We start from the raw sequence: 57,671 nt of genomic DNA, 5'->3' as shown, positions 1-57,671 counted from the left end.
GTCTCGAAGCAATGATGCTCGTGGCTGATAAGAAAGTAACTTTGGCTCTAACAGGGCTTGGTGATGTCTTAGAACCAGAAGATGGGGTTATGGCAATTGGCTCTGGAGGAAATTTTGCTCTTTCAGCAGCGCGTGCACTCATGGATTTGGATTTGGATGCAGAAACTATTGCTCGTAAAGCTATGGCTATTGCCGCTAAAATTTGTGTTTACACCAATGATCATTTTACGATTGAAACATTGGATGCAGAATTATCTTCTTTAGAGAAAGCTATTTAAATGTGTGTTGTATTTTCCCCTCGTGAAACTGTTTCTGAACTTGATCGTTTTATTATTGGCCAAAATGATGCCAAACGCTCTGTAGCTATTGCACTGCGCAATCGGTGGCGTAGGCAACAGCTTGATGCGCCGATGCGTGAAGAAGTTATGCCAAAAAATATTTTAATGATAGGGCCAACAGGAGTTGGTAAAACTGGTATTGCACGTCGATTAGCAAAACTTTCTGGAGCACCCTTCGTTAAAGTAGAAGCGACTAAATTTACTGAAGTTGGTTATGTGGGACGTGATGTTGAGCAAATTATTCGAGATCTTGTTGAAATTGCCATTTCTCTTGTGCGTGAAAAGAAACGGGATGAAATAAAAGAAAAGGCTCACGTGAATGCTGAAGAGCGCGTTTTAGATGCCCTTGTTGGTAAAACAGCCAGTCCCGCTACCCGTGATAGTTTTCGCAAAAAATTGCGTGGAGGTGAATTGGATGAGAAAGAGATTGAAATTGAAGTAGCCGATAATAATAGCAATAGTGCTTCAACCTTTGATATTCCTGGTATGCCTGGGGCACAAATGGGTATTATGAATTTATCAGATATTTTGGGTAAAATGGGCAGTCGTACAAAAGTTCGTAAGACGACAGTAAGGGATGCTTTTAAGCCGCTCATTGATGATGAATCTGAAAAACTCCTTGATCAGGATCAAATTATTCAAGAAGCGCTTCGTGTTGCTGAAAATGACGGGATTGTTTTTATTGACGAGATTGATAAAATTGCAACTAGGGATGGTGGAGCAAGTGTTGCGGTTTCGCGTGAGGGCGTTCAACGGGATCTTTTGCCTTTGGTTGAAGGAACAACAATTGCTACAAAATATGGGCAAATCAAAACAGATCATATTCTTTTTATTGCCTCAGGTGCATTTCATGTTTCTAAGCCATCTGATTTATTACCGGAACTTCAAGGACGTTTGCCCATCCGTGTGGAGCTAAACCCTTTAACAAGAGAAGATTTACGGCGCATTCTAACGGAACCAGAAGCTAGTTTGATTAAACAATATATTGCTCTTATGGCAACAGAAGAGGTTCATTTAGAAATTACCGATGATGCAATTGATGCTTTAGCAGATATTGCTGTAGATTTAAATGCAAGGATTGAAAATATAGGGGCACGTCGTTTGCAAACAGTGATGGAGCGCGTTTTGGATGAAATTTCTTTCACGGCACCTGATAAAGCTGGAACATCCTTTACAATTGATGCCGCTTATGTGAGAAAATCTATTGGCGAACTTGCTGCTGATATCGATCTTTCACGTTTTATTCTTTAGAGTTATCGCTTGTTTTCTTTATCTGCGCGCTTCGATAATTTTGAAACCATGGGCTTGTTCATGTATCAACACTGTGCGGAAAATATTTTTTAATAATGTTTCATAAGGCAGGTGGCGGTTTGCAACAAAAAGCAGACTGCCGCCTGGTTTTAGGCACTTTGCAGCATTTATAATAAAATTTTTTCCTAATGAAATATCTGTCGTTTGTTGCGTGTGAAACGGTGGGTTTGAAATGATTGTGTCATACAGATTTGTGATAGGTTCATGCACAAGGTCGTGCCAATAAAAATGAATTGAAAAAGGAGCTGTTCTGGATTTAAGGTGCTGTTTTGCTGCTCTCAAAGCGTTGTAGTCTGCTTCATAAAGGTCGAGAGCGGTGAGTTTTTCACTTCTTTCAAGCGCAACGTGAGAAAGATAGCCCCATCCAGCACCAAAATCAGCCATTTTTCCAGAAATAACTTTGGGCATATAAGAAGCAAGTGCAGCGGATCCCGGATCAATACGTCCGTGTGAGAACATACCAGAAGTGGTTTGAAATTTACCAAAAGTGAGCGGTGGTGAGCGCAATTGTGCAATGTTATGTCTCTCAATTTGTTGAGGAACTTGCAACCAAAATACAAGACCATGATTTTTAGACAATTTGTTGGTGATGGGAACAATTGTTTTGACCCACTTCATCATTGAAGCAGCACCAGCAGTTTTATTCCCACTGATTACAATCCATCCATTGGGTTTAACGCATTCTAATAAATCAAGAAAACAATTTTGGTTAAAACCACGATATTTGCTCAAATGTAAAAATGCACCATCATAGCTGAAGGTTTTATCTATTTGGGGAGAGCAGTGAAATTGAGTATCGACAAATTTTAAAAAATCTGGTCGCCAAGGCGTAATAACTTTTAAATTCTGTGCCCATTCTGGAGCTGGGATTTCTGTTAAACCGAAACTTAACCAACATTGGTTTGGATCAGGATATGGGAGTTCATGATTTTCAAAAGGCAAAAATAATAACACATATGACTCTTTCAAAGAAAAATGCCACTCCAATGTTGAGATGGCATTTCATGATACGATAAGAGGAAAAACTTACTCTTCTTTTTTCTTACGTCGGCGCTTATTTTCAGGTTGTTTTTTTTCATCCACGCACTTTTCTTCATTCATCGCTTTATCACCGGTGATTTCCTTTCCGGTTTTTTGATCAACAACCTTCATTGATAACCGAACTTTTCCACGCTCATCAAAGCCCATTAATTTAACCCAAACTTTGTCACCTTCCTTCACAATATCGGTTGTTTTGGTGACGCGTTCTGATGCAAGCTGAGAGATATGAACGAGTCCATCACGAGAACCAAAGAAGTTTATAAATGCACCAAATTCTGCAGTTTTTACAACTGTTCCTTGGTAGACAGCACCAACTTCAGGCTCATCGACAATAGAATGGATCCAGCGTTTTGCTGCTTCAATGGTTTTAGCATCAGCAGAAGCAATTTTAATGGTACCATCATCTTCAATATTAATTTTTGCTCCAGTTTGTTCCACGATTTCCCGAATAACTTTACCACCAGAGCCGATAACATCACGGATTTTATCGACAGAAATATTCATAACTTCGATTCGTGGAGAAAATTCACTCAGCTCAGCACGTGCACTGGTTAAAGCTTTCGCCATCTCATTGAGGATATGGATTCGTCCACCTTTGGCTTGTTCAAGCGCGATTTTCATAATTTCTTCGGTAATACCATCAATTTTGATATCCATTTGCAAGGCAGTAATACCATTTTCTGTTCCTGCGACTTTGAAATCCATATCTCCAAGATGATCTTCATCCCCTAAAATATCAGACAGAACAGCAAAGCGTTCTCCTTCTTTAATCAAGCCCATGGCAATACCAGCAACAGGGCGTGCTAGAGGAACGCCGGCATCCATGAGAGCAAGTGAGGTCCCACAAACCGTTGCCATAGAAGAAGATCCATTGGATTCAGTGATTTCTGAGACAGCACGAATAGTATAAGGGAAAGATTCTTTCGTTGGCAACATGGGGTGAATTGCTCGCCATGCCAATTTGCCATGTCCAATTTCACGACGACCAGGAGAACCAAGGCGTCCCGTTTCACCCACTGAAAATGGTGGAAAATTGTAATGGAGAAGGAATGTTTCCTTATACATTCCCGTTAAGGAATCAACATATTGTTCATCTTCACCAGTTCCTAGTGTTGCAACGACAATAGCTTGTGTTTCTCCGCGGGTAAAGAGTGCTGATCCATGTGTGCGGGGTAAAATACTTACTTCTGATTGGATAGGGCGCACGGTAGAAAGATTGCGTCCATCAATCCGCTTTTGGGTATCAAGAATATTCCCGCGAACAATTTTTGCTTGCAACTGTTTAAATACGGTTGCAATTTGATCTGCACTAAATTGACAGTCTTTTTCTGTTTCTGGCATAAATTTATTGAGGATTTCTGTCTTTAGTGCATCAATTGCAGCATAACGTTCTTGCTTATCAGTAATTGTGTAAGCCTTTCGTATATCCTGTTCTGCCATTTTCTGCACCGCTTTTTCAAGTTCAGAAAGATTTTCAGGAACAAAATCACGAGGATCTTTTGCAGCAACTTCAGCAAGCTTTATAATGGCATCAAGGACAGGTTGAAGGCCTTTGTGACCAAACATCACTGCTCCCAACATGATATCTTCCGATAATTCTTGTGCTTCTGATTCAACCATCAAAACAGCACTTTCTGTTCCAGCAACAACAAGATCAAGTTTTGATTCAGGCATTTCATCAATATGAGGATTAAGAATATATTGTCCATTACAATAGCCAACGCGGGCACCGGCTATAGGCCCCATGAAAGGAACACCTGACAGGGTCAATGCGGCAGAAGATGCAATCATCGCAAGGATATCGGGATTATTTTCGAGATCATGCTGTATAACGGAAACAATCACTTGCGTATCATTTTTATATCCCTCAACGAAAAGGGGACGAATTGGGCGATCAATCAAACGTGAAACCAAAGTTTCATTTTCACTTGGTCGACTTTCACGTTTTAAATAGCCCCCAGGTATTCGACCAACAGCATAGGATTTTTCTTGATAATTAACGGTGAGTGGAAAAAAGTCCTGGTCTGGTTTTGGACTTTTGGCTGATACAACGGTTGCTAAGACAATAGTTTCTCCATAGGTAGCAATCACTGCACCATCAGCTTGACGTGCTATTTTCCCTGTTTCAAGGGTGAGAGGACGCCCAGCCCATTCAATTTCTATCTTGTGCGTTTTGAACATTTTTTATCCTTAATGACCAGTGTTTAAATCTTTGATTGCTCACATTCTGGTTTTGCGTAGCATATTTCCAAGCTCTGGGGTGGACAACATACTTTTTATCTTTGTTACGAGAATAGAGAAGTAAACTGCCTTAAATGCGAAATGATGAGCAGTCCTATCCCATAATAACTTGTCAGTTTTTAAATTTTTTAATTAAAAGCAACACGTTGAAAAAATGGGTGGTTTTTTTTTAAACGCCACCACCATTTTTCTTTTAGCGACGCAAACCTAACTTTTTGATAAGTGTCTGATAACGATTTTGGTCAACTCCTTTAAGATAATCAAGAAGACGCCGACGTTGAGACACCATCTTCAAAAGACCACGACGAGAATGATTATCCTTTTTGTGAGATTTAAAGTGGTTTGTTAAATTAGAAATACGTTCAGAAAGTACAGCAATCTGTACTTCTGGTGATCCTGTATCACCAACTTTATTTGCGTATTCTGCGACAAGAGCTTGTTTACGTTCAGCTGTAATCGACATCGTATTATCCTTTCCAAAAACGAAGAAACATAAAGTCACCCATAGCCGAGATGTCGTTCAGCAAGGGTCTGTGAGGAAACAAGAAGAGTCAAAGACTCTTACCTATTTTCGTCCTTATATAGGAAAGAAGGTTAAAATACTAGTCCTTTACAGCATTTTGAAGTCTTTCTTTAAATAAAAGCTTTTGTTTTGAAATATTGATTTAAATAGAGTTTTATGAGAAGTTTTTTAAAGAATTATGCATCCTTTTGATACAAAGATTATGAGCGTGTGTGTGATAACAAAGATGATAAATACCGATTTGGAGGAAAAAGATGCAGAGCATTTCAACATTAAAACTTTTTCGTAATTCGGTATTTCGAAATCTATGGTCATCTACTCTTATTTCTAATTTAGGGGGGCTGATACAGGCTGTTGGAGCAGGGTGGTTAATGGCGTTGATTAGTTCTTCGCATTCCATGGTTGGGCTTGTTCAAAGTGCCACAACATTACCACTTGTTATGTTTTCTTTGATGGCAGGGGCATTAGCGGATAATTTTAATCGGCGTCAAATTATGTTGTGTGCGCAGATTATGATGATGGTCATATCCATGAGTTTATCTGTTTTAGCCTATATGGGATTTCTAACACCTTGGCTTTTGTTATGTTTTACGTTTTTGATTGGATGTGGCACAGCTTTTTATAATCCTTCTTGGCAAGCAACGATAGGAGATATTGTGAGCAGGGAAAATATTCCTGCTGCTGTTAGTTTGAATAGTGTAGGCTTTAATTTGATGCGGAGTGTTGGTCCTGCTATTGGTGGTGCCATCATTGCAACTTTGGGGGCATCTGCTGCTTTTTTGTTTAATGCTATAAGCTATATTCCTCTTATTGGTGCGTTGTTTTTCTGGAAGTCGAATTATGAAAACAACTCATTACCACGAGAAAGGCTGTTAGGAGCTGTCTCAGATGGTTTGCGTTATGTTGCGATGTCACCTAATCTCCTGAGTATTATGGTTCGAGCGTTCCTTTTTGGTATAGGAGCAATTTCTATTTTAGCACTTTTGCCAATTGTTGCGCATAAAGTTCTTGGAGGAAGTGCCCTTCTTTATGGTACATTGCTCGGTTGTTTTGGGTTAGGAGCCATGACAGCAGGTATTATTAATGCAGTTGTACGGCATCATTTTCGTTCAGAAACAATTATTGCAAGTGCATTTATTGGTTTTGCCTTTTCTTGCTTTTTATTGGGAATAAGCCGTTCACTGATTATAAGCCATATTGCTTTATTTCCTGCAGGGTTATGTTGGGTTTTGGCATTATCATTGTTTAATACATCTGTACAACTCTCTACACCACGCTGGGTTGTTGCACGTTCTTTAGCACTTTATCAAACGGCATCTTATGGGGGGATGGCTATTGGAAGTGCAATCTGGGGAGTTTTGGCTGATGGTTATTCTCCAACAATTGCTTTGAGCGTTTGTTCTCTATTCTTGATTTTTGGTGCTCTTGCGGGGGTAAAATTTAGAATTCAAGAAATTCCTCAGATAGATTTAAATCCTCTTGATCATTTTAGAGAGCCGGAATTATTACTTGACCTCAAAGCAAGAAGTGGACCGATCATGATAATGATCGATTATAAAATTCATGAAAATGATCTTGAAGAGTTTCTCAAAGTGATGACGCGTCGACGCCATATTCGATTACGTGATGGTGCGCGTCAGTGGGTCCTTTTACGAGATCTTGAAAGACCTGAATATTGGACAGAGGCTTATCATATGCCAACATGGGTAGATTATTTACGCCATAATCATCGTCGTACAAAAGCAGATGCAGAAGTCAATAAGCGTCTGCGTCATTTAAATTGTGCTCCTAACGGTATAAGAGTGCACCGCATGATTGAACGCCAAACAATACCTCAAGCCAATGAGATGCTTTTAAAAGTTTCCTCTGATCATCTCCCTTAGGATTAAAACAGTTTTTGTAAATATTAAATATATTAATATTATTTCGATCAATTTGTTAGCATAATCATAAAAAAATTGCTGTTTCAATATTTAATGAATTGATTTATAATGGTTATTTGTTATTTTTCATGTTGAGTGATAGTTCTGAAAATCTTAAGCTTTTCTCGTTTCAAATCTATTTAGAGTAAATCAGTCCATATCTTTGCTTGTACATTATAAACGAGGACTAAAGTATGAGTAAAAAACGATTAAAAAAGAAATAAAAAGCCTCTTATGAATCCTTTAAATGCAAGGATTGTTGCGACATTAAGAGGAAAAAGTGTGTGGTGGTGTTAGCTTATAGCACTGACTTAAATTTTGATATGAATACGGTAAATATAGACAATGAAAAGCACCATATGTTTCTTAATTGATAGAGAAAAATATCTTTCCGCAGAAGGTGGTTGGGAAAAGAATCGATTAAATTGTGAAAATCCTCTTTGGTTTAAATAGACCTTTGTCGAGAGTGCCAATAGCAAGAAGTTGTTCCTTATAGAGGACACAAACTTCCTCTTCATCAAGAGGTACTTTGTGATGATTCAAGAGGATAGAATGGCCTCTTATAATCCTCTGTGCTTGAGTTTCATTAAGGATATAGTGAGGGAGGCAATCCAATGCGGCGCTTGTGTCAATTAAGAGCTCATCAAGTGTTGTGAAGTTTTTTTCAAAAGAACGATTATTTTCATCTGTAGTGTTTTTATTTGGCGGAATGGCTGCTTTTAGTTCCTCCCATGTAATGAGATCTTCTTCATCAAAAGGTGCGACGGCAATACGTCTTAAATCAGCAATATGCCCATAGCAACTGAGATCACGTCCTATATCGCGTGCTAAAGAGCGCACATAAGTTCCTTTTCCGCAGGTTATTTCAAAGACAGAATGCTCTTTGGTAGGCATTTCTAATAACTTGAAAGTTTCTATTTCCACTTCACGGGGCGGAATTTCAACAACTTCCCCTTCACGCGCTAAATCATAGGCACGATTTCCGGCAATTTTGATTGCTGAAAATTGTGGAGGTGTTTGCAAAATAACACCTGTATATTGAGGAAGAAGAGCAAGTATTTCTTCTTGTGTTGGACGTATGAGAGAAGTTTTCGTTATTTCTCCTTCTAAATCATCTGTTGAGCGCTCTTGCCCCCAAGCAATATGAAAACGGTAAGTTTTTTTGCCTTGCATCACGTAAGGGACGGTTTTGGTTGCTTCGCCCAATGCAATGGGAAGGAGACCAGAAGCAAGAGGATCAAGTGTACCCGCATGTCCTGCCTTTTGAGCATGGAAGAGCCATTTGATTTGTGAGACAGCTTCTGTTGATTTCATTCCTTTTGGTTTATCAAATATGACCCAGCCAGAAACAGGACGCCCTTTTTTCTTGTGTTGCCGCGCCATATCTTTAATCCTCATCTGTATCACTATGGTGAAGATCGCGCGCAACCTCAGGCGAGCGAAGGAGGGCATCAATTTTTGAAAAATTATCAAAACTATTATCAATTCGGAAACGCAGTTCTGGCATATATTTCATTTGTCGCAACGCATGACTGATTTCTCCACGGAGAAAACGACTATGTTTATTGAGGGTATCAACAACATCGGTATGAGAAGCATTTTTAAGAGTGCTGAGAGGTGATACAAAGCAAGTAGCAATTTTTAAATCTGGTGACATGCGTACTTCAGAGACAGAAATAACAATATCTTTTAAGATATCATCAAGCAAAATATCACGCTGTAATATATGCGCTATTGCATGACGTACTTGCTCTGCTACTCTAAGTTGCCGTTGTGATGGCCCTGCATTTTTCATCAAAGTTTTATCCTTGCTACAAGATCTCTTTTTTGACCATTTAGATAAGGAAAAAGAGATATTGTGTATAAAACCTAATAACTTTTCTCATTTCACAACAGAGTAAAGTTATTGGATTATTTTATAATGTGCGATTAATATGTTCGATACGGAAGGTCTCAATGATGTCTCCTGCACGCATGTCTTCATAATTTTCAAAGGCTATTCCACATTCTTGACCACTTTGCACTTCATTGACTTCATCCTTAAAGCGTTTGAGTGTTTTCAGCTTTCCTTCGTGAATAACGATATTATCGCGGATAAGGCGAACACCGGCTCCTCGTTCTATTTTACCTTCTGTAACACGACATCCTGCAACTTTTCCAATTTTTGTAATGTTAAAGACTTCTAGAATTTCAGCATTACCAAGGAAAGTTTCACGCTGTTCTGGTGAGAGTAATCCAGACATGGCAGCCTTGATATCGTCAACAAGATCATAAATGATGTTGTAATAACGAATCTCAATTCCTTGTGTTTTAGCAAAATCACGTGCTTGCTTATTGGCTCGAACATTAAAGCCAATTACAGCAGAGTTAGAAGCTTCTGCAAGAGAAATATCACTTTCGGTAATTCCTCCAGCACCAGAATGTACAATACGTGCACGAACCTCATCATTTCCAAGTTTTTCCAATGCTGAAGCAATTGCTTCGATTGATCCTTGCACATCCCCTTTTATAATAAGAGAAAATTCCTTAACACCAGTCGTTTGCAATTTTGTCATCATTTGCTCAAGAGAACCACGCGAACCAGTTTGCCGCGCAACAGCTTTATCACGTGCTAATCGTTGTCGATATTCAGAAATTTCACGTGCTTTTGCTTCATGTGTGACAACAGCAAAACGGTCTCCGGCTTGTGGTGTTCCTTGCATGCCTAAAATTTCAATTGGTGTAGAGGGAACGGCTTCTTTGACATGGCGGCCATGGTCGTCAATCAAAGCACGCACACGACCCCATTCATTTCCAGCAACTATAATATCAGAAGGGTGTAATGTACCTTTTTGAACAAGAACTGTTGCAACAGACCCACGTCCGCGATCCAATTTGGCTTCAATGATAACGCCCTCTGCAGTTCGTTGGGGATCTGCTTTCAGATCAAGCATTTCAGCCTGAAGAAGGATAGCTTCGAGAAGTTTATCAAGATTTTGACCAGTTTTAGCAGAAACTTCAACGTCCAAAGTTTCACCACCCATAGTTTCAACAAACACTTCATGTTGTAGAAGTTCTGTACGCACTTTTTGTGCATTCGCAGCTGGTTTATCAATTTTGTTGATAGCAACAATGATAGGTACACCAGCAGCTTTCGCATGATTGATTGATTCAATCGTTTGAGGCATAACACTATCATCAGCGGCTACAACGAGAACAGCAATATCAGTAACACGAGCTCCGCGTGCACGCATAGCCGTAAATGCAGCATGACCTGGTGTATCAATAAAGGTAATTTTTTGACCGTTTTGTTCTACTTGATAGGCACCAATATGCTGCGTAATACCTCCTGCTTCGCCAGAAACAACATTTGCTTTACGAATAGCATCCAAAAGAGAAGTTTTTCCGTGGTCAACATGGCCCATAATGGTTACAACAGGGGCGCGCTGCTGCATGTTTTGAGGATTATCTGTTATATTAAAGATACCTTCTTCTACGTCAGATTCTAAAACACGTTTAACAGTATGGCCAAATTCAACAGCGATGAGTTCGGCAACATCTGCATCAATAACATCGCCAGGTTTCATCATTTGTCCTTGTTTCATCAAGAATTTAATCACATCAACAGAACGCTCAGTCATACGTTGTGCGAGCTCTTGAATGGTAATCGTTTCAGGAAGAACAACTTCGCGAGAAATTTTTTCTCTTGGTTCTTGATTTTGTGCACGCTTAAACTTTTCCTGTCTACGCCGCATTGCAGCCATTGAGCGCCCACGTGCGCTTCCTTCTTCATCCAGTGCACTATTCAGAGTTAGCTTTCCGCGTCTCCGCTCATCAGCTCCTTTGACAACTTTGGGTACACGTATTTCTGATTTAGCAGGATTAGCACGTCGACTATGCCGTTCTTCCTCATTATTGTCATCTATTTTGCGTTTTTCAACCACGGTTGTCTGTTTAGTGTCAATAGGAATATCTGCCTGTTCAATGAGAGGGGGAACAGGTGGAGTCTGCACTGGCGATATTTCTTCTTCTTGTTGGAGATGGATTTCTTTTTCTTTAATTTCTTGCTGTAAAATTTCTTCACGCTCTTTAGCGCGTCTTGCTTCTTCTTCGGCTTGTTCTCGCGTTATTCTTTCTTGGATATGTGCTTCTTCTAACGCGCGAAGTCTCGCTTCCATTTCAGTTGATGAAAGATTGCTTTTGGCCACAGATTCTTGAGGCTTTTTTTCCTCAAAACGCGGTTTAGAACGCTGGGGGGCCACATGCGGCTTTGTAATGGGCTGTAGGGTTTCAGCTTTTTCATCAGGTCGCGTAATTTTACGCCGTTTGGTTTCGACAACGACAGCCTTCGTACGGCCATGACTAAAATTTTGTTTAACCGTGCTCGTTTCCAAGACAGACCTCTTGAGAGTTAGTATCTTCTTGACCGTTGTTTTGTCGTTGTTATTTTCACTCATTGTACTTCCTTCACGGCTTGTGCCGTCATCTCACTAGACTTACTATGCTTGTCGTCACGATAGCTGATCAATCTACATGTCGTTTTGAGAAATCCTTCAGCAGCTTTTGTGTCCAGTAAGGCCGCGTGCATTACAGGATTAGAGCCAAAAGCCACTCGCATTTCATCATTTGTAAATAAAGATATGGTTTTTATAGTCCGATTTGTTTGTTGTTGTATTGAATGGATGGCCTGTGCAATTTTTCGTTTCCCATCTTCTGTTGTTTCTTTAGCATGAAGTACAAGAATAACTTTACCAGAGCGGATAGCAGCGTCAACCTTTGTTGCTCCCATAACAATTGCTCCCGCTTTTCGTGCCATGGAAAGGCTTGAAAGAGCGGCTTTTAGTAAAAGCGTATCAACAACATGCACAAGATTTGGTGTAACTTCAACATCTGTTTTAAAATTTCTATGAAAAGCTTTCTGTTTGATTGCTTTCTCAATAACAGCGTGATGGGCAGAAATCCAAACGCCACGCCCTGGTAAATTCGCTTTAAGATCAGGAACAATTTGGTTATTGGGACCAATAACAAAACGGATCAGCGTTTGTGCTGAAGCATTTTTTCGGGTCACAATGCAAGTCCGTTCATTCATTTAAAGTGTATCCACATCCAAATCATCTGTTTTTTCATTTTCTGCAGAATTTTCATCTTCTACAGGATTTTCTGTAACAAGATCAGCTTGGTCTATCCAGCCTGCTTGTACACGTGCGGCTAAAACCATAGCTTCTGCATCTGCGCGTGTAATGTCAAAAGGGGTTAAAATACCAGAAAAATTCTGTGTTTGACCTTCTTTACGTTCTCTCCAACCAGCTAAATCATCAACGGCATAGCCAGCAAAGTCTTCTATTGTTTTTACACCATCCTGACCTACAGCAACCAACATAGCACTTGTCATTCCAGGAAGTGTTCGCAACTCGTCAGAAACTCCGAGCTTTTTGCGTTTTTCATCAAGTTCTTTTTCTTGATGATCAAGATATTCGCGGGCACGACTTTGGATTTCAGCGGCGGTATCATGGTCAAAACCATCAATAGAAGCGATTTCTTCAAGATCAATATAGGCGATTTCTTCAATAGAAGAAAAACCCTCTGATGCCATAACCTGCCCGATCATTTCGTCAACCTCTAAGGCTGCCATAAACAATTTACTCCGTTCAGTAAATTCTTTTTGACGATTTTCAGATTCTTCCTTTTCCGTTAAAATATCAATGTTCCATCCTGTTAGTTGCGAAGCCAAGCGAACATTTTGCCCACGTCGTCCAATAGCAAGGCTAAGTTGATCATCTGGCACAATAACTTCAATCCGTTCAGCATCTTCATCAAGGATGATTTTAGAAACTTCAGCAGGTTGCAGTGCATTAACGACAAATGTTGCCGCATCAGGCGACCAAGGAATAATATCAATTTTTTCGCCTTGTAATTCAGCAACAACAGCTTGTACACGACTTCCTCGCATTCCAACGCATGCTCCAACAGGATCAATGGAACCATCGCGTGAAACAACGGCGATTTTAGCCCGTGAACCTGGATCACGAGCAACAGATTTGATTTCTATAATACCATCATAAATTTCTGGTACTTCCATAGTGAAAAGTTTTACCATAAATTGGGGATGTGTGCGTGAAAGGAAAATTTGTGGACCACGCGTTTCACGGTGTACATCATTGACAAAAGCACGAATGCGATCTCCATAGCGGAATGATTCACGAGGAATTAATTCATCACGGCGAACAATAGCTTCACCGCGTCCTAGATCAACGATGACGTTACCATATTCCACACGCTTAACTGTACCAGAAATAATTTCACCAACTTTATTTTTGAATTCTTCATATTGCTGATCGCGCTCTGCATCGCGTACTTTTTGTACAATAACCTGTTTAGCAGATTGTGCTGCGATACGTCCAAAATCCATAGGAGGTAAAAGATCAGCAAAAAAATCACCAATTTTTGCTTCTGTTTGACGTTTGAGAGCATCAGACAAAGTAATTTCCGTTGTATAGTCTTCAACGACATCAACGATTTTAAGCAGGCGCTGTAATTTAATTTCACCTGTTTTAGAATTGATTTCAGCACGAATATTGGTTTCTTGACCATAACGAGAACGTGCTGCTTTTTGAATAGCATCAGCCATCGCAGAAATGACAATTTCACGGTCGATTGACTTTTCACGTGCAACAGCATCTGCAATTTGCAGAATCTCAAGCCTGTTAGCGCTTGTAGCCATCAATTTTCTCCTTCTTTGTGCCACACGATGGGTATTTCCCAGTGATATTATTTTTTGAAATTGAGCGTCTGTATAGAGTCGTTAGCGTTCTCTTCGGCAATGAATTGTTGACTTAAATCTTTATTTTGTTTCAATGCATCGCGAATAAGCTCATCGGTAAGCACTAAATGCGCATTTATGATATCACAAAAGGAAATAGGGGTATACATGGCTTCTCCATAAGCAGCTTTATCAGTGTTTAAAATAAATCCATCTTGCGTGATATTTGTAAGTGTCCCACGAAATTTTCGGCGCCCATCAATTGTTATTTTGGTTTCAATTTTTGCAAGATGCCCTTGCCAATGAAAAAAATCAGATTTTCTTACCAATGGACGATCAATTCCAGGTGATGAGATTTCTAAATGATATTTGCGTTCAATAACATTTTGTACATCAAGGAGGGGAGAAACTGTTCGACTAACAGTTTCACAATCTTCTATGGTCATAGAACCATCGGCACGTTCAACCATAATTTGAAGTGTTAAACCATTTTGACCAAGAAGTTTCACACGAACCAAACGAAAACCTAAAGGTTTAAGTAGTGGTATGACAAGAGCAGCAACCTGTGCTTCGATACCATCTTCTTCAAACAGGCGCGGTTCGTCAAGATTGCTTATTTTTTCAGCTTCGTTCATACATTTTATCCAAGTTGGTTTCATCAGTTTTATGATATTAAAAAAGAGCGGGTCCAACGGCCCACTCTTCATCATAAGACCAAGAATTTAACTATTGATACTCTTAAATTCAAAATTTTTCAAGTTGTTTATGAGAAAAGCGCTTGATCATTTATTTCTTGATAAAGGTAAGATAGGCAGGCGTTCGTCCTTCGCGTAAAGCTTTTGCTTCATAGCGGGTTCCGCTCCATAGTGGATAAGGGAGTTTCCAGTCTTGAGGGCTTTCTGCTTTCCATTCAAAGTGATCATGTTGTGCACAATGGTACAAAGTCCAGTTTACATAACTGTCTATATCGCTAGCAAAGCGCAAAAACTTCCCTATTTTAAGAACACGAGCAAAACGGTTAAGATTTTTTATGTTGATGAAGCGTCGTTTCCAGTGTTTCTTTTTCGGCCAAGGATCAGGATAGAAGAGGTCTATTCCATCAAGCGAGTTATCAGGGAGCCAATCAAGAAGGCGTGTAGCATCATCATTATAGAGGCGAAGACGATTTTGATGGTTTTGATGCTGTTCAAGAGACGATAATATTTTTGCCATGCCATTGATAAAGGGCTCGACGCCGATAAAACCGGTTTTTGGAAAATATTCCATTTCATGAAGTAAATGTTCACCTCCACCAAAACCGATTTCAAGTCGAATTTCTCTTACTTTGCTTGAAAATAAGGATGTAAGGTTTAAGGGAGGAGGGACATTTAAATCAATATTCAAATTGGGGAGAAGCATTTGTATACGTGTAAGCTGACTGTTTCGAAGTTGTTTTCCTTGTCGGCGTCCAAAAAATGCTTCACTCTTACGTATATTATGTTTAATCATGGGATTTGGATCATTGTTTGAAGCGTTTTCACGAGATCAGTTTTTTCCCATGAAAACGAACCATCGTGTTTTGGTTTACGACCAAAGTGACCATAGGCAGCTGTTTTCGCATAAATAGGTTTATTGAGGTCAAGATGTTTTCGAATGCCGGTAGGTGAAAGGTCCATTATTTTGCGGATGGCTTCTTCAATAACTTTTTCATCGACTTTTCCTGTTCCATGAAGATTAAGATAAATAGATAAAGGTTGTGCAATACCAATTGCATAGGAGAGTTGAATGGTGCATCTCTCTGCTAAATCAGCAGCAACAATATTCTTAGCCAGATAGCGTGCCGCATAGGCAGCAGAACGATCAACTTTTGTTGTATCTTTTCCTGAAAAAGCACCGCCTCCATGGGGTGCTGCACCTCCGTAAGTATCCACAATAATTTTGCGTCCCGTTAATCCGGCATCGCTTTGAGGTCCTCCAATGACAAATTTTCCTGTTGGGTTAATATACCAACTGCATTGAGCTGCAATGGGAATGTCATGTAAAGCTTGGCGAATGTAAGGTTCAACCACTGTACGTACTTTATTGGAATCCCAGCTTTCATCAAGGTGCTGCGTTGAAAGAACAATGGATGTGACCTCTATCGGTTTTCCATTTTTATAACGTATGGTTATTTGGCTTTTAGCATCTGGTCCTAATTTTCCAGTTTCTCCCTCTCCTTTATGACGAGCTGCGGCAAGAAGTTTGAGAATTTTATGCGCATAATAAATTGGCGCAGGCATGAGATCAGGTGTTTCACGGCAAGCATATCCAAACATGATACCTTGATCACCTGCTCCTTCTTCACCATGCCGATCCGTAGCATTATCAACCCCTCTTGCTATATCAGCTGATTGTGGGCGCAAAAGAACATCAATTTTAACAGTTTTCCAATGGAAGCCTGTTTGTTCATAGCCAATGGTACGAATAGCACGGCGGGCTGCTGTACGAAAACGTGTGGGATTAATGAGTGGAAAGCTAGTTTCATCATAGATGAATTCTTTATTTTTATCTTTTTTTAATAGCGTATCGGGAACACGTACTTCACCAGCGATAACAACACGGTTGACACTGACGAGAGTTTCACAGGCAACGCGTACTAACCATGGATCAGTACCAGTCTTTTCAGCTTCTTTATAGATCATATCAACGATTTCATCGGAAATACGATCACAAATTTTATCAGGATGTCCTTCCGATACCGATTCGCTCGTAAAAAGATAATCTTGATGCGGCATAGGAACTCCTTCAAAAAAGAAAACCAACGATTTAATCAATTGCTTACTAAAGTCGTCACCATTTGCTAATTCTACAGCAAATAGTCAATGCAAATGTATATGAATAAAAGAGAAAAGATATAATTTTAATTTATAACTTATTTGTCAAATCTTCCTCAGAAAGTGCTTTTGCCAAGTCAATAATTTTTCGACGCACTTTAGCATCAGATATATTTGTAAAAGCGCGCATGAGTTGAATCCCTTCGCTGCTAGAACAAAAGTCTATAAAATTGTGTTCACTTTCAGCAAAACCCTCTACTTGTTGGGAGGTAATACCTTTATCAAAAAAGTAAGAAACAGGAACATCCATAATTTCCGCTATCGCTTGAAGACGGCTGGCACCAATACGGTTTGTTCCTTTTTCATATTTTTGGATTTGCTGAAAAGTAATTCCTAATTTTTCACCTAGTTTCTCTTGAGTGAGTCCTAAAATATTACGACGTAAACGGATACGAGTTCCAACATAGATATCTATAGGGTCAGGTTTTTTTTTAGTTTCGGTCATAATGCAACTCTTTATTTCCAGCATTTTTCTTCTAAACCAACATCATATTTATGCGCAGTTGATTTATCATATAATTAAAACAATATGTAATATTTTTTCCCAATATTACTGGTACACGCAACATAATACCGTACAAAGGGCACTTGAATCATTTAAGCTGTTTTGTAAAACCAAAACCAATACGACACAATAGCATAAGGATGAATAAGATAAAAGTAGAGAAAGTTCTGTATTCATTGCTTCCTATAGGGGTAATGGATGATGGAACTCGTGAATCAATAATGCCCACAGCATTTTGTCGAAGAGCTACAACGATTCGTCCATAAGAATCAATAACAGCTGATATGCCATTATTGGCTGCCCGTATGAGGGGGATTCCCAGTTCAACGGCACGAAGCTGTGCTTGTTGAAGATGTTGATAGGGTCCAGGTGTTACACCAAACCATGCATCATTTGTAATATTAATAATTGCTTGAGGCGGGGAGCCTTTAAAAGTCATTTCATGGGGAAATATTGCTTCATAACAAATCAAGGGTAGATAAGAAAATCCGTTTGGCATTGTAACAATTTTGCGCACACTTGCAGCACTATATCCACCAATATTATCGGCAAGGGTACGCAATCCAATTTTTTTCAATAAATTCTGATAAGGAAGATACTCACCAAAAGGAACCAAATGAAGTTTATCGGAAGTATTTAAAATATTACCTTGAGCATTAATGACTGCAATTGTATTAAAATATTGTGTTTGGGAATGAGGTAGATCATTGCTGGCGCGTATTGCTCCAACGATAGCCCATTGTTTAGGTTTTAAAAGAGAGGCAATGCGCATTGTGGTAGATGAGTTATCATAGAGAAGGTAAGGAACGGAAGCTTCAGACCATACGATAAAATCGGGTTCTGAATTTTGATCGGTTGTTGGCGTTGCACTTAGCTTCATATGCGCTTCCAACATAGATTCTCGTGTATTATCACGCAATTTTATATTTTGTTGGATGGACGGTTGAACAATGCGCACCCAATAAGCACTTTTTTGATCTTCAGCTGTGTTTTCTATAGTATGAAGACGATAAAACCCAAAACCACAGTGAATTAATATAAGTGATAAGCAAAGAGAAAGTGCCACTTTCTTTTTTTCATCCGTTAATAAAACAGTTGGCAAACTGTAGGCTAAGACAGCAAGAATATTCATTCCGTAAAGTCCTACGATTGCATCAGATTGCATGAACACTGGGGTTGGCATGGCTGTATAGCCAAGAGAATTCCATGGAAATCCTGTGAATAAAAACGCACGCAACCACTCGGATAATCCTAATGCAAAGGCTAAAACAAAAAAGCGTGCTATTCCTTTTGTCCATAATAAACCGACAATGAAACCAGAAAAAAACCAATAAAAAGAAAGGTAGAGTGGAGGGACTAAAATGGCTAATGGGACGGCCCAACCAAAAGAATCTGGATCTGTTAACAAAGCATTGCATAGCCACCAAAGGCCGCAAATAAAATAACTAAAACCAAAGGTTCCACAGCTTAAAGCGTAAGTAAAAAAATGTTTTTTATTGTTTTTGGTGTCCTGTATTGAGTCAAGTAAAACAATAAAGAGAGGGAAAGTTAGAAAGCAAAGAGGTGTTAAATAAAAGGGTGGAAGTGCAAAAGAAGTAAGAGCACCACACAGAAATATCCATGCTTGGCGCTTCCAGCCTGTAACAGAGAATAAAAAAACGATGAAATTGTTTAAAAACGCTGGACTATTCTTTAGGGATGGCATTGTTCTCAAGATTCTCATTTTTGGGAATGCGAAAAATGCGCAACCGTTTGATCCGGCGTTTATCAGCTTCTAAAATACGAAATCTATAGCCAGGTACAGCTTCGACAATTTCACCTTTGGCAGGAATGCGATCAAGAATTGAGACGATCAAACCACCAATAGTATCAACTTCATCACCATATTCTCCTACGATAAAATCAGGACCAAGAGCTTTCTCCACATCTTCTAGTTCAGTTCTTGCATCAACGAGCCATTTATTATTTGGTTCACGTACGATAGCATTGTCGACATTATCATGTTCATCTTCGATATCTCCAACGACTAACTCAACAATATCTTCCATTGAAACGAGACCATCTGTTCCTCCATGTTCATCAATAACTAAAGCCATTTGAGTTCGTGTAGTTTGCATCCGTGTTAATAATTTGCTTGCAAGCATAGAACTGGGAACAAAGAGAACTGTTCGGATCAAATCCAATTCACCAATTGGAGTATGCAAGTCTGTATGGTTTAATTGAAGAAAATCGGATTTTTGTTCGGTTTTTGTTGGATTGATAATAAAGCGAGTGATGTAGTTAAGAATATCGCGGATATGGATCATGCCGCGCGGATCATCTAAAGTTTCAGCATAAACGGGGATACGAGAATGACCAATTTTTGCAAAACATTTAAGGGTTTCTCCAAGAGAGGTGTTTATTTCTAATGCTTCGATTTCAGAACGAGGTATCATAACATCATCCACGCGTGCTTCACGTAAGCGTAAAATGTTATGCAGCATAGTACGTTCTTCAGGTGAGAAGAGGGCGGTATCTTTTTCATTGTTAGTCGTGAGTGCAACGGTAAGATCATCGCGCAGTGACGTAGATGCACAATTTCGACCCCGTAAGAATGAAAACAAATGATTCATCAGGGAATATTTTTCTGTATGATTCGTTTGCTGAGAGGGGTCTTTTTCATTATTAGAAGATGCTTGATTATTATTTTGTGCATTTATTTTGTTTGCCATGGTTTTGAAATCTTCTAGACTTTCTTTTATAACAGATAAATAAGAGGCTTTAAATGGTATGCTGGTAATATTGATTTTAAAAGTTAAATTTTATCATTGATAGACAATTATGCGTAAGGATCTTTTATGGAAAGCTTTTGAAGAATTTCCCTTTCGAGCTTTTCCATTTTATATGCTTCATCATCAGTTTCATGGTCATAACCAAGCAGATGCAAGATACCATGAACAATCATATGTGTTAAATGGTCTTGAAATGTTTTTCCTTCTTTCTCTGCTTCGAAAACAACAGTTTCTCGGGCAATAATAATATCACCGAGCATGGGACCAGGTCGATTTCCAGCTTTAAGTGGAAAAGCAGGAAAGGATAGTACATTAGTAGATTTGTTTTTGTTGCGCCATTGTGCATTGATTTGTGCCATATGTTCATCATCCGTAAAAAGCAGGCTAATCTCGCTTACAACATTTTCCAATGAAACATGATGCATAGCTGTCATTAATGCTTTTTCAGTGATATTATAAAGCATTTTCTCATCATTCCACCCTGCGCTTTTAATCATTATATCAATAATAATCATGATGAATCAAATTCATTTTTTAATGCATCGCGTGTGAATGATTTTTTTTTATTTTGTATTTCGGAATCACGATCATAAGCACGAACGATAGCAGCAACAAGTGGATGGCGTACAACATCTTTTTCATCAAAATGCACAATTGCAATATTTTCTATATTTGAAAGAATGCGAACTGCTTCAATGAGACCTGATTTTTGCCCTGTAGGCAAATCAATTTGGCTTACGTCACCGGTAACGATCATACGCGTTCCTTCTCCAAGACGTGTGAGGAACATCTTCATTTGCATGGGCGTAGTATTTTGTGCCTCATCAAGAATAACAGCAGCATGGGCAAGTGTTCGTCCGCGCATAAAGGCGAGAGGAGCAATTTCTATGACACCAGAAGCTAAAATGCGTTCTATTTTTTCAGCGGGCATCATATCATAAAGAGCATCATAAAGTGGTCGTAAATATGGGTCGACTTTTTCTTTGAGATCACCGGGAAGAAAACCAAGACGTTCTCCAGCTTCAACAGCCGGACGTGAGAGAATAATTCGTTCAATGATACCACGTTCTAGAAGCATTGCAGCATGAGCAACAGCAAGATACGTTTTTCCTGTTCCTGCTGGTCCTACACCAAACACAAGTTCAGTATGCTCCATAGCACTTATGTAAGCGTCTTGTGTTGGAGTTCTTGCATGAATTATTTTTTTATGGGTACTCAACCGTGCTGGTATACGTTTCGTTGCAGATTTGTGTGTTATTGTGTCTTCTTTCTGCTTCTTTGGTATATTTGCCATAGCAATCGCTCCTTTTATATCTGATAAAGTGAGCTCTTGATGTGTTTTGGCACGTTCATAAAGCTGCTGCAATACATATTGCGCACGTTTTATAACGGAAATATTTCCACGGATTAAGACTTCATTACCACGCGGATGAATACTAAGTTCGAGTTTTTTTTCGATATAAGCGAGATTTTCGTCAAATTTACCAAAAACTGCTTTTGCATATTGATTATTTTCGAAAATCAAAACAACTTGGCTCAGATCTGAAGCGCTTGTTTGTTTCAAGGTATCAGCCTTTTCAAGGGACGTATTTACTTTTTCTTTAATACGCTTTATTTTTTCGGTTGAAGCTTTCAGCCTATTCTCCATATCTACATAAATATTGCACATTTTTTTAAGTAAACTTTATAAAAGACAATTTTTTACAAAAAGTGCACGCTTTAGATGTAATCATTTTCTTTTAAAATAAAAGAGTTTTCCAAAATATTTATTGTGAACAAGGTGTTAGAGGCATGTCTATCTATTTGTCACTTCACCAACAAAACTGTTTGAGCTTGCATTTTTAATATGAATTTCTATCACGCTACCTGTAGAGGCTTCTGTATCGACGACAACAGGTAAAAGCCAAGGGGAACGCCCTACCATTTGTCCTGAGTGACGTCCAGTTTTTTCGATGAGAACGTTCGTTTTTTGACCAATTTTAGAACGCAAAAATGCATTTTGTTGCTCAAGGAGAAGGATTTGTAAATGTTGAAGTCGGGCATCTTTTACAGATTCATCAACATGATTTTTCATTGTGGCTCCCACTGTTCCAGGACGGGGGGAATATTTAAAAGAATAAGCTGAACTGTACTGTACTTGTTGAATAAGTTTAATGGTTTCTTCAAAGTCTTCATCTGTTTCTCCTGGAAACCCTACAATAAAATCGCCTGAAAAGGCAATATCTGGCCGTACGGTTCGAATTTTTTCGATAAGATGAAGATAATGAGAGCTTTTGTGTTGTCGGTTCATGGCTTTTAAGATGCGATCTGAACCTGATTGAACAGGAAGATGGAGGTAAGGCATTAACATATCAAGATCTCGATGCGCGGCAATAAGGCTATCATCCATATCACGTGGGTGGCTGGTTGTGTAACGCAAACGCTTTAAACCATCGAGTTTTGCGAGATGATAAAGAAGATCGCCAAGACGCCAAGTTTTGCCATCAGCACTTTGTCCATGCCAACCATTGACATTTTGTCCAAGCAGCGTAATTTCTTTGACACCCGCTTCGATGAGTTGAAGGGCCTCTTCAGTAATTTGTTCAACGGATCGTGATATTTCAGCACCGCGTGTGTACGGAACAACACAAAAAGTGCAAAATTTATCGCAACCTTCCTGCACTGTTAAAAATGCGCTAACACCTCGTTTTCTTACTGCATGTTTATTATGGGGCGGCAAATGAGCAAATTTATCTTCAACAGCATAGTCTGTTTCGATAATTTTTTTCCCTTGTTTGGCTTTTTCTAACAATTCTGGCAAGCGATGATACATTTGCGGACCAATAACAAGATCCACTGTTGGAGCACGGCGCAAGATTTCACTTCCCTCAGCTTGTGCAACACAACCTGTTACACCAACCATAAGGGGTTTATCAGGTGTGCGCTCTTGACGCATAACGCGCAAACGACCGAGATCAGAATAAAGTTTTTCTGCTGCTTTTTCACGAATATGACAGGTATTAACAAGAATAAGATCGGCATCATTGGGAATTTGTGTTGTCACATAGCCTTGCGAACTGAGACTATCAGTCATCCGTTGGCTATCATAAACGTTCATTTGACATCCATAGGTTTTGATAAAAACCTTTTTAGGAGCAACAGGAGGCGTATTTTTAGGATTTACTTTATTCATAGCGCATGTGTAAATGTTTTTTACACAAATCTCAATCTATTTGCTTAAAAGTTTTTTGCATGATAATTGCATCACCACGACCATTTTTTGACGCGTAGTAGGCAAGACGTTCAGAAATTTTTTGAAATTCAAAGCGTTGATAAAGGTTCAAAGCAGAAAGATTTGTGGCTTCTACTTCCAAGAATAATTTTATGGCGCCCTTGTCGTGAAGATGGTGAACTGTGCTTTCGATAAGAAAGGTACCAATTCCTTGTTGACGATAATGAGGATGAACAGCAATTGTGATGATTTCTGCTTCATCAAGGATGAGACGGCATAGGCAAAAGCCTAAAATTTGATCAGAGCGATCAATGAGAAAAACTTTGTGTCCGAAGATAGAGTGATCTGTTAAGAAATTATCAAAAGCTTGTTTTTCCCAAGAAGGGGTAAAACAATGCTGATGAATTTGATGAAGAGAAGCACTATCATTAACTTGTAGCGGAGCAATTCCAAAATTCTTTTTTGTCAATGAAAATTTGGGCATTATTTTTTTTGTGGTAAAGCAAAATTGGTTTGTTGTTTTGCATCAGCGCTGCGTAGATAGAGTGGGCGAGGTGAATTTTTTGATTGTTTGTTTGCAGCAAGATAAGCATAGTTTACAATATCAGCCGCTTCGCAGGAGATTTTTTCTAGGACAATTTTTTCGTATATTTTATGGTTTTTAACATGCTCCACAACGACATCAGCAGCTGGGCCAGTCAGTCGGGTTTTTTTTGGCAAATCTTCGAGGATATTTTCAATTGTTTTTAATGCCGGCTCTCCCAAAGGTGTGAGATCATTATGAAAATTTTGATGGTAGAACATCCCTCTCCCTGCTTCAATGACAACAGTAATTGCTGATGCTGTACTTTTACTGTTTATGACTTGTGCTGCTAACGCTTCAAGAGCACTCACTCCAATAGCTGGTATTTCAAGTGCTAATGCCAAAGCGCGCGCTGTTGCAACACCGACACGTACACCAGTAAATGACCCAGGTCCAATATTGACAGCAATACGCTCAACTTGATCAAGCGTCATATTGGCTTGTGTCATTATTTGTGTAATCTGCCCAATAAGTTTTTCAGCATGTCCTTTGTTCATGCGCTCATTGATACGCGCAATAACAGATTTATGACGAATAAGCGCAACAGCACAATAAATTGAAGCAGTATCTATAGCAAGGATAAGCATAAAAATATTTTAGTTGAATAAAACGATAAATAAAAGTCCTGCTGTATTTTTAATATTTTCATTATCGTATATTTCATTTGTAAGAAAGTTACTAGTGCCAATAAGCAACAATATCTTTTTATGGGGTAGAACGAGATGTTGATTTAATCCTTATTTTTATCACTTTTTGAATGAGTATCTTGAGTATTATAAGATTCTCTTATTTTAAATCTACTTATGGTGAAACAATTAAAGTTATTAGCTTGTATATTACAAGCGGAGTTAGCGTATGAATCAAAACTGTTGAAGAAAAGAATAAAAACTCCTTTCACGAATCGTTTAAATGTAAGGATTGTCACAACTTTTAAGCTATCAAATAGTACGATGATGCCACTTGTATTACATAGTAAGTAAAAGTAATTTAAAAGAGGAAAAGTTATGACCCCACATTTTTTCCAAATAAGAATATATTCTATCCGTCTTTATATAAAAACCTCAGCGTAATGAGAGCAGATGAAAGAAATGGCATTGTTTTGCATGAGTTACGTATTTCGATACTACCCTGTTGCAAATCATTATGGACTGAAAAGCAAATTTGACAGTTTTCACTTAAATATCAGCTCTTTCAATTTTTTGTATAGAATAATGAGCAGTATTTTAGAACTTTTTCTGGTTTATGAAAGAACTGATTTTAATAATAATGAGGACTTTGGGTTGATTGCATACTACGTTGAAAAAATAATAATCAATACACATTTAAAATGTTATATGATTTAAATCATTTAATTGTATCATGATAAGGCTACAAATACCGAGAATAATTATGGAGCAGGTTGAAGCCAAAATGACGCGCCATCCTGCTTTTTTTAGTGATCGGATATCAACACCTAATCCTAGTGCAGCCATTGAGATAACAGTAAACAACTGGGCAATAAATTTGATGGGATTGATAGCCTTTTCAGGGATAAGACCACTTGAGCGAACAAGCATCATGATAATAAAGCCAATGATAAACCATGGGACGAGGGTATGTAAACGCAAGCGTGTTTGTGCTGATCGGCGATAAATGATTGATAGAGTAAAAATAACAGGGCCTAACATGAGAACCCGTACTAATTTGACAATTGTTGCAATTTGAACACTCAGAAAAGAGACAGATGCTGTTGCTGCTAAAACCTGTGGTACAGCATAAACAACCATGCCAGCAAGCACACCATATTGGCTAAATGACAAATTCAGAGACGGATGTAAAAAGGGTAGAAATAAAATAATAAGAATTCCTAAAAGAGCAGTGAAGGCAATTGACGCGGCTACATCGTCATGTTTTGCTTTTATGACAGGTGCAACGGCGACAATAGCTGAATTGCCACAAATAGCATTCCCACAAGCGACCAGCATTGCTAAATGTGTAGAAAGCCCGAAAAGTCGGCCGATGGCAAAGCTCAGGATAATCGTTACGAATATCACGAATATGATACTAGCAAGCAAATTCCAGCCAGCTGAAAGGACTGCGTTAATGCTAATGCTTGCTCCTAGAAGAACGATAGCAATTTCGAGAAGTGTTTTTGCACAAAAGGTGATACCTTTTTGAAAATATGTTGGCAAAGGAAAACAACTACGGATAATCGATCCTAAAAGAATTGCCAAAACAATGCTTTCAAGCCAAGCTTGTCCAAAAAGCTGTTTTTCTACGACTTCTAAGCCATAAGCTAAGGCTGATATGAGTAAACATACTAGAATACCAGGACCAAAGTCGTTTAAAAGTGAGAGTTTTTTCTTTATCACTTGAATATTTTCCCCATACAAAGAAATAATAGTAAATAAAACGAAATAACAGGTAAGAGAAAGAAATTTTTAAAGATTTGTTCTTGCTTGTACAGCTGCTGCTAAAGTTCCGTCATCAAGATAATCAAGCTCGCCTCCTACAGGGACACCATGAGCAAGTCGCGTAATTTTAACTGGAAAATTGGAAAGCTGATCGGTGATATAGTGAGCAGTTGTTTGACCTTCGACAGTCGCATTGACAGCAAGAATAATCTCCGTAATAGGGTTTTGTACAACACGTTGTATTAAGGTGGCAATATTGAGTTCATCAGGGCCTATTCCATCTAAGGGGGAGAGTCGTCCACCCAACACATGGTAACGTGCGGCTAAAGTTTTTGCGCGCTCAAGAGCCCACAGATCAGCAATATCCTCAACAACAATGATTGTTGTATCATCGCGGCGTAAATCTGTGCAAATTGAACAAGGATCAATGGTATCGACATTTCCACAAACAGAACAAATGCCGACTTTTTCTATAGCTGCTTGTATAGCCGCTCCCAAAGGCTCCAGCAATGTCTCTTTTTTTTTGATAAGATGAAGCGCAGCACGACGTGCTGAACGTGGACCAAGACCTGGTAACCGTGATAAAATCTGAATGAGACGTTCAATTTCAGGTCCTGCAATGTATTTAGACATATTTTTGTCCCACGGAAAAAATCCGCTTCATTAAAATGGAAGCTTGAAACCTGATGGGAGTGGTAGCCCTGCGGTCATACTTTTGGTTTTTTCTTCTATTGCGACTTCGATTTTTGTTCTTGCTTCATTATAAGCCGCCATAATGAGATCTTCAAGAATTTCAGCTTCCTCAGGTTTGAGTAATGAAGGATCAATTTGAATTGCTGTTATAATATTTTTGCCATTTAAAGTGATATTGACGAGACCACCCCCTGCAGTGCCCACAGCTTGCAGATTAGCTATTTCCTCCTGAATCTTCTGCATTTTTTCTTGCATTTCTTTGGCTTTTTTCATCATGCTCATCATTTCACGCATAGGAATAGGTATCCTTATTCATCATTGATATCATTTTTATTTTTAAAAATATCAGCATTTTTAAAGGTATTGGGGAGTAAATCAAGATCATTTTCTTCTTTATTGAGTCGAATATCGACAATTTTTGCTTCTGGGAAATGATTGAGGATTTTCGCGATATCAGGATCTGTTTCTGCATTGGAAAAAAGAGTCTTTTGAATCGCTATACTTTCCTCCTGTAAGGTTGGGCCACCTCCTTCATTAACAAAAGTTATTGTCCAGCGTTTTTCAGTCCATTGAGATATCTTTTTTTCTATATCATGAGCAAGAAATTGTGGGGTATTTTCAGAAAGTCTCAAGGTAATATGCCCAGCTTCAAAAGAAACAGGATGAACAAATTCTTTAACAAGGAGTTTGAAAGGAACGTCATTATGCTGTTCGGCTAATTGAACAATATCGTGCAAAGAATTAATCACGAGAGTTTTAGGTTCAGTAATCTTTTCTGTTGTTTGCGTGACAGAATGCGATAAATTTGCAATCTTTTCAGAAAAATCAGTAGATTGAGAAGTTTCTAGAATTTCTGTTACTTCTTGGGCGTTGATTTTGTCATGGTTTTGATTTTTAACTAAATTTTCTGGTTGTAAGGAATGATCTAATTGGTTTTTCAAAGAGCTTTTTAAATCTGATTGATCGGCTAATATATTTGAAACGCTCGAGGAAGCATGGGCTCCGACCATTGTTTCTTTTGTTATATTATTTGCATTTGTAGATTCTTGATGAGAAGAATTTTTAACCAGTGTGAGAGGCGTTTTTTCTTGCGTAAGCTTTTTTAAAGCCTCATCAAGAGTTGGTAAGTCAGCCGTGTGAGCAAGACGAATTAAAAGCATTTCAGCGGCTTGAAGAGGACGTGCAGTTTGATTAACTTCCTGTAAACCTTTGAGTAACATTTGCCAGTTTCGGGATAAAATAGGAACGGAAAGTTTTTTTGAAAAGTCTAAACTTCTTAAACGTTGTTCTTCAGTCAGAGAGAAATCTTCCACTATTTCTGGTGTAAAACGTAAACGTGTGACCAGATGATTAAAATCGGCTAGTTCTGTCAATATAGTAAGAGGATCAGCACCTGCTTCATATTGACTGCGTAATTCATGTAACGCATTGACAACATCGCCCTTCATGATAAATTCAAAAAGATCAATAATACGTGCTTGATCCGCTAATCCTAACATTGTACGCACCGCAATAGCATTAACATTGCCATTGCTATGGGCGATTGCTTGATCAAAAATGGATAATGCATCACGTGCAGATCCTTCTGCAGCACGGGCAATCATAGAGAGCGCTTGATCTTCTACTTCTACCTTTTCATATTTCGCAATTTGGCGCAAATGTGCACTCAAAGCTTTTGATTCAATACGTCGCAAATCAAAACGTTGGCAACGCGAAAGAATTGTAATAGGAACTTTGCGAATTTCTGTTGTGGCAAAAATAAATTTCACATGGGAAGGTGGTTCTTCAAGAGTTTTCAATAAACCATTAAAGGCTTGTGTTGAGAGCATATGTACTTCATCGATAATGTAAACTTTATAGCGTGCAGAAACAGGACGATAGCGTATTTGTTCAATAATTTCACGAATATCATCAATGCCCGTATGAGAAGCGGCATCCATTTCTATAACATCAATATGGCGCCCTTCGATAATTTGTGTGCAATGTTCACCAAGAGAGTCCAATACAGTTGTTGGTTGGTCAATATCTTTTGTTTTATAATTAAGCGCACGTGCCAAAATACGTGCTGTTGTGGTTTTACCTACGCCACGAATCCCTGTTAACATCCACGCTTGTGCAATACGACCTTTTTCAAAGGCGTTGGTGAGAGTACGCACCATAGCTTCCTGACCAATGAGGTCAGAGAAGTTTTGGGGCCGATATTTACGAGCAAGAACACGATAGGCTGTTTCTACCGGTAAATTTTCCATGAATATTTCCAACTTCGAAGTTCTTTATGCGTACATTTTGATAATACAAAAGCATAGATCAATACTGTAGTCTCATATAAAAGGATTTTTTCTTAATCAAATTATTTATGGGACAATTTGTTTAAAAACAACAAAATCCCTTTATTTGCTGCATACAAATGCCGCTCTGAAGATTAAAAATACCTCGCTAAAAGACAGCATAAAAAATAATTTCTTCAGCAAAATAGGAGGTTGGAACGATGACCCGTACCAGAACTCGTTGGGGCTGCTTCTTTCCAGACCTGACCCAGTTGGCGAGTAGTTCGTCCACCACCAACCTCCCAAACTCATATTGTCGATTTGGAATGAAAAATCAAGCTCAGAAACGAAAAATATCCTAAGAACGATGAAGAATTTTCCTTTGCGTTTAATTTATTGACATATAAACAACAAAGAGATTGTGGATTTACCAGTTTTTATAGCAGTAGCTCTTCATATTTATTTGGTATGAAAATATCTTTTCGCTTAAGATCGTCTGAATGTATAATTATTCTCATTCGCTGAAACATATAAGAGTTTTAGGATAGATACGCCTGTTCTAAAACTACGAAATTGAATGATTAAAAATTTGCAACGATAAAAAAGGCAAATAAAGTATATAGATCATGTAATTGGCTAACATTCGAAAGTTAGGGGGAAGAGTGCTATTTAAATAATTATAAAATATTGCTTTAATGGTGTTGCTCCTCTATACAAAACATCCCAAACATAATACATTTAATGTTGTACATTCACAGGCTTTTTAAAGAGCGATTGCTCAATACTCTTAACTATATTTCAAACTCTACTCGTAAATAGTATACATACTCTCCTTGAGATATAAGTCCATTGTGCACTATCTTTTTTATGCTTAATAAAAGTATAAATTTTAGCCCTCATACTACTTAACAACTCCCAATGTTGCGATCCCTTGCACTTGAGAGGCTTTATAAGAAGCATTTTTATTCCTTTTTTAATCGTTTTTACTCACACATCACTCCCATTTGTAACTTTCAAGGAAACGATTTTAATTGATTCAATATGAGATTTAAGATGGGAGATCTTACTTTATTTGTGGTTGTAATTCAGTATAAAAAATCGAACTCTTATAATGATAAGTCAATATATTAAATATCTTATAAGAGAACCACCTCATTTCTATAGTGAATGAGAATATCAAATATGTAATATTTTTTCTTTTAACGTATATAAATACTGAGTAGATGTTATCGCTCTTTTTTTGCGTACTTGTTCTTTTAATTAAAAAACATTGATGTTTATCACAAGATGGATCAATATATGAATTTTTATTATTGAGAAAAGGTTTCATATATTTTTAAGAGACTGTACTTATGCAAGAGAAGATGCAACATTAAACGCTATAGAAATAAGGGGGTACTGATTTTATAAGCATAAAAATGGTTCTTATTCGATATAAGCGACATTTTATAGTTTCAAATAATTATATCCTTTAATAAGGAGGGAAAAGCGAGATAAATTTTTATAAAAAGCTGAATGAGTATGATTTAAAATGCAGCGAGGAATGCATCTGTAGAGCAAATTTTACTTTTCTGTTTATCTAAGTGATTTGGGTACGATGTGCTTTATAGTACTTAAAATAAAGCAGTTGCAAAGATAGAAGTTATATTCTTATTAAAAAAATAGCTCTGATAGTAGAAAATACAGAACAATTTAATTTTAGTCATTTAGTTTTCGCAAAAGTTCTTTAATATCTAACCTTATAAGCAGCTTAAGGGTTGCCATATTAGGATAAAAATAACCTTTTCAGCGATTAGTTTTAATGGCTCATTATGCCCTATTTTGAAAAAAATACCTGAAAAAAGAATAACTCTACTCAAATTTAGATGTTATAGAAATATTGTTAATCATAACCTCCTGTGTCACAATCTGTTCCAACAACTTTTTTGTTCGTAATATTTTTAAAAATATAATGTCCTGACCAAGGAAAACTTATATGAAGAGATTTTATATTTTTTAGGGTAAAGATTTTCTTTTCTTTATCATGGGTTATTTTCTTTTCATCATCAACAAAAATTCTCAATTTGTTTAAATCAGAAGGGGCAGAGTATGATAAAGTAAAGGATACTTTCTTCGGTTTAAAGGTATTACAAGAGTATTCAACTCCTTGCTGGAATGTATAGGATGGTGTGATCACAACACTTTCATCCCGCGCAAAATTCCATTTTTTTTCACCAAAGCCAGCAAATGCAACACTAGAGTAGGCGAGAATATTTGCGGCTAATAATCCTCGCGTGAAGATTTTTTTCATTATCCTCTCCTTTTTTCTAAAGTGAGGTGAATCATAAATCAGTTTTTATAAAGATACAAGTTCAAACTTAACGCTAAAATCAGGGCTAAGTTGCATTTTCTAGTTTTAAACCATGTTTAGAATGATATTAATCTAAAAGATTCGAATACTCTATTATGTATAATAATTTGAATTGTTTTGAGAGCTAATTTAGAAGTTCGTTATCTTTATTGGAATATTGTCAGAGGAAATGACTTTTCTCAAGAGGCTCTCTTTAAATATATAAAGGGAAATAGATGGTACAAGCGTTTTTATTTTTGGTTACTGTGTTTTTTTACACTGGTTTTTATACGAGTTGAATTGCGGTTTATCATGATATAATTTGTGAGAAAATATTATGAAAATAATTTATATATTCTATTACGAGCTGTTTTTTCTTCTTCAGTGTTTATGAAGGGTGTTGAGTAGAAAAAACAGCCCTTTCAAAATGCGTTGCATTATGAAATTTTTACGATGCTTTTTGATATCAACAAAAAATGATAGCAGCTTAATTGCTTTTATATATACGATGTTCGATCGTTTTGTGCTGGATAAGTACCGATAATACGCAGTTCTGCAGAAAAGAAAGATAATTCTTCTAAGGCAAGTTTCATCATCGGGTCTTCAGGATGTCCTTCAATATCAACAAAGAATTGTGTTGCATTGAAATTTCCACCAATTTGATAGCTTTCTAATTTTGTCATATTGATACCATTCGTTGCAAATCCTCCCATAGCTTTATAGAGAGCTGCGGGGACATTGCGCACTCGAAAAAGAAGACTGGTGATGATTTTTTCGCCATTTTGAGGTTTGGGGACATGCCGTTTGGAGCGTGAAAGGATGACAAAACGGGTAATATTATGAGGGTTATCTTCAACATCTCTTTCAAGAATATCAAGTCCATAGAGTTCTGCTGCAATTAAAGGTGCTAAGGCAGCCTGTGAACGTTTAGCATTTTTTTTAATAAATTTTGCAGCTCCAGCGGTGTCAGCAGAAACAACAGGTTTCCAACCGTTGTTTCGTATGATTTTTCGGCATTGTGCAAGGGCATGCGTATGGCTGTGGACGGTTTTAATTTCGTCATGTGTAACGCCGGGCAAAACCATGAGTTGAAAATGGATAGGTAAAAAATATTCATCAATAATATAAAGAGATGACTGTGGTAAAAGATGATGAATGTCTGCAACGCGTCCCGCAAGGGTATTTTCAATAGGGATCATAGCAAGATCAGCTTTCCCGCTTTCCACTAAATTAAGGGCGTCTTCGAAAGTAGCAGAGGGAACAGCATCCATATTGGGGAACATATTGGAGCAAGCAATATGGGAATTAGCGCCGTATTCTCCTTGGAAAGAAATTTTATTGGTTTTTTTAAGTATTTTCATGCTAAAATCTCACAAACTCTATCGAGATCATGTTGTGTGTCTACACCTAAGGGAATTGTATCGACTATTTCCACATCGATACGCATATTGTTTTCTAATGCACGTAATTGTTCAAGTTTTTCACGTTTCTCAAGTGGTGAGGGTTTGAATGATACAAATTTCTCAAGTGCTTCGCGCCTATAGGCGTATATTCCAATATGGTGATAAAGAGGACCCTCTCCATAAGGTGCTTTGGCGCGCGTAAAATAAAGAGCACGAAGGCGATTTTGAGAAAGCGGTGTACCAATGATTTTGACAACATTGGGATCTCTTGTTTCATTTTCTTCAATGATTTTGGCACCCAAGGTTGCAATATCAGTAAAGCTATTTTCTAGAGGGCGTAGCGCACGAATGATTTCACGAGGCATGATTGTTGGTAAGTCACCTTGTATATTTAAAATGGCGTTGTAGCGTTGTTCAGGATCAATACGCACTAAAGCTTCATAAATACGATCAGATCCAGACTTATGATCACCTCGTGTTATGATATATTCATGCCCATAATCTGCAACAGCTTTAGCGATATCATTATGATCTGTTGCAACGATTGTACGTCCTATTCCAGCTTTTTTGGCTTGTTCTACGACATGAACAATCATCGGTTTTCCGCCAATTTCAGCGAGAGCTTTTTGAGGAAGACGGGTTGAGCCCATACGGGCAGGAATAAGAATAATTGGTTCAAGAGCCATTGTAAGATTCCCAATGTCATCTGTGATGCATTTATGATATTGTGTGTTATAAAGAAAAAGCTTAAACTAAAAATGGTAATAAAACCGTGAACATTTGAGTTTTTATGAATCGCTCGAGATTTATTTATTTTATTTGTGCTTGTTTATGTGTGCTGGTCGCTATTGTGGGGATTTCCACACTCAGCAATATAGTTTATGATCATCCTACATCAGTCCAATATCATCATACAGTTGCCAAGAATGATATATTTCAAGAAAAACAAAAAGCACCTGATGTTTCCCTATCACTAAATAGCCGCCTTCAACAAGGCAATTTTGAAAATGGCCGTAAAGTTTTTCGCCAATGTGCCATATGCCACACATCTGGACGCAATGAAGCAGGGCGTGTTGGTCCAGTTCTCTGGGAGATTGTTAACCGCCCTTTGGCATCAGCAGCAGGTTTTGCTTATTCACGGGCATTACGTGCTCATTCTGATCAAAAATGGGATTTTGTAACGTTAGATCGTTATTTACATTCTCCACGTGAAGCTTTTCCTGGGACCATTATGTCTTTTCGTGGAATTAAAAATGACCAAGATCGTGCCGATCTCTTGCTTTATTTACGCAGTTTATCCGATCATCCTGTTCCTTTACCAATGGATAATAATAAAGCGAACGAGCCAAATTAACTTATACCATAGATGTTAATTTTAGAAAGAAGTCTGATTTTTTTGTAATTTTAGTTTCACAGTTTTATAAAAAGAGCTCTTATTGATGTTTTGTTAGGGGGGAACGCCCCTCACGCAAAACAGAACATATTTAACATTGCATATTTACTCGCTTATTTTAAAGAGATCTTTTATAAAAATGCACTCTTTACGCTGTCGTCTGTGGATTGGTTTTCAAGATTTGTGTGCTTCACTTTTTCTACATATACTTGTCTGTGAAATTATTGCTGAAGGATTATCAATTCATGAGCCGCAGCTTTCTGCTTCTGAATGCAATAATTATGTAATTAAAGCTCTCCATGAGGTTTATCTCAATCCTTCTATACACATCAATCCCTATGTACTTTTACATCAAGTCCCATGTATTTTTCTTATGAACAGAGACAATTGATTGTTCTTATACGTGCAATAATCCTAAGCTGCATTTTATGATGCTCGATGAATAGACGTTTTCTCTTGAGGTTAGAGATGTACGGACAGATCATTGACCTTTTATAGTATCGATCACTAAAATATGACTTAAATTATTTATTTATAGGTTATGGTTTGAAGTAAGCACTTTCATGTGAAACAATTTTTATGTGTGAATAGTAAAATAGTTGAATAGAGTTCTGCTGATTGTATTTTTATCTACGTCGAAAATTTTTTACACAAGAATACTGATAGCAGCTGCGTTCCCACGAGTCTCTGTCCATTTATAGACGATGACATGAAATTATGCTGATAATCCATTATAGAGAATTATTTTTTCACAAAAGGTTTGCCATATTTGTGATAAATTTAATAGGTTTCATTGGTTACAATGTTTCGATGACTTGCGATAAAATTAATTAGTATTTCAATACATATTGCGAGAGTGCTAAAAATTAGTGGAAGAGAGGACATAATCATGATTCTCCAAGCTTCTTAATAACTATGGTATTTTCTTTATAATTTGAGCGTTTATAAGTAATAATATTAAATTGCGCTAATAATCCATTATAGAGAAGAATCTTTCCTACTAATGGCTCTCCGATGTTTGTGATCATTTTAATAACTTCCATTGCTTGTAGGGTCCCAATAACGCCAGGTAAAACACCGATGATTCCAGTTTCAGCGCATGTTGGGATAGTCCCGTGAGCTGGAGAGGTGGGGAATAAATCGCGATAGTGAGGATTATTGTCTTTATATGGCATAAGGACGGTTAATGAGCCATTAAAACGTTCTACAGCACCACTTATTAAAGGTTTTTTACATTGGGCAGCGTGATCAGCAAGAAGATAGCGTGTCGTAAAATTATCACTTCCATCAACAATGATGTGGTAAGCATTGAGCAGTTTATCCACATTACTTTTGTCTAAGCGTAGGGTGTGTTTTTCAACTATAACATGGGGATTTATTGCTTTTATAGTGGTTTCAGCACTGTCTGTTTTACTTTTTTTGATTGCATTTGTTTTATGAATAACTTGGCGTTGTAAATTGGAAAGTGAAACGATGTCGTTATCGACAATTCCAAGAGTTCCAACACCTGCGGCAGCCAAATAGGTTAAGACAGGAGCACCAAGACCACCAGCGCCTACAACAAGAACACGTGCTTTTTTTAGCTTTTGTTGCCCTGCACCACCAATTTCAGGCAAAATGATGTGGCGTGCATAGCGTTCGATTTCTTTGTTGTTTAATTTTATATCTGTTTCTTGTGTCATAAATTTTCTCTTGTCATAGTTCTTTTATTGTTTACTAAGTTTATGATGCATAGACCAGTCTGCTTTTAGGATAGAGAGGATTTATTTATGAAAATTGCCATTCAGATGGATCATATTTCAACAGTTCGGATTCAAGGAGATACGACATTTGCACTCGCTTTAGCAGCCCAAGAACGTGGACATTCTCTCTTCCATTATACACCAGATCGTTTATCTCTATACGATGGTTGTGTGATTGCACGACTAGAGCCATTGATTGTACATGATAAAGAGGGAAGCCACTATCGATTAGAAAAGCCTGTTCGTACGGAATTAACAGACATGGATGTGGTTCTTTTACGCCAAGATCCACCTTTTAATCTCAATTATATCACAACAACTCATTTGTTAGAACGTATTCATCCTAAAACACTCGTTGTGAATGATCCGGCATGGGTACGCAACAGTCCAGAAAAAATTTTTGTTACTGAATTTTCTGATCTGATGCCAGAAACATTAATTACCAAAGATATTGAAGAAATAACAGCTTTTAGAGAGACATTTGGCGATATTATTGTTAAACCACTTTATGGAAATGGGGGCGCTGGTATTTTTTATTTAAAACAAGATGATCGCAATTTAGCATCATTGTTGGAAATATTTGCAGAAATTTATCACGAACCTTTTATTGTTCAGCGCTATTTAGAGGCAGTACGAAAAGGAGATAAAAGGATTATTTTGCTTGATGGTACACCTGTTGGAGCTATTAATCGAATTCCGACAGAAACAGATGTGCGCTCTAATATGCATGTTGGAGGTCGCGCGGAAAATGTGGAGTTAACAAAACGTGATTATGAAATTTGTGAACGCATTGGTCCAGCCTTAAAGGAACGCGGTCTTCTTTTTGTGGGGATTGATGTGATTGGAGATTATATAACAGAAATTAATGTGACGTCTCCTACGGGAATTCGTGAAATTAAACGCTTCTGCGGTATAGATGTTGCTCATTTGTTTTGGGATGTTATTGAGTTCAAGCGTTCAAATGAATTTATTTGACAGAGGACAAAAACATGGTTTTAAAAAAATGATCCATGTTGTTTTTTATATTTGTTATGTTGCAAATGTGAACTAGAATGACCGTATGATATAAATTAAGAGGCTTTGTTTTCAATTTTTAGGGAGTTTATAGATGAACAAAGTATTATCAATTGGAGTGGGATTGATTTTTGCGCTACTGCTGTCAGCAAATGGAGGCAATGCGCGCGATCAAATACAGATTACTGGTTCATCTACAGTTTTACCTTATCAAAAGATTGTTGCTGAAACATTTGGAGAAATTTATCCCCATTTTAAGGTTCCTGTTATCGAATCGGGAGGAACAGGAGCTGGTATTAAGGAATTCTGCCGTGGTATTGGGGAGAACACTGTTGATATTGTTAATGCTTCGCGAGCAATGAAACCGAGTGAATTACAGTCTTGTTTTGATGCTGGTGTAAAAGATGTTGAGGAAATACGTATTGGGTATGATGGCATTGTTTTTGCAACTGATATTAAGGGGCCTGATTGGAAATTACAGCCAGTAGATGTTTATAAAGCCCTTGCTGCTCGAATTATTATAGACGGAAAGTTGCAACCGAATAATGTTTTGAAATGGAGTGCAGTTAATAGTGCTCTTCCTGATTGGATGATAGCAGCGTATATTCCTGGAGAGAAGCATGGGACACGTGAAGTTTTTGAGGAAAAATTACTTACTAAGGGGTGTAAAGAGAGTGGGGCAGTTGAGGTGATGAAGTCTTTAGGAATGGATGATAAGGAGATACACACTGCTTGTATTGCGGTACGTAAGGATGGAAAAGCGGTTGATATTGATGGTGATTATTCTGAAACATTTGCGCGTCTAACTTCTAATAAAACAGGGGTTGGTATTTTTGGTTTGTCGTTTTATCAAAATAATGCTGATAGGCTAAAGGTTGCCGATATTAACGGTTTTGCGCCAACAGTTGAGACGATTTCTAGTGGACAATATCCAGTTTCTCGTCCGCTTTTTTTCTATATTAAGAAAGCACATTTAGGTATTATTTCAGGTTTGCGAGAGTATGTTGATTTTTTTCTTTCTGATCAAATGATTGGTCCAGAGGGTCCTTTGGCTGAATATGGTTTGATTGTTTCTCCTGAAAAGGAACGTCAAGCACAGCGTTCTGATTTTTCTGCTGGTCGAGTAATGACATTGAAATAATTTGCAGGGAAAATTTGTTGGATTTCTGAGATAGGAAATTTGGGTGCTATTTTTTTATAAAAACTGAAAGATAAAATGCGCATTTCCTTCATTGTTTTGCTATTATTGATTTTTGGATTTTGTAGCTTTTGTATTTCTTATATGCGAGCATGCATTCTTGAATACAGACAACATAAAATGCATTCTCGTGCGTATTATTATGGCTGGTGGACATTTTTGATTACTGTTATTCCAGCTTTTATTTTTTTAATTGTTTGGGATGCTGGGAGTACAATTTATTTAGAATATAATGCTTCTCGAGAGCTGGGGGCGTATAGTGCGCATGTAACAGAGCCTGTAAATCACGATCTACTTTGGGAGACACTTCGAAGTCTCGTCAAAAAGATTCATCGTTTTGAGGGGAATCTTTCTACCGCTTCCTATAAGGAAGTGCAGGCACAATTACTCGCGAAGGGATTGATTTTACCCGATGAAGCATCAGATGATGTGTTCAAAATAGCACAGTCGTGGGTATTTTCTTCTGAAAAGCTTAAATTTATAGGTTATGTTTTCCTTTTTGCTATTGCGTCCTTTGGTTTTATCTGTGGAATGATGCAAATTGCGCCTCATCAACGTGCGCGTAATAAGGTTGAATCTTTTATTATTATTGGATTGATTTGTGCATCTATTGTTGCAGTCTTGACAACAATAGCCATTGCGCTTTCTATGCTTTTTCAGACAGTAAGCTTTTTTCAGTCTGTATCCTTTTCAAATTTCTTTTTAGGAACAGTTTGGGATCCGCGTTTTTCCGCGAGCGGTTCCAGCGATGAAGTAGGACAATTTGGTTTAATACCGCTTCTTGCTGGTACGCTTTATATTGCATTTGTTGCCATGCTTTTTGCTGTACCTATAGGACTATTTTCAGCTCTTTATATGGCGGAGTATGCTTCTGCGCGATTGCGAGCAATTGTAAAACCATTGTTAGAAGTTCTTGCTGGCATTCCAACGATTGTTTATGGCTTTTTTGCTTTGAAGGTTGTGGGACCATTTTTACGTGATCTTTCTGCTTCTCTCTCAGACGGGGTTAGTTTTATTATGGCACAAAGTGTTTTGACCGCTGGAGTTGTGATGGGAATTATGTTGATACCTTTTGTTTCCTCTTTATCGGATGATGTTATTACGGCTGTTCCACGCATTTTACGTGAAGGTTCTTATGGTTTAGGCGCAACGCAATCTGAAACAATTAAAAAAGTTGTTATACCAGCAGCGCTTCCAGGGATTATGGGGGCCATTTTGTTGACGGCATCGCGTGCAATTGGAGAAACAATGATTGTGGTTTTGGCGGCAGGTGTTGCAGCAAACTTAACACTCAATCCTTTTGAAGCAATGACTACGATGACTGTTAAGATTGTTAATCAATTGACCGGTGATTTTGAGTTTAATTCTCCACAAACTCTGGTGGCTTTTGCCTTAGGGATGACGCTCTTTGTTATGACACTTTTGATGAATATTCTAGCTCTTTATATTGTGCGTAAATATCGGGAACAATATGAATGAATGAAGATTTTTTTCCTCGTCGCAATATTAGTCTCAATCGTCGGTATTGGGCTGAACGTCGTTTTCGTGCCTATGGTTTGATTGCCATTTTTATTGGTTTGTTTTTTTTATTTGCGCTTTTATGGTCTATCATTAGTCAGGGTTATACAGCTTTTTTTCAAAGTGAAATGACATTGTCGATTTATTTGGATGAAAAGATCATTGATCCAAGTGGTCAACGTAAAACAAAACCACAAGTGCTCATGACGGCGAATTATCCACTTCTTGTACGCAATGCTTTAGCAAAGAAACTTAATATCAATCAAAATGATCGAGCCTCTCTTCGAGACGTTAACCGTATGTTTTCGAATGGTGTCCGTGTTCAACTGCGTGAAATGGTGACAAAAAATCCAAAACTGATTGGCACAATGCAAAAAGTTAAAGTTTTGGCATCTGCGGATATTGATTCTGCTTATAAGGGACAGATTGATTTGCGTGTAGCAGAAAAAAACCGTAAAGTTTCTAATCGACAAATAGAATGGATAAAGCGTTTAGCGCATGATGGTACGCTTTATAAAACATTTAATATTGGTTTTTTTACATTTGGCGCTTCAAGTCGTCCTGAGACTGCGGGATTAGGTGTTGCGATCATTGGTTCTCTTTATATGATAGGCATCGTTTTATTAGTTTCACTTCCAATAGGTATAGCAACGGCTCTTTATTTAGAAGAATATGCACGCAAAAATAAATTTACAGATTTTATAGAGGTTAATATCAATAATCTTGCAGCTGTTCCTTCAATTGTGTTTGGTCTTTTAGGACTCTCTTTTTTTGTTAATTTTTTAGGATTACCACGTTCAGCCTCTTTTGTTGGTGGTCTTGTTTTAGCGCTCATGACTCTTCCCACGATCATTATTGCAACACGTTCTGCTCTGCGTGCTGTTCCTCTCTCTATTCGTGCAGCAGCTTTGGGGTTGGGAGCATCAAAAACACAAATGATTTTTCATCATGTTGTTCCTTTAGCTGCGCCTGGCATTTTGACAGGCACAATTATTGGAGTCGCTCAGGCTTTGGGTGAAACAGCTCCTTTGCTTTTGATTGGAATGGTTGCTTTTGTTGTTAATATTCCTACGACCCCCATGGATCCAGCAACGGCTTTGCCTGTTCAAATTTTTATGTGGGCGGGTGAAGCAGAGCGTGCTTTTGTTGAAAAGACATCAGGTGCTATTATTGTATTGATGATTTTTCTTGCGATCATGAATATTTCTGCGGTTTTTTTACGTCGACGATTTGAACGCCGCCAGTAATTTTAATAAAATAACAGCTTTGATAAGATTTTTGTAAGGTGAATTTTTGTAATGAAGATTAAAATGCGCGGTCAGGATGTGAAGGTTTCTTACGGAGATAAAGAAGCACTCCACGGTATTACACTTGATATTCCTGAACATCAAGTAACTGCTTTGATTGGTCCATCAGGATGCGGAAAGTCAACTTTTTTGCGTTGTTTTAACCGTATGAATGATACAATTGAAGGCGCTAAAACAACTGGTCTTATTACCTTAGATGGGGAAAATATTTATGACACACGGATTGATGTTGTAGAATTGCGCGCTCGTGTTGGAATGGTTTTTCAAAAGCCCAGCCCTTTTCCAAAATCTATATTTGAGAATGTTGCGTATGGTCCACGCATTCATGGTTTAGTTAAAACACGCTCTGAATTGCATGATGTCGTTGAAAAGAGTTTGAGGCAGGCAGGTTTGTTTGAAGAAGTAAAAGACCGCCTTCATGATCTTGGAACAAGTTTATCAGGGGGACAACAACAGCGTTTGTGTATTGCACGTGCTATTGCGGTTAGTCCTGAAGTTATTTTGATGGATGAGCCATGTTCAGCTCTTGATCCCATTGCGACAGCACGGATTGAAGAGCTTATCGATGCGTTACGGCAAAATTATACAATTGTTATCGTAACGCATTCCATGCAACAGGCCGCACGTGTTTCTCAATATACGGCTATGTTTCATTTAGGGCATTTGGTAGAAGTTGGTGCGACTGAAATGATCTTTACCTCACCAAAAGAGCAACGGACGCAAGATTATATTACGGGGCGTTTTGGATAGGTGAATTGAGGAGTGTAAGATATGTCTATGAAACATACTGTCCGTTCTTATGATGCAGAACTAAAATATTTAAGAGTAAGGATTACAGAAATGGGGAGCCATGCAGAAAGGATGATTGAACGTTCTGTCGCATCGGTTGTGTGTAGTGATCTTCAACTTGCAACGACAGTGATTGCCGATGATGTGTTTTTAGATGAAGCAGAACGTGACATTGATGAAAAAGCGGTTGCTATTATTTGCAAACGCCAACCGATGGCTGTCGATTTGCGTGAAATTATTGGAGCCATTCGTATTTCTTCTGATCTTGAACGGATTGGGGATATGGCAAAAAACATTGCTAAAAGGACTGTTGCACTTTCAGAAATACGTCAATCTGCTTCTGTTTATCATGGGCTTGAAACAATTACAGCTTTAGCACTCAATCAATTAAAAGAAGTCTTAAATGCTTATACGAGTCGCCTATTAGAGCGTGTTGACGCGGTGCGTGAGCGTGATGAGAAGATTGATGCTTTGTATACTTCTCTTTTTCGTGAACTTTTGACGTATATGATGGAAGATATGCGCAATATTACGGTTTGTACGCACTTACTGTTTTGTTTAAAGAATATTGAACGAATTGGTGATCATGTTACTAATATTGCTGAAATGCTGCATTATATCATAACGGGTTACCATATGTCCTCTGATCGTCCTCGCGATGACCTTACTTATAAAGTTGGGGTAGGTGAGAAGAAAATAGATTAAAATTTCTCTTATATATATAAAATCAGTTTGTAGATATATGAGTATTCTCTTATAGTGCAGCTATAGAAAGAATAAGATAACCATCTATGGAAAAGCACAAAGAAGCAACAAAGAGTTTTTTCAGAGAAGCATGGCAGATTGTTAACTCTTGGTTTGACATATTTGTATATTGGATGATATCATCACTCGTATTGTGGCAGGAGGGGAGTTTTCTAGGGGATTTCCTTTCAGATCATTTTGTTAAAATTTTATATTAAAGGGGATATCTGTATTATTTTTTCGTATGTAGAAGAAGTGGATAGTGTTACTTTATTGTAATTGAAACGTGTGGGTTATTATAGCCTATATTGAGCCATGAAGAATAACAATATCGATCCGCAAATTAATAGTTTTTTATTTTTTATTTTGCATAGATACTTTTTGATTACCTCTTGTATTAAAATTTTACTGAGTGGTAACAATTAGCTATGTACTTTATTGAGAGATACATTTAAAGCTCATTTCAAGACTTGAATATCTCAGAGATTATAGGAATGTGTTGCATAAGATGAAAAAAAATCGTTGGAATGTTTTTGTTACCTGTTGTGTAGCGCCGTTAGTTGTTGTGGGATGTGCTTCAAGTTATTTAGATGCTGGAAAAGTAGATAATAATAAGACAAAAACGGTTACATATCCATTGACAGAGCGTCAATGTCTTATGCGAGCGATGTATTTTGAATCAAATCGCACAAGCCGTGAAGGAATGATTGCCGTTGGAACGGTTGTTATGAATCGTGTTAATTCAACCGCCTATCCTAAGACGATTTGTGGTGTTGTTGGTCAATATAGGCAATTTGCTCCTGGTGTTTTAACGCGTCCTATGACGGAGAAAGCATCTGTTGCTCGTGTAAGAGAGGCGGCTGATGCCGTTTTACGGGGTGAACGAGATAAGAAAGTTAAACACGCTAAGTTTTTTCATACCGCTGGTTTGTCTTTTCCGTATAAAAACATGCATTATGTTCAGGTTGCAGGGGGAAATGCTTTTTATGAAAAACGATCACGTGATGGAGAACTTCAAGTTCCTACAAATAATCGCCCTTATGATGTTGCTTATGCTTTTGCTCAAGAACGTTCTGGTCATGCGCCAAGCTTTATAGATGAAGGCTTAGAGAGTAGGGGAGTAAAGGCAGAGAAAAGTACATCTCCTTTGACAGAAGTAGCACAGTCCAAGACGGCACATCCTGCTCCTTTTGCTATGGTACAGCTTGATAAAGTTCCTATTCCTGCCTATGCACCTCAACATCTAGCTAGGAAAGAGGAAAATAAAACGATTATGGCTTTACCTTCATCTGATCAGTTAAATGCAATTGTTGCAATGTTAGAAAAACGACACAGGAACTAGTAAGTTTTTCATGACCAAAGAAGGATGATATACCCATTGCGGTTTATGAATTAAGTGAATTTTAGCGATAATTATACGCATAAATATACGTAGAGAAAGCGAACTCAAAGGATCTGAAAAACAATTTATAATATGACGACATAAAGAACGCATTCTATTTAAAGAAGGGTATTGGTAATGTACTTTGATATTCATGAGACAATTTCGCCTGAAATGCTTAATCGTCTTGCAGAAATTACAGTGAAAGTGGGGTTGAATTTACAAGAGGGGCAGGATCTTGTTTTAACTGCTCCAGTTTCAGCGTTACCTTTTGTTCGGCGTATTGCATATCATGCTTATAAGGTTGGTGCTGGTGTCATTACACCAATTTTTAGTGATGATATGTTATCTCTTACACGGTTTGAAAATGCCCATACAACTAGTTTTGATTGTGCCCCTTCTTGGCTTTATGAGGGAATGGCAAAGGCTTTTGAAAATGGGGCAGCGCGTTTAGCGATTGTTGGTGATAATCCTTTGCTCCTTTCCAATCAGGATTTTGATAAGGTTTCACGTTTAAATAAAGCCACTTCAATAGCTTACCAGCCGGCACTCAAGCAAATATCAAATTTTGCTATGAATTGGTCGATTGTTGCTTATCCAACAGCAGGATGGGCTGAGGCAATGTTTCCTTCTTTACCACTTAATGAGGCGATTAAAAAATTAGCCGATGCAATTTTTTCTGCTTCACGTGTTACAGGAGAAGATCCGGTGCAGGCGTGGACTGTCCATAACGAGAATTTAAAGAAACGATCATCTTGGCTTAATGAGCAGCGTTTTTCTGCCTTACACTTTACAGGGCCAGGGACTGATTTAACTGTTGGTTTGGCAGATGATCATGAATGGCATGGTGGTGCATCCGTTGCTCAAAATGGTGTTATTTGCAATCCGAATATTCCGACAGAAGAAGTTTTCACGACTCCTCATGCTCATAAGGTTGAAGGTTTCGTTCGCTCAACAAAGCCCCTTTCCTATCAAGGAACTCTGGTTGATAATATTGAAGTACGTTTTGAAGCAGGGCGTATTGTTGAGGCTCGTGCATCAACAGGCCAAGAAGTTTTACAGCAGGTTTTGCAAAGTGATGAGGGTGCAAGCCGGTTGGGCGAAGTTGCCCTTGTGCCCCATTCTTCACCAATTTCTAAGAGTGGCCTCCTTTTTTATAATACCTTATTTGATGAAAATGCTGCATGTCATATTGCTTTAGGGCAGTGTTATTCCAAATGCTTTTTAGATGGGGCATCATTGACGTCAGAAGAGATTGCAGCACGTGGTGGGAATAAAAGTGTCATTCATATTGACTGGATGATTGGTTCTGGTGAAATTGACATAGATGGCATTACCCAAGATGGTGTAAGAGTTCCTGTATTTCGTAAGGGTGAATGGGCTTAATTTTGTTACCATAAAACACGGTCATTTGAGGTGGGGTGGGATGTAAGCCTCATTGATACGTTAAGTATTTTAGAGTGTGTGGTATATATTCAAGGCAGGGTTTGGCCATAAAGCCTTTAGTTAAATGACTCACATGAGTAGGAATCCAAGTAAAATCCACTCATCAAGAATTTGTTTAGTAGATGTAGAGGAAGTCTTCGTTCTTTGAGGGGTGGGAAGAAGTCAATTTATCAGAGATACGATTGGAAAGTGTATAATTATTAAAGAAGAGTAATGCCTGAGCTTCCTGAAGTAGAGACAGTTCGTCGTGGACTTGAGTCCGTTGTAACTGATGCAAAGATAGTATCTGTCAAACTTAATCGTAGAGATTTGCGCTTTCCTTTTCCTGAGGCTTTTTCGGAGCGCCTTATTGGCAGAACAATTATAGAACTTGGCCGGCGTGCGAAATATTTATTATTTCATCTTTCTCAGGATGAAACGATTTTAAGCCATTTAGGAATGTCTGGTTCATGGCGTATAGAGAATGATTTTTTAAGAAAAGCTTGTTTAGCGTCAAGTAAATTAGTTAAACATGATCATTTTGTCATGGAGATTCAGACAAAGAATGGTGACGTTTATCGTCTTATTTATAATGATGTGCGTCGCTTTGGGTTTATGCTTTTAGTCGATACGGATAAGCTTTATGAACATCCACTTTTAAATAAGCTAGGTCTTGAACCTATGAGTAATTCGTTTTCTGGTCGTTATTTACAAAAGGCTTTTGTTAATAAAAAAATGTCTCTCAAGGGTGTTTTACTTGATCAGTCTATTGTTGCAGGTCTTGGGAATATTTATGTTTGCGAAGCACTTTGGCGGAGTCGTTTGTCTCCACAACGTGGTGCATTTACATTGGCATCAAAAACGGCACGTGCACGTGAATTTGCAGATTCTTTAGCACAAAATATATGCAATGTGATTTCTGAAGCCATTTTGTCTGGTGGCTCTTCTTTACGTGATTATATGCATATAGATGGTTCGCTTGGTTATTTTCAGCATACTTTTTCAGTTTATGGACGAGAAGGCAAGCAATGTTTGGAATGTGGAGCGCCTATTATGCGCATTTTACAGGCTGGACGTTCAAGTTTTTACTGCTCACAATGTCAAAAATGAATAAGGTGTCTTGCAAAATCTTACAAGAGGCTTAAAGTCATCGCATCTATAATATAATTACACAAGGCTTGAAAGGTTTTTTTATGCTGAATAAAGTACTAACACATCTTGATGGAAATATAGAGAAGAGCCTTGAACGCCTTTTTTCTCTTTTACGTTTTCAATCGATTTCTACAGACTCGGCTTACAAGGATGCATGTCGTAAAGCAGCTGATTGGTTAGTAGAGGATTTAAAAAGCATCGGTTTTGAGGCTTCACGCCGTGATACGCCGGGGCATCCAATGGTTGTTGGGCATCATCCAGGACCTTCAGATGATTGTTTGCATGTGTTGTTTTACGGACATTATGATGTTCAACCTGTTGATCCATTGAGTTTATGGGAGGATGATCCATTTACACCTTCTTTAAAAGAGAGAGATGGAGAGAAAGTTATTTGTGCTCGTGGAGCTTCAGATGACAAAGGTCAGTTGATGACTTTTATTGAAGCATGTCGTGCATTTAAGAAAGAAACAGGGCAGCTTCCTATTAAAGTTACTGTTTTATTTGAGGGAGAAGAAGAATGTGCTTCTCCTTCCCTTATTCCTTTTTTAAAAGCAAATACAGATGAACTTAAGGCAGATTATGCATTAGTTTGTGACACGTCAATGTGGGATGCGGATACACCATCTATTGCTCTTTCTCTTCGGGGAATTATGGCAGAAGAGATTATTATCACAGCAGCGAATCGTGATTTGCATTCTGGTTATTTTGGAGGAGTAGCAGCTAACCCCATTCGTATTTTAACGAAAATCTTAGCAGGACTTCACGATGAAAATAATAGGGCAACACTTCCTGGTTTTTATGATGGCGTAGAAGAAACACCTCCACAGATTTTACAATCATGGAATGCACTTAATTGTACTGCTGAAAATTTTCTTGGTCCTATAGGACTTTCCGTTCCAGCTGGTGAAAAAGGGCGGAGCATTTTAGAGCTTGTATGGGCACGTCCTACCATGGAAATTAATGGTATTAGTGGCGGCTATGAAGGGGAAGGGATGAAAACAGTTATTGCTTCTCAAGCGAGTGCAAAAGTATCGTGTCGTTTGGTGCATAAGCAAGATCCAGAGAAAATACGCCAAGCGTTGCGTGATTATGTACGTAGCTCAATTCCTGCTGATTGTAAGGTTGAATTTAAGAATCACGGTTCTTCTCCGGCACTTCAGATTTCTGATGATTCATCTTTTATCAAGGAGGCGAAGGATGCCTTATCACAAGAGTGGGAAGTGCCTGCTGTCTTGACAGCCATGGGGGGCTCGATCCCAATTGTAGCAGATTTTCGGTCAATTCTTGGTATGGAAACTCTTTTGGTTGGTTTTGGACTGGCTGATGACCGTATTCATTCTCCTAATGAAAAGTATAATTTAAAATCGTTTCATAAGGGGCAGCGGTCTTGGGCGCGTATTCTTGCTGCTTTAGCAAGTAGGAGGGTAAATGGCTGAGATTCGCGTTCATCAAGGTGATTTACCAAACTTAGACAATTATAAAACTGATGCCATTGCGATTGATACCGAGACTTTAGGATTACAACCCTATCGTGATCGTTTATGCGTTGTTCAGCTTTCTTCTGGAGATGGTACTGCTGACGTTATTCAGATTGCTAAAGAACAAAAGAGTGCACCAAATTTGATAAAATTGCTTGAGGATAACGCAATAACCAAAATATTTCATTTTGGGCGTTTTGATCTTGCTATTTTAGCGCATACATTTGGTGTTATGCCAGAGGCTATTTTTTGTACAAAGATTGCTTCGAAACTCACGCGCACTTATACGGATCGTCATGGCTTGAAAGAAATTTGTAATGAATTGCTGAATGTGAATATTTCTAAACAGCAACAATCTTCGGATTGGGCGGCAGAAACGTTATCACAGGCACAAATTGAATATGCTGCGTCGGATGTGTTATATTTACATCGTTTAAAGGTTATATTTGAAGAACGTTTAAGACGTGAAGAGCGAGAAAATGTTGCCAAGGCATGCTTTCAATTTTTGCCTATGAGAGCTAGGCTTGATCTTTTAGGATGGGCGGAAGTTGATATTTTTGCGCATAGCTAACTTTAAAATTGGCTTTTAAATAGAGTTAATTATTGATGTGAGAGGACAAAATGCTTGTACATTATGGGCGTTTTATCCTCTCATCTTTTCTGATAAGAATTATAATAAATTCTTAAGTGCTATTTCATTTGAAGTTTAGGCAATAAAAATACTTTTGCGAATCCATATTTTTTATTTTTGTAACAGCTTTTATTTGAAACAAAGCAATTTTGAGGAGAGGCTGGAAACATACGGTAGGTTGGAAGACTTAAATCTCTGAAACCGGTATACAGCCTAATTGGGGGAGAATATGAATGTGTAAATGTAAAAACCAAATCTCATCTTTACCATCATTTTTAATTCTGCTTTACGACTTTCAAAAGTATTTAAAGCAATGTCTGTTAAATAATAGAGATTACGCATTGCCTCATGTTTTTAATGGATTTACGTTCTTCGTGTAAAACAGAACGCCCTAAACGGAATATATTTGTGTTGCTAATTCATGTGCTTTTTGTAAAGAAACCGACACCCAAGTTCATTTTACGGTGGCGCTCATAAAAGATATAACAATAAAGCTTCCAATACCAATATAAAATCTATTGAACACTACCATCTTTATGCTTATGGAGTAACAAGCCGCTACCATCCACACAACTGTACCAATTCCCAATGTTGTGTAAGTCCTTAGCACTTGAGACGGTTCATAAGAGGCATTTTTAGTCTTTTTTTAGTGTTTTTTATCCACACAGCTCTCTCAACTTGTAACGTGCAAACAAATGGTTTTGATTGATTCAACATGAAAAAGATTTGGAATGAGAGAATCTTATGGTATTTAGGATTCTCAGTCAATATGGATAACGCTATATTATCATTATAAATCAGTATATTATATGAAGTTCGTATAGTTTATTATTTTCAGACGATACTTCGTGCCTTTATTTATTACTCAATAAGTAATTTCTATGTTGGCAGAGCAGGGCAATTTTCTTTTATTTTAAAATTAAAATGCTCCAAAGCTTTATTTTTAAGGATTCTCACTTTTTATCTATAAACATGCTATTTTTTCTGGAAATTTGCAATGAAGACACTAGATAAAATCCATTATGGATATTTATACGAGGTTAAATTTATGAACATAAAATATTTTATTACGGCTTTTGCTACGTTTGCTTCAATCTCTGTAGCTCAGGGTGCTTCTTTCTTGTCTTCTCAAAAGTTAATAGAGGGTATACCTTCTCTTGTTCTTCCTAGAGATCTTTTTTCTAGTGAACAGTTGAGCAAGATCTTCTCTGAAGTTGTTCAAATGGAACTTTCTTGCACGCATAACAACCAATGCATAACAGAAGCTGAGTTAGTACCTGTATCATATTCTGGTAAAAAAAGATTTCAAAAGCCTAAAAAAGGATTAAGGAAAGGAAGACGACCAGATTTATTTAGACGAAGTCCAATGAGTTATTAAAAAGTAAGAAAACAACATCAAGAGGTCTAACGTATGATCGGGAATTGAAGAGAGGAGATATTTTTTATCATTTGAAAAGTGGAGGAGCAGTTGTTCGCAAAGGGTATTATAATTGTGTACGGAGGGGGTGAAGAGTACTATTTGGAAAAGATATGGGGAGGTGGATTTCGGTGCAAGAATACTCTGTATAATGGCAATCGCTCGTTACAAAATTCATGGGTTTGGATAAATATAACCTCCCGATTTTGGGTTACGCTGTTATACTGTAAATACTGTCATTTAAGCGTGACTATACAGCGCATATAAAACTCCTTGATAAGTGTTTTTAGAGTAGGGCTTGTCCAGAGAGCCTTTAGTTAAGTGAATCACATAAGTAAGGAGTTAAGAAAAATCCTCTTGACAAGAAACTAAGCTGTTTGCAGAGAGGATCTGAGAGGATACTTCATCAAAATCGAGTGAAGCAACAAAAATGTTAAACTTTTGATCTTTGATGGTATGCTTCGACTACAGTTTATAAAATATTCATTTGTCTATGATTCAAAATATCAGATATTTTTTCTGCCAAATTCATGATTTTTAAAGCAAGGTGTGGTGTGAAAACTTTAAGAAAGATTTCTCGTTTTTTCAGCTTTAAGGAGATTTCTATATAAGTTTTAATGTTTATTATACCGGTTGTCTGTCTTTAGGCATTTTTTTCAATTTAGTCTTGTAAAGGAGTATGAAATGATATCCTACAAATAAGGCTGAAGCTCTGAAAAGATTTACTATAAGGTTGAGAGAAGAAAAAAATGGTAAGTATGTCAAAAAGGCATAAATGCCTAAATTAAAAACAAAGAGCAAGTGTAATGAAATTGCATGTAATCTTGTTGCAGTCCATGGGGTAGTGGAGATCTTGTTTTATGCGGTATAAGCATTCTTTACAATGAAGAAAAAACAATCAAAGAGCTATTCACACACTTGCTCGTTTGTGAGGTGCAGGGGGATGGTTTTGGTTTCTTTAATATAAAAAGGCTTAAGATAAGAACATCTTCAATATTGCAGACGAATTAATATAAAAAATATTTTTTCATTATAAATCAATATATTGTATTTTCATTCCAATAGCACACGCTTTACACGGAGGGTATTGTGACGCAGTTTTTTTACAAAATTTATAAAGGAGAGCAAATGTGAGAAAAAGAGATCATTTGTGCATGGGCATAGTTTTATTCTCATTTATTACAGATCAAGCAATTAAGGGTACTTTGATTGGCTTTTTGTTTTTTTTATAAGTGTATCATTTTTGCTACAGATATCTGAAGATGGGGCTCTATATGAAATGGTGTGTTCAAATAAATATTCAGCTATGGAGAGAAAATATGAATATGAAATGGTTAATAACAGCTTCTGCTTTCGCTTTTGTTTCAGCTTCAGCAGCACAAGCAGCAGATGTTATTGTTCCCCCAAGTCCAACACCTGTTGCTCCCGTTATTGTTGCTCCAACTTTTTCTTGGACAGGTTTTTATGTTGGGGGCCAGATTGGTGGTTTTTCGGGTAAAACGAAAATGGATATTCTCAGTAATGGAAAAAAGATTCCAGTGCCTGATGACCTTTTGCCTAAACTATCTGGTTTCATGGGTGGTCTTTATGCAGGTTCCAACGTTGATCTTGGTAATGGCCTTATTCTAGGTGTTGATACAGATATCATGTGGTCTAATAAAGATGATACGAAGACAGGAAACACATATGTTATTGCTCCAAATCACATAAATTATATTAAGAAGATATTAACAGAATCTGGAATTAATATTGGTAAAGATGCGCTTGAACCTGGTGCTAAACGAACCCACAGTTTCACTTTTAAAGAAAAGTGGGCTGGTGCGACACGTGTACGTATTGGTTTTGCAGCTGAACGCATTATGCCTTATGTTGCTGGTGGTATCGCTTATACCCAGCTTCAAGATACTGCATTGATTTCAATAACAGGCAAAGATTCAGACAAAGTAATAGCTTCTGGTACCTTGTCTGATGAAACAAAGACCCTTGTTGGTTACACTCTGGGTGCTGGTGTTGATTTAGCAATGACCAATAACGTTATTGTCCGTGCGGAATATCGTTACTCTGATTTTGGGAAAAAGAAATTCTCAAATGATAAATATGAGACATCTTACAAAACCAATGATTTCCGAGTTGGTGTTGCTTACAAATTTTAACAGATGATAAGTTAAATAACAGAGGCGCCGTCTTTAACAGCGCCTCTGTTATTTTCTGTTGCTATATTATCACACAATACATAATTTATTGTGGATATGAAAAGATATTATTCAGGTTTTCTTAAAAAAATCATAGACAATAAACAAGAATTACATTTAAAAATCAATAAGTTATATATATATATATCTTTAGGTTTCTCGTACAAAATCAAGCTATGAAGCGATTTTGTCTGGGATATGCCCTCCATTTTCTGTGACTGTATCATTTTTACTACAGCTTTTCTTTCTGTAATCTTGTAGCACTGTGCTCATAAATAAATTAGGAGCAAAGTTTATGAATATAAAATCTTTAGTAACAACTTCTGTTATCGCTATAGCAGCAGCTTCTGCAGCACAAGCTGCTGATGTTATCATCCCTCGTGAAACAGCCCCAGCAGTTATCTCAGCCCCTTCATTTTCTTGGACAGGCTTTTATATCGGTGGTCAAGTTGGTAACTTTTCAGGTAAAGTTGATGTAGTTGATTCAGAAACAAAAAAGAAAATTACAGATAAAGACTGGACACCTAAGCCTTCCGGTTTCATGGGTGGTATTTATGTAGGTTCCAACGTAGATCTTGGTAATGGCCTCATTCTAGGTGTTGAAACCGATGCAGTCTGGGCTGACCGCGAAGATTCAAAAGCGCATTCAGCAGTCATTGGGGAAGCAGGCCTTGACAGTTTCAAAGATGAGCTTACAGAAGCTAAAGCTACACCTGCTACAGGAAAAACTATTGCTGGTATCGTGGCGACTGACAAACGTGTAGAGGGCACCTCTATAAAAGAAAAATGGTCTGGTGCAACACGCGTTCGTGTTGGTTTTGCAGCCGTTGATCGCATTATGCCTTATGTTGCTGGTGGTATTGCTTATACGCAGCTGCAAGTGGTTGATTTTCTTAAGGCAGCGACAGCTGAAGGTGCCGAAATCGCTTCTGCTAAAGTGTTTGATGAAACGAAAACAATGGTTGGCTTCACTGTAGGTGGTGGTATTGACTTTGCAATGACAGACAATGTTCTATTGCGTGCAGAATATCGTTACTCAGACTTTGGTAAAAAAGCATTTGTAAAGGACGGGGATAAATTCGCTTACAAAACCAATGATTTCCGTGTAGGTGTTGCTTACAAATTCTAATTTCGTAAACAACGAAATAAACTTCCAAGAGGCTCTGTCAAAGACAGGGCCTCTATTCTTTTCTGTTGTTATATTATCACATACCCTATATTTATTAGGGGAGTAAAAGATATTATTTAGATTTTCTTAAAAAGATTTTTATAAATGACAGATAACAATTATGCCATAAAATCAATAATTTACACATACTTGTAACTTACAATTTCTTATGAAAATTCTTATGAAACGTGAAGTTATGAAATGACTTTATCTTGCGTCAGCTTTCGTTTCCTATGATTGTATCATTTTACTACAGCGTTTTTTTTGTAGTCGTATAATACTGTGCTCGTAAATAAATGAGGAGCAAAGTTTACGAATATAAAATCTTTAGTAACAACTTTTGTTATCGCTATGACTACAGCTTCTGCGGCACAAGCTGCTGATATTGTCATTCCTCGTAAAACAGCTCCAACAGTTATCACAGCTCTTTCGTGTTCTTAGACAGGTTTTTATCTTGGTAGTTAAGTTGGCAACTTTTCAAGTCAAAGTTTATGTATTTGATTTTGAGACAAAAGAAAAAACTTTAGATAAAGATGCACTACCTATGCCTTCCGGTTTCATCGGTGGTATTTATTTAGGTTCCAACGTAGATCTTGGAAATGTTCTCATTCTAGGTGTTGAAACCGATGCAGTCTGGGCAGACCGAGGAGAGACGAAGACGGTCTCAAAGATTCTTGTGATTGATGATTTTAATGATAAATTTAAAGATGCTGGTGTCACATTGGATGAAAATGAAAAGTTTCAAAAGGGTGACACAGCAGTGTATCGCATTGGTTTCAAAGAAAATGGTCTGGTGCAACACGGGTTCGTGTTGGTTTTTCTGTCGCTGACAGCATTATGCCTTATGTGGCTGGTGGTATTGCTTATGCGCAAATACAAGGTGTTGGTAAAGTTTCAGGAACAAAAAAGTTGGGAAAATGGGTAAGCCAAGTAAAGAGTTTCTGCTACAGTATTTGATAAAACAAAAACGATGGAGGGTTTTATCCTTGGTGGTGGTATAGATTTCGCGATGACAGATCATATTCTGCTTCGTGCGGAATACTGTTACTTAGACTTTGCTAAGAAGGAATTTAAAAAGGATTATCTTAAACTAGTCTACAAAAGCAATGACTTTCGTGTAAGTATCGCTTACAAGTTCTAATTTCATCAAAAGTGCAATTATGAATAAAAAGTATTAATAAAAAATTAAATTTCCAAAAGATATTGACTTTTAAAAAACCGCTGTTTTCTGGGGTTTTATTTGTATGATTGTGATATTTTTACTACAGCTTTTCTATCTGTAATCTTGTAAGGTCGTTTGATAGTTAATTTAGGAGCAAAATTATGAATACAAAATCTTTAATAGCAACTTCTATTGCCGCTTTAATTTCAGCTTCTGCAGCACAAGCTGCTGATATTATCATCCCTCGTGAAACAGCCCCAGCAGTTATCGCAGCAGCCCCTTCATTTTCTTGGACAGGCTTTTATCTTGGTGGTCAAGTTGGTAACTTTTCGAGTAAAACTAAAGTAACTATTCCAGGAGAAGATGAAGAACTTTTCAAAAAAGATAATACACCTAGTCCTTCTGGTTTCATGGGTGGGATTTATGCCGGATCTAACGTAGACCTTGGAAATGGTCTCATTCTCGGTGTTGAAACCGATGCAGTTTGGGCAGACCGTGAAGAATCAAAAGCAGCCCGTGAATTGACTCTTACTGAAAAAAATGCAGCAGATTTTAATAATGCCCTTGAAAAAGCTAAGGTTGAATTAAAAGATCAGCAACGGTTTGAAATAGGTGACAAGGTAACGGAAAAGCACAGCTACAAAGAAAAATGGTCTGGTGCTACACGCGTTCGTATCGGTTTTGCTGCTGTTGACCGTATTATGCCTTATGTTGCTGGTGGTATTGCCTATGCGCAGGTACAGGGCATTCAATCAGTTACAGGAAAAGGAGAGAGAGCTAAGGTTGAGCAGAATGCTGATGTGGTGGAAAACCCACCAGTTAAACAAAATGTAGATTTGACTGGTGGTACTTGGGCTGATGACACGAAGACAATGGTTGGTTTCACTATTGGTGGCGGTGTTGACTTTGCAATGACAGACAACGTTCTTTTACGTGCAGAATACCGTTACTCCGATTTTGGTAAAAAGAAATTCGCAAACGATACACGTGAATTCAACTACAAAACCAATGACTTCCGTGTAGGTGTCGCTTACAAATTCTAATTTCGAAAAAATGAAATTATCAGCACAAAAAATACTAAGGCCTCGTTTAACGGGGCCTTTATTTTATTAGCTCTCTATTTTATCTCTCTTAATCCCTTAATTTTTATTGGTATCATTTTGTATTATAAGGCTTAAAAAAAGTTTTATATTATAAAAGGCGAATTAGTAGTATGCATCGATTTTATAACTACTTATTACATAAAATCTTATATTACGGCTATCATTTTACGCTTAAGTGAAAAGTATTTAATTAATCTCAGAAATAGGACAAGATCATAATCAGTGATGAACTTTAGTTTACTTTTATATGCCAGATTAGAGCGAGCGTATTGCGTATATCTGTTGGAGTAAGTTCTGAAACGGGAATACAGCCTCATTGGAGAAGAATATAAAGTTACAAAAAGAAAAACTAGTTTCCAACTTTATCATCTTCTTTTAATTTAGCTTTACGGTTTTCAAAAGCATTTAGAGTAATGTCTTTTAAATAATGAAAATGAAGATGATGCATTGTCTTACATTTTTGTTTATTGCATTTTTTAATGGGATCATACTCCTCATGCAAAACAGAACGCCCTAAACGGAATACACTTGTTGTTGTGTATTCACACATTTGTTTTAAAAAAATATTTTTCAAAGTACATCAAGCCCACTTCTCTCTGGACAAGATTTGAATATTCTAGGCTCTGATGTTCAAGCAACGGATAATCTTTCCTTACAAGCTGAGAGGAATGTTTCGATTGATGCTACACGCAACAGCATGGACAATCAGAATAGGAGTGAAACATCTCATGTTGCTTTACACAATGGCTCTCATTTAAGTTCTGGAAAAGAGACCACTGTTCTCTCTGGAAAAGATATCCATATTGCTGCTTCCGATATAGATGCCAAGGGCAATGTTGGTCTTGGCGCCCAAGGGGAGGTAACAATAGGGGTGAGAAACGATGAGATGGAATATCATCTTCGCACCAAAAACACGAAAGTGGACATGCAAGCCTCTCATGCCGTTGGCTCTTCGATAAAATCGGGAGGTGACACCACTGTCATTGCAGGGCAGGATGGCAAATCGCATGATCTTAGCATCACAGGTAGTTCCATTGCGGCTGATGGCAAGGTGGGGCTGAAAGCCAGCAACGATGTCCTGATCAATAATGCAGAGGATAGCTTACAGTATGAGATGTCGTACCATAAAGACGGTGGAGCATTTAGTAGCAGCAAATCTGAGCATAACAAGATGGATGTGCGCCAAGTTGTGGGGGCGAGCATAACAGGGGGTGAAGGCATTGCCATTGACTCAGGAAATAACACGGAAGTTGTCGCCTCGACGCTCATAGCCGGTAAGGCAGAGGAAACGTCAGGAGAGAAAGCACTGGGAGATCAAAAACAAGCGGATATTACCATTCACTCTGGGGGAAAGATTACTATCAAAGGCGCCCAAGAACAGTTGGATCAGCAAGCACAATCGTCATCAAGTGGCTTTTTGCATGAGGAATCGTCCGATACATCTCAATCGCATACCACAACGGTCTCCTCTATCCTTGGGGCGACGGGAAACATCGTGTTAGACGCACAAGGAGAAGCCAAGATTTCTGCTTCTCATCTGCTTTCCGGTCAAGATATCAATGTGAGCGGAGAAAGTGTGACAATTGATGGCATGACAGATCACCATAAAAGCCATTCAGAGGAGCATGAAACAGGTTTTGGTGTGGGATCAGGCAAGGGCTTTGTGTCGATATACGGGAGTGAGGGAAAGACAGAAAATGAAGAGAGTTTTGAGCATCAAGGTTCTTCTCTCAAT

General features: G+C 37.9%; 49 protein-coding genes, 1 other RNA gene and 2 pseudogenes (1 of these 52 running past the window's edge). 22 read left to right on the top strand and 30 right to left on the bottom strand.

What is annotated here, in order from left to right; translation table 11 throughout:
* Both hslV and hslU read left to right on the top strand, forming a co-directional pair.
* Positions 1 to 278: the 3' portion of an ATP-dependent protease subunit HslV gene (hslV, locus tag ACFIO5_RS03220; RefSeq protein ID WP_375633964.1), read on the top strand. It extends 304 nt beyond the left edge of the window; 278 of the gene's 582 nt are visible here — the last part of the coding sequence; its start codon lies beyond the left edge, outside the window; it ends in the stop codon at positions 276 to 278.
* On the top strand, positions 279 to 1,589 hold the full coding sequence (gene hslU / locus ACFIO5_RS03215) for an ATP-dependent protease ATPase subunit HslU (RefSeq protein ID WP_375633966.1): 1,311 nt from the start codon (positions 279 to 281) through the stop codon (positions 1,587 to 1,589).
* A gap of 18 nt (positions 1,590 to 1,607) precedes the next feature.
* Here the strand turns inward: hslU and ACFIO5_RS03210 are convergent, their stop codons facing one another.
* The 3 genes from ACFIO5_RS03210 to rpsO form a co-directional block, all read right to left on the bottom strand.
* On the bottom strand, positions 1,608 to 2,603 hold the full coding sequence (locus tag ACFIO5_RS03210; RefSeq protein WP_375633968.1) for a class I SAM-dependent methyltransferase: 996 nt from the start codon (positions 2,601 to 2,603) through the stop codon (positions 1,608 to 1,610).
* A 72-nt stretch (positions 2,604 to 2,675) separates the two neighbouring features.
* Positions 2,676 to 4,871: a polyribonucleotide nucleotidyltransferase gene (gene pnp, locus ACFIO5_RS03205; protein WP_375633970.1), complete on the bottom strand. Its 2,196-nt coding sequence runs from the start codon at positions 4,869 to 4,871 to the stop codon at positions 2,676 to 2,678.
* A 253-nt stretch (positions 4,872 to 5,124) separates the two neighbouring features.
* Positions 5,125 to 5,394: a 30S ribosomal protein S15 gene (rpsO, locus tag ACFIO5_RS03200; protein WP_005774142.1), complete on the bottom strand. Its 270-nt coding sequence runs from the start codon at positions 5,392 to 5,394 to the stop codon at positions 5,125 to 5,127.
* A 314-nt stretch (positions 5,395 to 5,708) separates the two neighbouring features.
* On the opposite strand from rpsO, the gene ACFIO5_RS03195 reads away from it, so the two are divergent.
* Positions 5,709 to 7,337 carry an MFS transporter gene (locus ACFIO5_RS03195; RefSeq protein WP_375613307.1) on the top strand — a complete coding sequence of 543 codons (1,629 nt, stop codon included), beginning with the start codon at positions 5,709 to 5,711 and terminating at the stop codon, positions 7,335 to 7,337.
* 459 nt (positions 7,338 to 7,796) lie between these two features.
* Here ACFIO5_RS03195 and truB read toward each other — a convergent pair whose 3' ends face one another.
* The 24 genes from truB to ACFIO5_RS03075 form a co-directional block, all read right to left on the bottom strand.
* Positions 7,797 to 8,759 (bottom strand): tRNA pseudouridine(55) synthase TruB, encoded by a 963-nt coding sequence (gene truB, locus ACFIO5_RS03190; protein WP_375643073.1) that lies wholly within the window; start codon positions 8,757 to 8,759, stop codon positions 7,797 to 7,799.
* A gap of 4 nt (positions 8,760 to 8,763) precedes the next feature.
* Positions 8,764 to 9,171: a 30S ribosome-binding factor RbfA gene (gene rbfA / locus ACFIO5_RS03185; protein ID WP_375633973.1), complete on the bottom strand. Its 408-nt coding sequence runs from the start codon at positions 9,169 to 9,171 to the stop codon at positions 8,764 to 8,766.
* Between the two features lie 121 nt (positions 9,172 to 9,292).
* Entirely contained in the window at positions 9,293 to 11,812 is a 2,520-nt protein-coding gene (gene infB / locus ACFIO5_RS03180; RefSeq protein WP_375634590.1) for a translation initiation factor IF-2, read from the bottom strand.
* Positions 11,809 to 12,444 (bottom strand): RNA-binding protein, encoded by a 636-nt coding sequence (locus ACFIO5_RS03175; RefSeq protein WP_375633975.1) that lies wholly within the window; start codon positions 12,442 to 12,444, stop codon positions 11,809 to 11,811. The genes infB and ACFIO5_RS03175 overlap by 4 nt, the downstream gene beginning before the upstream one ends.
* Complete coding sequence (gene nusA / locus ACFIO5_RS03170) at positions 12,445 to 14,076, bottom strand: transcription termination factor NusA (protein ID WP_375634589.1); 1,632 nt, start codon at positions 14,074 to 14,076, stop codon at positions 12,445 to 12,447.
* Between the two features lie 47 nt (positions 14,077 to 14,123).
* A complete protein-coding gene (gene rimP / locus ACFIO5_RS03165) occupies positions 14,124 to 14,774 on the bottom strand; it encodes a ribosome maturation factor RimP (RefSeq protein ID WP_375611870.1) in 651 nt (216 codons plus the stop codon).
* A gap of 127 nt (positions 14,775 to 14,901) precedes the next feature.
* On the bottom strand, positions 14,902 to 15,603 hold the full coding sequence (locus tag ACFIO5_RS03160) for a tRNA (guanine(46)-N(7))-methyltransferase TrmB (RefSeq protein ID WP_375634588.1): 702 nt from the start codon (positions 15,601 to 15,603) through the stop codon (positions 14,902 to 14,904).
* Positions 15,600 to 16,868 (bottom strand): methionine adenosyltransferase, encoded by a 1,269-nt coding sequence (gene metK / locus ACFIO5_RS03155; protein WP_375633979.1) that lies wholly within the window; start codon positions 16,866 to 16,868, stop codon positions 15,600 to 15,602. The genes ACFIO5_RS03160 and metK overlap by 4 nt, the downstream gene beginning before the upstream one ends.
* 130 nt (positions 16,869 to 16,998) lie before the next feature.
* Positions 16,999 to 17,412: a helix-turn-helix domain-containing protein gene (locus ACFIO5_RS03150; protein ID WP_375633981.1), complete on the bottom strand. Its 414-nt coding sequence runs from the start codon at positions 17,410 to 17,412 to the stop codon at positions 16,999 to 17,001.
* 148 nt (positions 17,413 to 17,560) lie between these two features.
* Entirely contained in the window at positions 17,561 to 19,195 is a 1,635-nt protein-coding gene (lnt, locus tag ACFIO5_RS03145; RefSeq protein WP_375633982.1) for an apolipoprotein N-acyltransferase, read from the bottom strand.
* Positions 19,158 to 20,183, bottom strand: a complete 1,026-nt coding sequence (locus tag ACFIO5_RS03140) for a hemolysin family protein (RefSeq protein WP_375634586.1) — start codon at positions 20,181 to 20,183, stop codon at positions 19,158 to 19,160. Before ACFIO5_RS03140 ends, lnt begins: the two co-directional genes overlap by 38 nt.
* A gap of 107 nt (positions 20,184 to 20,290) precedes the next feature.
* Positions 20,291 to 20,758 (bottom strand): rRNA maturation RNase YbeY, encoded by a 468-nt coding sequence (gene ybeY, locus ACFIO5_RS03135; protein WP_375633985.1) that lies wholly within the window; start codon positions 20,756 to 20,758, stop codon positions 20,291 to 20,293.
* Positions 20,755 to 21,879, bottom strand: coding sequence for a PhoH family protein (locus ACFIO5_RS03130; protein WP_375634606.1), 1,125 nt, complete (start codon positions 21,877 to 21,879; stop codon positions 20,755 to 20,757). Before ACFIO5_RS03130 ends, ybeY begins: the two co-directional genes overlap by 4 nt.
* Before the next feature lie 159 nt (positions 21,880 to 22,038).
* Entirely contained in the window at positions 22,039 to 23,415 is a 1,377-nt protein-coding gene (gene miaB, locus ACFIO5_RS03125) for a tRNA (N6-isopentenyl adenosine(37)-C2)-methylthiotransferase MiaB (RefSeq protein ID WP_375633987.1), read from the bottom strand.
* Positions 23,416 to 23,446: 31 nt separating this feature from the next.
* The gene (gene rimI, locus ACFIO5_RS03120) at positions 23,447 to 23,938 is read right to left on the bottom strand and encodes a ribosomal protein S18-alanine N-acetyltransferase (protein ID WP_375633989.1); all 492 of its coding nucleotides are present in this window, start codon (positions 23,936 to 23,938) and stop codon (positions 23,447 to 23,449) included.
* Positions 23,938 to 24,624, bottom strand: a complete 687-nt coding sequence (gene tsaB, locus ACFIO5_RS03115; protein WP_375661910.1) for a tRNA (adenosine(37)-N6)-threonylcarbamoyltransferase complex dimerization subunit type 1 TsaB — start codon at positions 24,622 to 24,624, stop codon at positions 23,938 to 23,940. The genes rimI and tsaB overlap by 1 nt, the downstream gene beginning before the upstream one ends.
* A 735-nt stretch (positions 24,625 to 25,359) precedes the next feature.
* Positions 25,360 to 26,388, bottom strand: a complete 1,029-nt coding sequence (locus ACFIO5_RS03110) for a YeiH family protein (protein WP_375633991.1) — start codon at positions 26,386 to 26,388, stop codon at positions 25,360 to 25,362.
* Between the two features lie 69 nt (positions 26,389 to 26,457).
* Positions 26,458 to 27,063 carry a recombination mediator RecR gene (gene recR / locus ACFIO5_RS03105; protein ID WP_273790577.1) on the bottom strand — a complete coding sequence of 202 codons (606 nt, stop codon included), beginning with the start codon at positions 27,061 to 27,063 and terminating at the stop codon, positions 26,458 to 26,460.
* 30 nt (positions 27,064 to 27,093) lie between these two features.
* Positions 27,094 to 27,417: a YbaB/EbfC family nucleoid-associated protein gene (locus ACFIO5_RS03100; protein WP_375606797.1), complete on the bottom strand. Its 324-nt coding sequence runs from the start codon at positions 27,415 to 27,417 to the stop codon at positions 27,094 to 27,096.
* Between the two features lie 14 nt (positions 27,418 to 27,431).
* Complete coding sequence (locus ACFIO5_RS03095) at positions 27,432 to 29,372, bottom strand: DNA polymerase III subunit gamma/tau (RefSeq protein WP_375633992.1); 1,941 nt, start codon at positions 29,370 to 29,372, stop codon at positions 27,432 to 27,434.
* A 223-nt stretch (positions 29,373 to 29,595) separates the two neighbouring features.
* Positions 29,596 to 29,693: signal recognition particle sRNA small type (ffs, locus tag ACFIO5_RS03090), an RNA gene on the bottom strand.
* Positions 29,694 to 31,272: 1,579 nt separating this feature from the next.
* On the bottom strand, positions 31,273 to 31,680 hold the full coding sequence (locus tag ACFIO5_RS03085) for a hypothetical protein (protein WP_375610537.1): 408 nt from the start codon (positions 31,678 to 31,680) through the stop codon (positions 31,273 to 31,275).
* A 536-nt stretch (positions 31,681 to 32,216) separates the two neighbouring features.
* Positions 32,217 to 33,080: a prephenate dehydratase gene (locus tag ACFIO5_RS03080; RefSeq protein WP_273790573.1), complete on the bottom strand. Its 864-nt coding sequence runs from the start codon at positions 33,078 to 33,080 to the stop codon at positions 32,217 to 32,219.
* Positions 33,077 to 33,808, bottom strand: coding sequence for a 3-deoxy-manno-octulosonate cytidylyltransferase (locus ACFIO5_RS03075; protein ID WP_375632301.1), 732 nt, complete (start codon positions 33,806 to 33,808; stop codon positions 33,077 to 33,079). Before ACFIO5_RS03075 ends, ACFIO5_RS03080 begins: the two co-directional genes overlap by 4 nt.
* A 104-nt stretch (positions 33,809 to 33,912) precedes the next feature.
* Here ACFIO5_RS03075 and ACFIO5_RS03070 point away from each other — a divergent pair, with 104 nt between their 5' ends.
* The gene (locus ACFIO5_RS03070; RefSeq protein ID WP_375634582.1) at positions 33,913 to 34,476 is read left to right on the top strand and encodes a c-type cytochrome; all 564 of its coding nucleotides are present in this window, start codon (positions 33,913 to 33,915) and stop codon (positions 34,474 to 34,476) included.
* Between the two features lie 926 nt (positions 34,477 to 35,402).
* Here ACFIO5_RS03070 and ACFIO5_RS03065 read toward each other — a convergent pair.
* Positions 35,403 to 36,197 carry a molybdopterin-synthase adenylyltransferase MoeB gene (locus ACFIO5_RS03065; RefSeq protein ID WP_375634581.1) on the bottom strand — a complete coding sequence of 265 codons (795 nt, stop codon included), beginning with the start codon at positions 36,195 to 36,197 and terminating at the stop codon, positions 35,403 to 35,405.
* An 87-nt stretch (positions 36,198 to 36,284) separates the two neighbouring features.
* Here ACFIO5_RS03065 and gshB point away from each other — a divergent pair, with 87 nt between their 5' ends.
* From gshB to ACFIO5_RS03010, 11 genes are all read left to right on the top strand, one after another.
* Positions 36,285 to 37,232, top strand: coding sequence for a glutathione synthase (gene gshB, locus ACFIO5_RS03060; RefSeq protein ID WP_375634580.1), 948 nt, complete (start codon positions 36,285 to 36,287; stop codon positions 37,230 to 37,232).
* A gap of 133 nt (positions 37,233 to 37,365) precedes the next feature.
* Positions 37,366 to 38,412: a substrate-binding domain-containing protein gene (locus tag ACFIO5_RS03055; protein WP_375705096.1), complete on the top strand. Its 1,047-nt coding sequence runs from the start codon at positions 37,366 to 37,368 to the stop codon at positions 38,410 to 38,412.
* A gap of 75 nt (positions 38,413 to 38,487) precedes the next feature.
* Positions 38,488 to 39,948 carry a phosphate ABC transporter permease subunit PstC gene (gene pstC, locus ACFIO5_RS03050; protein WP_375634579.1) on the top strand — a complete coding sequence of 487 codons (1,461 nt, stop codon included), beginning with the start codon at positions 38,488 to 38,490 and terminating at the stop codon, positions 39,946 to 39,948.
* The gene (gene pstA / locus ACFIO5_RS03045; protein WP_375634578.1) at positions 39,945 to 41,234 is read left to right on the top strand and encodes a phosphate ABC transporter permease PstA; all 1,290 of its coding nucleotides are present in this window, start codon (positions 39,945 to 39,947) and stop codon (positions 41,232 to 41,234) included. Before pstC ends, pstA begins: the two co-directional genes overlap by 4 nt.
* Before the next feature lie 51 nt (positions 41,235 to 41,285).
* Positions 41,286 to 42,044: a phosphate ABC transporter ATP-binding protein PstB gene (pstB, locus tag ACFIO5_RS03040; RefSeq protein WP_375611792.1), complete on the top strand. Its 759-nt coding sequence runs from the start codon at positions 41,286 to 41,288 to the stop codon at positions 42,042 to 42,044.
* A gap of 21 nt (positions 42,045 to 42,065) precedes the next feature.
* Complete coding sequence (gene phoU, locus ACFIO5_RS03035; protein ID WP_375634004.1) at positions 42,066 to 42,788, top strand: phosphate signaling complex protein PhoU; 723 nt, start codon at positions 42,066 to 42,068, stop codon at positions 42,786 to 42,788.
* Positions 42,789 to 43,335: 547 nt separating this feature from the next.
* A complete protein-coding gene (locus tag ACFIO5_RS03030; protein WP_375634006.1) occupies positions 43,336 to 44,169 on the top strand; it encodes a cell wall hydrolase in 834 nt (277 codons plus the stop codon).
* Positions 44,170 to 44,346: 177 nt separating this feature from the next.
* The gene (locus ACFIO5_RS03025) at positions 44,347 to 45,594 is read left to right on the top strand and encodes an aminopeptidase (RefSeq protein WP_375634007.1); all 1,248 of its coding nucleotides are present in this window, start codon (positions 44,347 to 44,349) and stop codon (positions 45,592 to 45,594) included.
* Positions 45,595 to 45,867: 273 nt separating this feature from the next.
* Complete coding sequence (gene mutM, locus ACFIO5_RS03020) at positions 45,868 to 46,743, top strand: bifunctional DNA-formamidopyrimidine glycosylase/DNA-(apurinic or apyrimidinic site) lyase (protein WP_375634008.1); 876 nt, start codon at positions 45,868 to 45,870, stop codon at positions 46,741 to 46,743.
* A gap of 83 nt (positions 46,744 to 46,826) precedes the next feature.
* A complete protein-coding gene (locus ACFIO5_RS03015) occupies positions 46,827 to 48,221 on the top strand; it encodes a M20/M25/M40 family metallo-hydrolase (protein ID WP_375611787.1) in 1,395 nt (464 codons plus the stop codon).
* Positions 48,214 to 48,834, top strand: a complete 621-nt coding sequence (locus tag ACFIO5_RS03010) for a ribonuclease D (RefSeq protein ID WP_375632307.1) — start codon at positions 48,214 to 48,216, stop codon at positions 48,832 to 48,834. Before ACFIO5_RS03015 ends, ACFIO5_RS03010 begins: the two co-directional genes overlap by 8 nt.
* A 250-nt stretch (positions 48,835 to 49,084) precedes the next feature.
* On the opposite strand, the pseudogene ACFIO5_RS03005 reads toward ACFIO5_RS03010, so the two are convergent.
* Positions 49,085 to 49,527, bottom strand: a pseudogene (locus ACFIO5_RS03005) (integrase); the annotation flags it as partial.
* Positions 49,528 to 49,891: 364 nt separating this feature from the next.
* Between ACFIO5_RS03005 and ACFIO5_RS03000 the strand changes: the two are divergent.
* From ACFIO5_RS03000 to ACFIO5_RS02975, 6 genes are all read left to right on the top strand, one after another.
* The gene (locus ACFIO5_RS03000) at positions 49,892 to 50,272 is read left to right on the top strand and encodes a hypothetical protein (protein WP_375671926.1); all 381 of its coding nucleotides are present in this window, start codon (positions 49,892 to 49,894) and stop codon (positions 50,270 to 50,272) included.
* Positions 50,273 to 51,630: 1,358 nt separating this feature from the next.
* Positions 51,631 to 52,464, top strand: a complete 834-nt coding sequence (locus ACFIO5_RS02995; protein ID WP_375618016.1) for an outer membrane protein — start codon at positions 51,631 to 51,633, stop codon at positions 52,462 to 52,464.
* A 334-nt stretch (positions 52,465 to 52,798) separates the two neighbouring features.
* Positions 52,799 to 53,632: a porin gene (locus ACFIO5_RS02990; RefSeq protein WP_375634014.1), complete on the top strand. Its 834-nt coding sequence runs from the start codon at positions 52,799 to 52,801 to the stop codon at positions 53,630 to 53,632.
* Positions 53,633 to 54,125: 493 nt separating this feature from the next.
* On the top strand, positions 54,126 to 54,596 hold the full coding sequence (locus tag ACFIO5_RS02985) for a porin (RefSeq protein WP_375634016.1): 471 nt from the start codon (positions 54,126 to 54,128) through the stop codon (positions 54,594 to 54,596).
* Positions 54,597 to 54,641: 45 nt separating this feature from the next.
* Entirely contained in the window at positions 54,642 to 54,812 is a 171-nt protein-coding gene (locus ACFIO5_RS02980; protein ID WP_375634570.1) for an outer membrane protein, read from the top strand.
* Positions 54,813 to 54,994: 182 nt separating this feature from the next.
* Positions 54,995 to 55,876: an outer membrane protein gene (locus ACFIO5_RS02975; RefSeq protein WP_375705095.1), complete on the top strand. Its 882-nt coding sequence runs from the start codon at positions 54,995 to 54,997 to the stop codon at positions 55,874 to 55,876.
* A gap of 409 nt (positions 55,877 to 56,285) precedes the next feature.
* Here the strand turns inward: ACFIO5_RS02975 and ACFIO5_RS02970 are convergent, their stop codons facing one another.
* The gene (locus ACFIO5_RS02970) at positions 56,286 to 56,510 is read right to left on the bottom strand and encodes a hypothetical protein (RefSeq protein ID WP_375618013.1); all 225 of its coding nucleotides are present in this window, start codon (positions 56,508 to 56,510) and stop codon (positions 56,286 to 56,288) included.
* 6 nt (positions 56,511 to 56,516) lie between these two features.
* On the opposite strand from ACFIO5_RS02970, the pseudogene ACFIO5_RS02965 reads away from it, so the two are divergent.
* Positions 56,517 to 57,671: pseudogene (locus tag ACFIO5_RS02965) on the top strand (hemagglutinin repeat-containing protein); the annotation flags it as partial.

This window comes from Bartonella sp. AA86SXKL (assembly GCF_042196885.1).
Note: the sequence above shows the minus strand (reverse complement) of the source record. Positions and strands in the feature narration are given on the sequence as shown.

Bases quoted from the DNA above. Each gene is read 5' to 3' on its own strand.
- hslU (WP_375633966.1), top strand. From the start codon at position 279: ATGTGTGTTGTATTTTCCCCTCGTGAAACTGTTTCTGAACTTGATCGT.
- pnp (WP_375633970.1), bottom strand. From the start codon at position 4,871: ATGTTCAAAACGCACAAGATAGAAATTGAATGGGCTGGGCGTCCTCTC.
- rpsO (WP_005774142.1), bottom strand. From the start codon at position 5,394: ATGTCGATTACAGCTGAACGTAAACAAGCTCTTGTCGCAGAATACGCA.
- ACFIO5_RS03195 (WP_375613307.1), top strand. From the start codon at position 5,709: ATGCAGAGCATTTCAACATTAAAACTTTTTCGTAATTCGGTATTTCGA.
- truB (WP_375643073.1), bottom strand. From the start codon at position 8,759: ATGGCGCGGCAACACAAGAAAAAAGGGCGTCCTGTTTCTGGCTGGGTC.
- rbfA (WP_375633973.1), bottom strand. From the start codon at position 9,171: ATGAAAAATGCAGGGCCATCACAACGGCAACTTAGAGTAGCAGAGCAA.
- infB (WP_375634590.1), bottom strand. From the start codon at position 11,812: ATGAGTGAAAATAACAACGACAAAACAACGGTCAAGAAGATACTAACT.
- ACFIO5_RS03175 (WP_375633975.1), bottom strand. From the start codon at position 12,444: ATGAATGAACGGACTTGCATTGTGACCCGAAAAAATGCTTCAGCACAA.
- nusA (WP_375634589.1), bottom strand. From the start codon at position 14,076: ATGGCTACAAGCGCTAACAGGCTTGAGATTCTGCAAATTGCAGATGCT.
- rimP (WP_375611870.1), bottom strand. From the start codon at position 14,774: ATGAAACCAACTTGGATAAAATGTATGAACGAAGCTGAAAAAATAAGC.
- ACFIO5_RS03160 (WP_375634588.1), bottom strand. From the start codon at position 15,603: ATGATTAAACATAATATACGTAAGAGTGAAGCATTTTTTGGACGCCGA.
- metK (WP_375633979.1), bottom strand. From the start codon at position 16,868: ATGCCGCATCAAGATTATCTTTTTACGAGCGAATCGGTATCGGAAGGA.
- ACFIO5_RS03150 (WP_375633981.1), bottom strand. From the start codon at position 17,412: ATGACCGAAACTAAAAAAAAACCTGACCCTATAGATATCTATGTTGGA.
- lnt (WP_375633982.1), bottom strand. From the start codon at position 19,195: ATGAGAATCTTGAGAACAATGCCATCCCTAAAGAATAGTCCAGCGTTT.
- ACFIO5_RS03140 (WP_375634586.1), bottom strand. From the start codon at position 20,183: ATGGCAAACAAAATAAATGCACAAAATAATAATCAAGCATCTTCTAAT.
- ybeY (WP_375633985.1), bottom strand. From the start codon at position 20,758: ATGATTATTATTGATATAATGATTAAAAGCGCAGGGTGGAATGATGAG.
- miaB (WP_375633987.1), bottom strand. From the start codon at position 23,415: ATGAATAAAGTAAATCCTAAAAATACGCCTCCTGTTGCTCCTAAAAAG.
- rimI (WP_375633989.1), bottom strand. From the start codon at position 23,938: ATGCCCAAATTTTCATTGACAAAAAAGAATTTTGGAATTGCTCCGCTA.
- tsaB (WP_375661910.1), bottom strand. From the start codon at position 24,624: ATGCTTATCCTTGCTATAGATACTGCTTCAATTTATTGTGCTGTTGCG.
- recR (WP_273790577.1), bottom strand. From the start codon at position 27,063: ATGTCTAAATACATTGCAGGACCTGAAATTGAACGTCTCATTCAGATT.
- ACFIO5_RS03100 (WP_375606797.1), bottom strand. From the start codon at position 27,417: ATGCGTGAAATGATGAGCATGATGAAAAAAGCCAAAGAAATGCAAGAA.
- ACFIO5_RS03095 (WP_375633992.1), bottom strand. From the start codon at position 29,372: ATGGAAAATTTACCGGTAGAAACAGCCTATCGTGTTCTTGCTCGTAAA.
- ACFIO5_RS03085 (WP_375610537.1), bottom strand. From the start codon at position 31,680: ATGAAAAAAATCTTCACGCGAGGATTATTAGCCGCAAATATTCTCGCC.
- ACFIO5_RS03080 (WP_273790573.1), bottom strand. From the start codon at position 33,080: ATGAAAATACTTAAAAAAACCAATAAAATTTCTTTCCAAGGAGAATAC.
- ACFIO5_RS03075 (WP_375632301.1), bottom strand. From the start codon at position 33,808: ATGGCTCTTGAACCAATTATTCTTATTCCTGCCCGTATGGGCTCAACC.
- ACFIO5_RS03070 (WP_375634582.1), top strand. From the start codon at position 33,913: ATGAATCGCTCGAGATTTATTTATTTTATTTGTGCTTGTTTATGTGTG.
- ACFIO5_RS03065 (WP_375634581.1), bottom strand. From the start codon at position 36,197: ATGACACAAGAAACAGATATAAAATTAAACAACAAAGAAATCGAACGC.
- gshB (WP_375634580.1), top strand. From the start codon at position 36,285: ATGAAAATTGCCATTCAGATGGATCATATTTCAACAGTTCGGATTCAA.
- ACFIO5_RS03055 (WP_375705096.1), top strand. From the start codon at position 37,366: ATGAACAAAGTATTATCAATTGGAGTGGGATTGATTTTTGCGCTACTG.
- pstC (WP_375634579.1), top strand. From the start codon at position 38,488: ATGCGCATTTCCTTCATTGTTTTGCTATTATTGATTTTTGGATTTTGT.
- pstA (WP_375634578.1), top strand. From the start codon at position 39,945: ATGAATGAAGATTTTTTTCCTCGTCGCAATATTAGTCTCAATCGTCGG.
- pstB (WP_375611792.1), top strand. From the start codon at position 41,286: ATGAAGATTAAAATGCGCGGTCAGGATGTGAAGGTTTCTTACGGAGAT.
- phoU (WP_375634004.1), top strand. From the start codon at position 42,066: ATGTCTATGAAACATACTGTCCGTTCTTATGATGCAGAACTAAAATAT.
- ACFIO5_RS03030 (WP_375634006.1), top strand. From the start codon at position 43,336: ATGAAAAAAAATCGTTGGAATGTTTTTGTTACCTGTTGTGTAGCGCCG.
- ACFIO5_RS03025 (WP_375634007.1), top strand. From the start codon at position 44,347: ATGTACTTTGATATTCATGAGACAATTTCGCCTGAAATGCTTAATCGT.
- mutM (WP_375634008.1), top strand. From the start codon at position 45,868: ATGCCTGAGCTTCCTGAAGTAGAGACAGTTCGTCGTGGACTTGAGTCC.
- ACFIO5_RS03015 (WP_375611787.1), top strand. From the start codon at position 46,827: ATGCTGAATAAAGTACTAACACATCTTGATGGAAATATAGAGAAGAGC.
- ACFIO5_RS03010 (WP_375632307.1), top strand. From the start codon at position 48,214: ATGGCTGAGATTCGCGTTCATCAAGGTGATTTACCAAACTTAGACAAT.
- ACFIO5_RS03000 (WP_375671926.1), top strand. From the start codon at position 49,892: ATGAAGACACTAGATAAAATCCATTATGGATATTTATACGAGGTTAAA.
- ACFIO5_RS02995 (WP_375618016.1), top strand. From the start codon at position 51,631: ATGAATATGAAATGGTTAATAACAGCTTCTGCTTTCGCTTTTGTTTCA.
- ACFIO5_RS02990 (WP_375634014.1), top strand. From the start codon at position 52,799: ATGAATATAAAATCTTTAGTAACAACTTCTGTTATCGCTATAGCAGCA.
- ACFIO5_RS02980 (WP_375634570.1), top strand. From the start codon at position 54,642: ATGGAGGGTTTTATCCTTGGTGGTGGTATAGATTTCGCGATGACAGAT.
- ACFIO5_RS02975 (WP_375705095.1), top strand. From the start codon at position 54,995: ATGAATACAAAATCTTTAATAGCAACTTCTATTGCCGCTTTAATTTCA.